Origin of the sequence: Bradyrhizobium sp. WSM3983 (assembly GCF_000473045.1) — a bacterium.
Lineage (GTDB): Bacteria > Pseudomonadota > Alphaproteobacteria > Rhizobiales > Xanthobacteraceae > Bradyrhizobium.
This window is the reverse complement of record NZ_AXAY01000026.1, coordinates 1-56,926: the sequence shown is the minus strand read 5'-3', so window position 1 is coordinate 56,926 and position 56,926 is coordinate 1. Positions and strand designations below refer to the sequence as shown.

Below are 56,926 nucleotides of genomic sequence, written 5' to 3'. Positions count from 1 at the left end.
AACATGGCGATCTCTGCGCCGGCGGGGCCGATGGAAAAGCGCTGACTGATCATGGTGACTGGATGCTACTTCGCATCCTCCAGGATCATCGCCGCGCCCTTTTCGGCGATCATCGCAGTCGGCGTGTTGGTATTGCCCGAGGTGATCGTCGGCATGATCGAGGCGTCGATGATGCGAAGACTGCTGAGGCCATAGAAGCGCAGGCGCTCGTCGACCACGGCCATGGGATCGTTCGCCGCGCCCATCTTCGCCGTGCCGACGGGATGGAAGATGGTGGTGCCGATATCGCCGGCGGCTTTTGCGAGCGAGGCATCGTCGTCGCCGACGGTGGGGCCGGGCAGATATTCGCTGGGGCGGTATTTTGCCAGCGCCTTCTGCTGCATCAGGCGGCGGGTGGTGCGAATCGCATCGGCGGCGACCTGGCGATCGTCGCCGGTCGACAGATAATTCGGCGCGATGATCGGCTTCTCGTCCGGCGTCGCTGAGCGCAGCCGAACAGTGCCGCGCGAGGTCGGCTGGAGATTGCAGGCGCTCACGGTGATCGCAGGGAAGCGGTGCAGGGGATCGCCGAACTTGTCAAGCGACAGCGGCTGCACGTGGAACTGGATGTTGGCGCGCGCGCGTGTCGCATCGGAACGTGTGAAGATGCCGAGCTGCGATGGCGCCATGGTCAGCGGCCCACGGCGTCGGACGGCATAGTCGAGGCCCATCAGGCCGCGGCGGAACAGGTTGTAGTAGGTTTCGTTCAACGTCCGCACGCCCTCGACCTTGTAGATCGCGCGCTGCTGGAGATGGTCCTGCAGATTGCGCCCCACACCGGGCTTGTCCATGACGATATCGATGCCGAGCGGCGACAGCCAGTCGGCGGGCCCGATACCGGAGCGATGCAGCACCTGCACCGACCCGATCGAACCGGCAGACAGGATCACCTCGCGCTTGGCGCGTGCCTCGATGATCTCGCCGTTCTGGATGAAGCGCACGCCGACGGCGCCGCCTTGCTCGATGATCAGACGATCGACCAGCACATTCTTCTCGAGCCGCAGATTGGGGCGATTCAGCGCCGGTTTGAGGAAGCCGCGCGCCGACGACCAGCGCCGGCCGCGCTTCTGATTGACGTGAAAGTAGCTCGTGCCTTCGTTGTCGCCGGTGTTGAAATCCGGGATACGCTTGATGCCCATTTCTTCTGCGGCATCGCCGACGGCATCGAGCACGTCCCAGGACAGCCGCGGCGCCTCGATGCGCCAGCCGCCGCCGGCGCCGTGATGCTCGCTTGCGCCCAGGAAGTGATCCTCGAGCCGCCTAAACAGCGGAAGCACGTCATCATAGCCCCAGCCGGTCATGCCGAGCTGGCGCCAATGATCGTAATCGGCGGCCTGTCCGCGCATCGAGATCATGGCGTTGATCGCCGAAGAGCCGCCGATCACCTTGCCGCGGGGATAGGCCAGCGCGCGGCCGTTCAGGCCCGGCTCGGCCTCGGTCTTGAACATCCAGTCCGAGCGCGGATTGCCGATCGCGAAGAGATAGCCGACCGGGATGTGGAACCAGATCCAGTTGTCGTCCCCGCCGGCCTCGAGAATGAGGACGCGATTTTTGGGCTCGGCCGACAGCCGGTTGGCAACGATGCAGCCGGCCGTGCCGGCGCCCACGACAATGTAGTCAAACTCACCTTCGAGCCGCCTTGGCATTCTGCTTCCACCCGGATGGCCTCTAAACGTTCCGTCCTAATAGGCAGACGGAGACGACCGGGACAAGCCCGGCCATGCCGGGCGGACAGGGCTAGACCCGATCCCTGGCGGTTGGGTGGACTGGCGCTTGCATGGTAGACAGTCCTGCATTTTAACAAAGCTTGAGACCCTCCATGCCCATCGTGAACCGCGTCGCCGACCTTCAACCCGATATCCAGGCCTGGCGGCGGGACATCCATGAGCACCCCGAGCTCCTGTATGACGTCCACCGCACTGCAGCATTCGTCGCGGATCGCCTGCGCGAGTTCGGCTGCGACGAGGTCGTGACCGGCATCGGCCAGACCGGGGTGGTCGGCGTGATCAAGGGCAACAAGCCGGCCGGCGAGGGGCTCAAGGTGATCGGCATGCGTGCCGACATGGATGCGCTGCCGGTCGACGAGCAGACCAACCTGCCTTACGCCTCCAAGACTCCGGGCAAGATGCACGCCTGCGGCCATGACGGCCACACCGCGATGCTGCTGGGTGCGGCGCGCTATCTCGCCGAAACCCGCAACTTCGCCGGCGATGCCGTCGTGATCTTCCAGCCGGCCGAGGAAGGCGGCGCCGGTGGCGCGGCGATGGTCAAGGACGGCATGATGGAGCGCTTCGGCATCGAGCAGGTCTACGGCATGCACAACGGCCCCGGCATTCCGATCGGCTCGTTCGCGATCCGGCCCGGCCCGATCATGGCGGCGACCGACGAGGTCGACATCATGATCGAGGGCCTCGGCGGCCACGCCGCGCGTCCGCACAAATGCGTCGATTCCGTTCTGGTCGGTGCACAGCTGATCACCGCCTTGCAGTCGATCGTCGCGCGCAGCGTCGATCCGCTGGAATCGGCCGTGATCTCGATCTGCGAATTCCACGCCGGCAATGCGCGCAACGTCATCCCGCAAACCGCGATTCTGAGGGGGACCATCCGCACGCTGGAGCCGGAGGTGCGTAAGCTGGTCGAGAAGCGCGTGCGCGAAGTCGTCGCAGGCGTCGCCCAGATCACCGGCGCGAAGATCGATTTGCGCTACAAGCGCAACTATCCCGTGGTGAACAACCACGCCGCGGAGACCGAGGTGGCGTCGCGCATTGCCAAGCAGGTCGCGGGCGACGCCAATGTGCTCGAGATGTCGCCGCTGATGGGCGGCGAAGATTTTGCCTACATGCTGGAAGCGCGCCCAGGCGCGTTCATCTTCTGCGGCAACGGCGACAGCGCCGGCCTGCATCACCCCGCCTACAATTTCAACGACGAGGCGATCGTGTTCGGCACGTCCTATTGGGTCAAGCTGGTCGAGGAACAGCTCGCGGCGTCCTGAGCCTCGATGCTGACGTGGACATGAAAAAGGGCCCGCGCCTCGCACGGGCCCTTTGTTGTCAATGTCTGCGTCGCTCAGAACACGTGCGAGAAGAAGTAGTACAGCGAACCCGAGATGATCATCGCGGCCGGCAGGGTGAGCACCCAGGCCATGGCGATGTTGCGGATCGTCGACCATTGCAGGCCCGAGCCGTTGGCGGCCATGGTGCCGGCAATGCCTGACGACAGCACGTGGGTGGTCGAGACCGGGAGACCGTAGATGTCGGCGGCAGCGATAGTGGCGGCCGCGGTGATCTCGGCGCAGGCGCCCTGTGCGTAGGTCAGGTGCGTCTTGCCGATCTTCTCACCGACCGTGACGACGATGCGCTTCCAGCCGACCATGGTGCCAAGACCAAGCGCGATGGCGACCGCGATCTTCACCCAGCCCGGGATGAACTTCGTGGCGCTGTCGAGCGAGCTCTTGTAGGCATTGAGCACGGTGACGTCGGCGGCGCTGAGCTCGGCTTCCTTGTCCTTCATCAGGAAGCGCAGCGCTTCCGAGGCGAGATACATGTCGTTGCGGGTGTTGCCGACGACGTCGGCCGGCACCTTGGCGAGCGAGCCGTAGGTGGTCACCTGCTTGGCGATATCGCGCACCAGCACGGCGAGCGACGGGAACGTGCCGCCGTTGACTTCGCGCGTGGCGACGTAGCTGGTCACCGCTGGCCGCGGATTACCGAGCACGTTGTAACCAGCCGCCTTGCCCTCAATGATTTTGCTGGCCGCGTCCGAGTTCGTGACGAAATGTTCGATCTCGCTCGCCGGCAATGCGCGGTTGAGCGCATAGGCGGTCGGCACGGTGCCGATCAGGATCAGCATGATCAGGCCCATGCCCTTCTGACCGTCATTGGAGCCGTGGAAGAAGCTCACCAGCGTGCAAGTGAGGATCAGGATGCCGCGGATCCACCACGGCGGGGGCTGGTCGCCCTTCGGCTCGCCGAACAGCGCAGGCGTGGCGCGGAGCAGCACGGTGCGCAGGATCAGCAGCAGGACGGCTGCGAGTGCGAAGCCGAACAGCGGCGACAGCAGAAGTGCCTTGCCGATGTTGGTGGCTTGCGACCAGTCAACGCCCGAGGTGCCGCTGCGGCCGTGAAGGACGGCGTTCATGATGCCGACGCCCATGATCGAGCCGATCAGGGTGTGCGAGCTCGAGGCCGGCAGGCCGAAATACCAGGTGCCGACGTTCCAGATGATGGCGGCGATCAGCAGTGCGAACACCATCGCGAAGCCGGCGCTGGAGCCGACCTGAAGGATCAGCTCGACCGGCAGCAGCGAGACGATGCCGAATGCGACTGCGCCGGAGGAGGCGAGCACGCCGAACAGGTTGAACATGCCGGACCACACCACGGCGATATTGGCCGGCAGCGAGCGGGTGTAGATCACGGTCGCGACCGCGTTGGCGGTGTCGTGGAATCCGTTCACGAACTCGAAGCCGAGCGCGATCAGGAGCGCGACGAAGAGCATGAGGAAGGGGGCGATGCTCTTGACCTGCGTGCCGCTCGCGTCGACGTCGACCCAGATGCTGTAGGCAACGAAGAGCAGTGCGGCGGCGATCACGCCCATATAGATGATGCCGGTCAGCGGATGGAATCCACCTTCAAGGTCCGGGCCCTTACGCGCGGCCGGCTCAATGGAGCCGGGTAAAGCAACGTCACTCATCGGAATTCTCCTGTCCCAATGCCTCCGATCTTGCGCGCGGCATGTGACAGCCAGTTAAAATGGTTGAAAAACTATTGATAAGGCGGAACTTTTCCACCATCTGTTGCGGTGCATTGCAGAGCGTGTCAGGCGGCGTCAGCAGATTTCCTCTGCAAACCGGCGGCGATTGTCAGGTCTTCGACAAAGCGCTGATATTCCAGCACCTTCGCTTCCGGATCGGGTAGCCGCAACAGATAGGACGGATGCACCGTGACCAGAGCCTTGCGTCCGTCGGGGAGGTCAATGAGCCGGCCGCGGGTCTTGCCGATCGGTGTGATCTTTCCGAACACGCTTTGCGCGGCGGTGGCGCCCATCGCCACGACGAGAGCGGGCTGGATCGCCGAAATTTCCCGCTCGTACCATTGCCGGCACGCCTTGATCTCCGGCGTTGTCGGCTTCTGGTGCAGACGGATTTTTCCGCGCGGCACAAATTTGAAGTGCTTCACCGCGTTGGTGACATAGACCTTCTTGCGATCGACGCCGGCTTCCGCGAGCGCGCGGTCGAGCAGCTGGCCGGCAGGGCCAACGAAGGGATGACCGGCGAGATCCTCCTTGTCGCCAGGTTGCTCGCCGACCAGCATGATGGTGGCGTCCTTCGGGCCTTCGCCGAACACGGTCTGCGTCGCGTCCTTGTAGAGCGGGCAGGCGCGGCAATGCGCCGCCTCCTCGCGAAGCGATTCTAGATCATTGGCGGTAGTCTTGCGTGCCATCGGGGCCTCCGGCCGCTTCTGAGGCTTGTGCGGATCGGTCGCGGCATTGGCGATCATGGCGCCGGTCATGCGTTCGGCATCCTCGATCAGGGGCTTAATGATCGAAGCCTCGGGCAGGTTCCTCCAGTATTTTTTCGGCATCTCCGTCTGCATCGCCTTCACCTTGAGCCGTGCCGGATTGAGGATGCTGGCGTAGTAGCGCCGCCAGGTTTCCTCCAGCCGGTCTTCGCCCGGCGCCTCGTCCTTGCTCACGCCCGGCGTGAACGAAAGCGCGTGGCCATCCCAATGCGCGCAGAGATCGGGCGTCAGGATCGACCAGGGCATGTCGGCAAAGCGTTTGGCAAAGAATGGGGCTGCGAGTTCGACAATGTGATGCTCCGGCTCGAACCAGGCGACGTAATGCGCCGCGCGCTCGCGGCCAATCTCGCGGAAGCGCACAAAGGCGTGCATCTTGTGCTCGTCGCGATGGACCGCTCTCGCCATCGCCGTGACCAGCGCGACGTCAGGATCGGTCGCGACATCGATGAGATCGTGATTGTCCTTCAGCCGAAACAGCAGGCGATAGAGGATCGCAAAGCGCTGGGGATCGCGATGCAGGATGGCTGACTGGGCGAGGTCGACGAATTTTGCCGACACGCTAAAGGTGCCGTCGTTCACCTCGAGGATCGGAGACGGCGCGGGCGGTGCGAACAACTCGGCTTCGCCGCCCTGCACGGCCCAGGTGACATCGGTGGGCTTCACATGATGAAGCACGAGCGTGCGCGCGGCTTTGCGCCAGCCGTCGAAATCGGTTTCGGTGTCGAGGGTAATGTACTGCATCAGAAGCCAAATCCCAGTTGCGTTGCTTTCGGCTTGAACCGTTCGATCAGCCGCGCCCCGTCGAGGCGATGCGAGGCGGGCCGGTGATCGCTGAGGATGATGAAAGGCAGCGCCTTGTTGCGGGGCACGTGCAGCCGCGCGAGATCGGAGAGGCGGATCGTGGTGGTGCGCCGCGTGGCAATGATGCGCTCGACCGCTTTGGTGCCGAAGCCTGGCACGCGCAGCAGCTCCTCGCGGCTGGCGCGGTTGACGTCGAGCGGGAAGCGGTCGCGATGGCCTAGCGCCCAGGCGAGTTTGGGATCGATGTCGAGCGGCAGCATCGCGCTGTCGCCGACGATCTCACCGACATCGAAGCCGTAGAACCGCATCAGCCAGTCGGCCTGGTAGAGCCGGTGCTCGCGCAGCAAGGGTGGCTGTACCAGAGGCAGCGCGCGACTGGCATCGGGGATCGGGCTGAAGGCGGAATAATAGACGCGCCTCAACTGGTATGAACTGTAAAGATTGGCGCTGGCGTGGAGGATGGTGTGATCGTTCGCGCTATCGGCGCCGACGATCATCTGCGTGCTTTGGCCTGCCGGCGCGAAACGCTGCGGCTTCGCCTTCGTCTTCGTGCTGCGGTTGTCCTCGGCTTCGTCGAGCTTCAGCCGCAGCCGGCCCATGGTACGGCGGATCGCGCGGACGTCTTTCTCCGGCGCGAATTGCTGCAGGCTCGTCTCCTCAGGCATTTCGATGTTGATGGAGAGACGGTCGGCATATTTGCCGGCCTCCGCGATCAGCGCGTCGTCGGCTTCCGGAATGGTCTTGAGATGGATGTAGCCGCGGAAATGATGCTCCTCGCGCAGTTTTCGCGCGACGCTCACCACTTGCTCCATGGTGTAGTCAGGGCTGCGGATGATGCCGGAGGAGAGAAACAGGCCCTCGATGTAATTGCGCCGGTAGAAGTCCAGCGTCAGCTTGACCACCTCGTCGATGGTGAAGCGGGCGCGCGGCACGTTCGAGGAGGCGCGGTTGACGCAATAGAGGCAGTCGTAATTGCAGGCGTTGGTGAGCAGCACCTTGAGCAGGGAGATGCAGCGGCCATCCGGTGCGTAGGAATGGCAGATGCCCATGCCGGGCGCGGTCGAGCCCATGCCCTTGCCGTCGCTGGAATCCCGCTTCTCGGTGCCGCTGGAGGCGCAGGAGGCGTCGTACTTGGCGGCATCCGCCAGAATCTCCAGCTTGCGTTGTACGTCCATCCCGGAATCCCTTTGATTCGGCTCATGAATCTGATCGAGCGCAATTCGATTGACTCTTCGCACGCCGTTAGCTTTATATTAGAACATATCATGAACAAATGAGCCAGCCGCTGGTTCTCTTTTTGAGAGACATCGGCAATCACCTCTGAAGGAGCGGCGAGCATGAGCGGCGCACGCATGAGCGCGCTTGCGGCCTTGCGCAGCCAGATCGAACGGATCGAGACGGCGGAGGCCGTGCATCATCACGACCGCGTCGCGCTCGGCCACGGCGAGGTCGACCACGCCTTGAAAGGCGGGCTCGCGCGCGCGGCGATCCACGAGGTGTTTTGCGAGGGGCGTCAGGGCGCGGCCGCGACGGGCTTTGTCACCGGGCTTGCGGGCCGCGTCACGGTACGCAAGCCGCTGCTGTGGGTGCGGCAGGATTTCTCGGAACTTGAAACCGGCGCGCTGTCGATGAGCGGGCTCGCCGAGCTCGGTCTCGATCCGCGTCGCGTGGTGATGGTGCGTGCGGCTGACGTGGAGAGTGCGCTGCGCACCTCGGCCGATGCGCTCGCCTGCGATGCGCTCGGTGCCGTCGTGCTCGAGCTGTGGGGCGATATCAGGCAGTTCGATCTCGTGGCGAGCCGCAAGCTGACGCTGGCCGCGCAGTCGTCAGGTGTCACCGGGCTTTTGTTGCGGATGGCCGCGCAGCCGTTGCCTTCAACCGCGGAGACGCGATGGATGCTGCGCGCGGCGCATTCGCCGCCGGTGTCGATGTGGGGTGCCTGGGGCGCGCCGCGCTTCGATGTCGAGCTGTTGCGCAATCGTCATGGCCCGTGCGGCCGGTGGATCATGGAATGGAAAAGTGATGAGTGCCAGTTCAGTGAATCGTCGGCGTATCCTCAGCCTGTGGCTGCCGCGCCTGCCCATCGACAGGATCCAGCGCTTTTTCAGCAGCGCCGGGCTGGGTAAGACCAATGATCCCAGCATTGTCGTCATCAAGGACAACAATGCGCTGGTGATCCACGCGCTGGACGAGGCGGCCGAGCGCCTCGGCTTGTACATCGGGCAGCCGCTGGCCAATGCGCGGGCGATGTGTCCGGACTTGAAAGTGTTCGATGCCGATGTCGTGGCCGATGCGAAGACGCTGAGCGACGTCGCCGACTGGTGCGACCGCTTCACGCCGCTAGTGGCGCTCGATGCGCCGCACGGGCTGTTCCTCGACATCTCTGGCTGCGCGCATCTGTTCGGCGGCGAGGCTGCGCTGTTGCAGACGCTGGTTCGCGCGCTGGCCCGTCAGGGCTTTGCCGTCAGTGCGGCCATTGCCGGCACCTCGGTTTGCGCACGCACGCTGACGCGGCAGGCCACGGGCACCATCGTCGCGGATGGCGGGGAGGCGGCGGCGATCGACCGGTTTCCGGTGTCCGCGCTCGGTGCGGACGAGGCGGTCACCGCTGGCCTGCGCCGCGCCGGCCTGAAAACCATCGGCGATGTCGCCTCGCGCGCGCCGAGCGAAATCACGGCGCGGTTCGGCGCGCGGTTCTCGACGCTGCTCGCGCATGCGCTGGGGCAGGGAGATGCGCCGATCAGCCCGCGAAAGCCGTTGCCCGATTACATCGTGGAGAAGCGCTTCGCCGAGCCGATCGCGACCGACACCATGATCGCGATGACGCTGTCGCGGCTGGCCGATACGCTGATCGCATCCATGGAGAAGCAGGGCAAGGGCGCGCGGCGGCTGGAGGCCGCGTTCTTCCGCACCGACGGCGTGGTGCGCGCGATCATGGTCGAGACCGGACGTCCCGTGACGCAAAGCGCGGTGATCGACCGGCTGTTCCGCGAGCGTCTCGACGCGCTCGCCGATCCGCTCGATCCCGGCTTCGGCTTCGACATGGTGCGGTTGTCGGCGAGCCGCACCGAGATCGTGGTGCAGGAGCAGCGCGATCTCGATGCGCACGTTCACGACAATGACGAACTCGCCGCCTTGATCGACCGCATTGCCGCGCGCATCGGCGGAAAACGCGTCGTCGTGCATCTGCCTGAGGATACCCATATCCCCGAGCAGGCGGTGCTGGCTGCGCCGGCGCAGCATCATCTTGCCGCTGCCATGCAGGCCGAATGGCCGGCGCGCGCCGAGAGCGAGCCACCACTGCGTCCCCTACGGCTGTTCGACAAGCCGGAGCCGGTCACAGTGCCGTTCGCGACCGTGCCGGACGGCCCGCCGCATCAATTTACCTGGCGGCGCGCGAAACATGCGGTGGTGCGGGTGGAAGGACCCGAGCGCATCGCCATGGAATGGTGGCGGCAGGACGGCAAGCAGCTGACGCGGGATTATTTCCGCATCGAGGATGCCGAGGGCCTGCGCTTCTGGATCTTTCGCGACGGTCTTTACGAGGGAGAGGTGTTCGATGCCGACGGCAAGCCCGCTCCGCCCAACTGGTATGTACACGGTCTTTTCGCATGAAGACATCAGCCTATGCCGAGATCGGCATCACCACCAATTTCTCCTTCCTGCGCGGCGGCTCGGATCCGCGCGCCTATGTGCACCAGGCCAGCAAGCTGGGCATTCCCGTGATCGGCATTGCCGATCACAACACGCTGGCCGGCGTGGTGCGGGCCTACAAGGAGCTCGACAATGACAATGTGCTGCACAAGCCAAAGCTCCTGATCGGTGCGCGCATCGTCTTCATCGACGGCACGCCCGACATTTTTGTTTATCCGAGCGACCGTGCCGCCTATGGCCGCCTGTGCCAGCTTCTGACCCGGGGCAAACGCGGCGACGACATCACGCGGATCGAGAAGGGCGAGTGTCGTCTTGGCTTTGCCGATCTGCTGGAGTTTGCGGAAGGCCAGCTCCTGATCCTGACGCTGCCGCATCGGTTTGAGCCCGAGCAGGCGCTGGATATTCTTGCAAAGCTCAAGGCCAGCGGCGCCGAAGGCGTGTGGCTGGCCGCGAGCCTGATCTATCGCGGCGACGACCGTCGTCGCCTGGCGCGGCTCGACGATCTCGCAGCCAAAGCAAGAGTGCCGCTGCTCGCGACCAACGAGGTGCTCTATCACGATCCCGGCCGTCGTCCCCTCCAGGACGTGCTGACCTGCATCCGGGAAAAGACCACGATCGAGGCGGTCGGACGCAAGCTGGAAGCCAATGCCGAGCGCTTTCTGAAAACGCCCCGCGAGATGACGCGGTTGTTCCGCGATTTCCCCGAGGCGATCGCGGAGACCATGCGCTTTGCGGACAGGATCGACTTCTCGCTCGACCAGCTCAAATACCAATATCCGGACGAGCCGGTGCCGCCCGGCAAGACCGCGCAGGGGCATCTGGAGGATCTGACATGGACGGGCGTCGATAAATACTTTGGCGGTATCGAGAACATTGACGCAAAGCTGCGTGCCACCCTGAAGAAGGAGCTCGCGCTGATCGCCGAGCTGAAATACGCGCATTACTTCCTCACCGTGCACGACATCGTCCACTATGCGCGCAGCCAGAACATTTTGTGCCAGGGGCGCGGATCGGCGGCGAACTCGGCCGTCTGCTACGTGCTCGGCATTACCTCGGTCGATCCGACCCAGGTCGATCTGTTGTTCGAGCGCTTCATCTCGAAGGAACGGCTGGAGCCTCCGGACATCGACGTCGATTTCGAGCATTCGCGGCGCGAGGAGGTGATGCAATATGTCTATCGCCGCTATGGCCGCCACCGCGCCGCGATCATCGCGACCGTCATCCATTACCGCCCGCGCAGCGCCATCCGCGATGTCGGCAAGGCGCTGGGGCTGACCGAGGACGTCACCGCCGCGCTCGCCGACACCGTCTGGGGCAGCTGGGGCAAGGGTCTCAATGACATGCAGGTCAGGCAGGCCGGGCTCGATCCCCAAAATCCCATGATCAACCTCGCGGTCGAGCTGGCGACCGAGTTGATCGAATTCCCCCGCCATCTCTCGCAGCATGTCGGCGGCTATGTGCTGACCCAGGACCGGCTCGACACCTATGTGCCGATCGGAAATGCCGCGATGGACGACCGCACCTTCATCGAATGGGACAAGGACGACGTCGACGCGCTCAACATGATGAAGGTCGACGTGCTTGCGCTCGGCATGTTGACCTGCATCCGCAAGTGTTTTGACCTGATCGCGGATCACAAGGGGCAGCGTTACGAGCTTTCGGATATCAAGTCGGAGGATGACGACGAAGTTTATCAAATGCTGCAGCGGGGCGAGTCGCTCGGCGTATTCCAGGTCGAGAGCCGCGCCCAGATGAACATGCTTCCGCGCTTGAAACCGCGGACGTTCTACGATCTCGTCATCGAGGTCGCGATCGTGCGGCCCGGGCCGATCCAGGGCGACATGGTGCATCCGTATCTGCGCCGCCGGAACGGTCTGGAGAAAGTGACCTATCCCTCTCCATCGCCCGAGCATGGTCCCGCGGATGAGCTCTACAAGGTGCTGCACAAGACGAAAGGCGTGCCTCTGTTCCAGGAACAGGCGATGCGCATCGCGATCGAGGCGGCGAAATTCACCTCCGAGGAAGCCAACGGCCTTCGCCGCTCGATGGCGACCTTTCGCAATGTCGGCACCATCGGCCAATACGAGGAGAAGCTGATCGGCAATATGGTCGCGCGCGGCTATGATGCAAACTTTGCCAGAAGCTGCTTTGACCAGATCAAGGGTTTTGGCTCCTACGGCTTTCCGGAGAGCCATGCCGCGAGTTTCGCGCAGCTCGTCTATATCTCCTCATGGCTGAAGTATCATCATCCCGACGCCTTCTGCTGCGGCCTCCTGAACTCGCAGCCGATGGGTTTTTACGCCCCGGCGCAGATCGTCGGCGACGCCCGCAAGAACGGTGTCGAGGTACGCGAGATCGATGTGTCCTACAGTTTTGCGCAGAACACGCTGGAGAATACTGACGACAGATATTGTGCCGTTCGCCTGGGTTTCCGTCAGATCGACGGCTTTCACTGGCTGGACGAGGATGAGGAAAGGCTGAAGGCGGATCAGGCACTGCGGCGCAAGCGAAACGCCGACGTGCAGGAGTCAGGGAAGCACGAACGGGTGGGTTCCCTCCCCCCTTGTGGGGGAGGGTTAGGGAGAGGGGTGAGCCGCACGAGCGGTGGTCGTGGCTTACCCCTCTCTCCAACTCTCCCCCACAAGGGGGGAGAGAGCCCTACCACCTCCCGCACCGCCTTAAATGGGGTGGAGCAAGACTGGGCCGACCGCATCATCGACGCGCGCAATCGCGGCCCCTTCACCTCGCTCGAAGACTTTGCCCGCGACACCGGCCTGCCCAAGCGTGCGCTGATCCTGCTGGCAGATGCCGATGCATTCCGCTCGCTCGGGCTCGACCGTCGCGAGGCACTGTGGCAGGTGCGGCGGCTGCCCGACGATGTGGCGCTGCCGCTGTTCGAGGCGGCCACCGCGCGCGAGCAGCCGGACGAGCAGGCTAAGCCATTGCCGGTGATGCCGCGCCCCGAACAGGTCGTCGCCGATTATCAGACCATCCGGCTCTCACTCAAAGGCCATCCGATGGAATTCTTGCGCGAGACGTTTTCGCGCGAGCGGATCGTCGCCTGCAAGGAGATCAGCCATGAGAACGAGCGGCGTCGCGTCCGCTGCGCCGGCGTGGTGCTGGTGCGGCAGCGGCCGGGCAGCGCCAGCGGCGTGGTGTTCATGACGCTGGAGGACGAAACCGGCATCGCCAATGTCGTGGTGTGGCCCAAGATCATGGAGCAGTACCGGAAAGAGGTGATGGGCGCGCGCCTCATCCTGGTCGAGGGCTATATCCAGAGCAGCCCCGAGAAGGTGACGCATCTGATCGCGCAGCGCATGATCGACCGCTCGCACGATCTGGTCGGTCTCGCCAACGATGCGCTGAGCCGCAAGCATCCGGTGCCGGCAGGCGCCGATCTGATCGAACCGCTCAACGACGACCGCCGCGATCACGCGGATATGCCGGCGCAGAAAATCCGCCACCCCCGCAACGTCCGCATCCTGCCGCCGTCGCGGGATTTTCATTGAGGAGCCGTGAACGACTGCAAGGATCGGCTGATCCCGTCCAACGATCAATACGATTTGAATTAAGTCTCTAAGCAACCCGAAAGCGAGACACTCCTATATCCTTCCTGGTGCCCGATTTGGACATGACGGGGTGATGTTTGCAGCAACTGGAATCGCCGCAACGATCGCGCGGCCTCGCCGTCGCCGTAAAGCCGGATCGAAGATCCTCACGCATCGATAGGTTGGGCCTCTGGTTATCCAAGAGCCACACGATCGACAGGCTTTGGATCGGGACAACCGAAAGCAAACCTTACCCGGCGTTGCGCCGCGTGGAAGAGGCTCTCCAGCTCATCAAGCGCCACGACACACTCAACTATTCCCGTATCACCCGCAATCTCGACCGAATATGGGTGCACCTGCTCCCCAGCGCCCAGGCGCACTACGATCGGTCATTGAACGCTTGCGCCCTTGATGAACGTTACGTTCTCAACGAGACAACGACGCTTGAGCGGATTGCCTCTACCATCGTCCATGAAGCGACCCATGCACAGTTGGAAAGCTGGGGGATCATCTATGAAGAAAAAAGCCGCTATCGGATCGAAGCAATCTGCCTTCGACGCGAGCACAACTTCCTTACGAAGCTGCCTGACAGCGGGCTCATGCAGGAAGAAATCGAGCGTACATTGGAGTGGTGCGAAAGCGACCAAACCTACCTTTCCGACGCGAGCTTTCGAGACCGCGAAGACCAGGGCGAGATTGATACATTGCGCTATTTGAAAGCGCCGGACTGGCTCGTGCAATTTGCAGTGTGGCTCATTCGCAGGCGGCGTTCGCGTACATCCGCACCATGAGTGCCTGCGCCTTTGCGAGGAGCGAAGCGACGAAGACTGCATCCGCGGAAAGACTCTGAATTGCTTCGCTGCGCTCGCAATGACGGTGTGACAACAGCGTCCCTCTCACTCCGGCGCAGCCCCCACCGGCGGGCCGCCGGGTGGACGGTGCAGGAAGGTCAGCGACGCGTAGGCGCCGACCCAGGAGCCGAGCGCCGCGAAAGCGACATAGAAGGCGTTCTCTGTGTAGCTGATCACGGCATAGGACGACAGCAGATACCAGACTGCGCTCCAGTTCGCCGCCGGCACGCGTTTGCGCGCGATCACGGCCGAGGTGAACATGACATAGACCGCGTCGGTGGCCGCCGTTGCGATGAAGACGGCGCCTGCGGTGAGGGGATCGATGGCGGCCATTGCATTCCTTTATGTGCTAATGGATGGTCCTAGAAAAACTAAGGGAGAGAAGAGGTCATGCAAAGCCCCGCCGACGTTCTCCAGAATATCTGGACCTCCGCCGGCGGCGATAAGGCTGCTCTTGAACGTCTGCGCCTGACCGGCGACGAGCCGCAGATCCCGTCCTCGTTCCGTGTCGCCGTGGCCGGGCAGACGACAATCGCGGCCGCGGGTCTGGCGGCTGCCGAGATCTGGAGGCTGCGGAGCGGCGAGGCGCAGGATGTCAGCGTCGACATGCGCCATGCCGTCGCCGAATGCCGCTCCGAGCGTTATCTGCGCCTCGACGACAAGCCGCCGCCGCCGGCCTGGGACGCCATCGCCGGCGTCTACAAGACCGGCGACAATCGCTTCGTCCGCTGCCACACCAATTTTAGGCATCACCGCGACGCCGTCTGCAAGGTGCTTGGCTGTGTGCCCGAGCGCGAGAAGGTGCAGGCCGCGCTGATGCAATGGAAGGGTGAGGATTTTGAAACCGCGGCTTATGCCGCCGGCGGTGTCGTCGCTCTGATGCGCTCTTACGACGAATGGTCGGCGCTGCCGCAGGCGCGCGCGCTCGCCGAGCTGCCGCTGATCTCGATCGAGAAGATCGGCGACGCTCCGCCCAAGCCGTGGCCCAAAGGCGATCTCCCGCTCGCAGGCCTCCGCGTGCTCGATCTCTCCCGCGTCATCGCCGGTCCCGTGGCCGGCCGCACGCTCGCTGCGCACGGTGCAGACGTGTTGCTGGTCTCGGGGCCCGACCTGCCGGCCATTCCCTGGCTCACCATCGACACCGGCCGCGGCAAGCTCACCACCTTCATCGAGCTGAAGAGCGAGACGGGCAGGGCACAGATGCGCGAGCTGTTGAAGGACGCCGACATCTTCTCGCAGGGCTATCGCCCGCGCGCGCTGTCCGCCCTCGGCTTCTCTCCGGAAGAGGCAGCGGAGATCAATCCCGGCATCGTCTACGTCACGTTGTCGGCCTATGGCCATTCCGGTCCCTGGGCCGAGCGGCGCGGCTTCGATTCACTGGTGCAGACCACGACTGGCTTCAACGATGCGGAAGGTAGGGCGGCCGGCATCGACGGTCCCAAGGAATTGCCAGCGCAGATGCTCGACCACGCCACCGGCTATCTGATGGCGTTCGGCGCGATGATGGCGAAGGCGCGTCAGGCCCGTGAAGGCGGCAGCTGGCATGTGCGCGTGTCGCTGGCGCAGACCGGACGCTGGCTATGGAATCTCGGCCGGCTCGAAGGCGGTCTGAACACCCCGGATCTTACGGGCGAGGCTGTACATGCAGCGTTCATGGAAACCGTGTCATCTGGCTTCGGCACGTTGAAGGCAGTGCGCCATGCGGCGCTGCTGTCGACAACGCCGGCGCAATGGAGCCGTCCGGCGATGCCGCTCGGCAGCCATCCGCCGCAATGGCCGCGCTGAAGCTGACGTGAAGCTGACGTATCGCAAAATTTTAACGCAAACCGAAAGACGACCCGCGTTTTTTAGGTTGTTTGAAATCCCAATTCGGCACTATTAGCGCGATCGATGAGGCAGTCGTCTGCCGAGATCGTCGCAGACATGACCGGGCCCCATGGTAGTTGAAAATACCAAGCGATTGCAGGTGCTTACAAAACGGCGGATCATCACATCCGTAGTTTTACTGGCGCTTGCCGGGGCCGGCGCCTACGGCTTCCTGTTTGCAAGCGCCAAGGACAAGAAGCACTCCGAGGTTTCCAGCCAGTCGCGCAGGAACGCGCAGAATTTCACGCCGACACCGTCCGAATGGGCGACGCTGACGATCGAACCTGTCAATGCCAAAACCTTCCGCGCCGAGTACGTCACCGAAGGCAAAGTCGCAGTCGACGAAGACCGTTCGACGCCGGTGTTCTCGCCCTATGCAGGCCGGGTGACCAAGCTGCTCGCCAAGCCCGGCGAGAGCGTGACCCAGGGACAACCGCTGTTCACAATCGAGGCCGCCGACACCGTGCAGGCCCAGAACGATTTCATCGCGGCGATGACATCGCAGAACAAGGCAAAGTCGGCGCTCGAGCTTGCCGACATCCAGTACCGGCGCGCCAAGGATCTTTACGAAGGCCGCGCCATTCCGCTCAAGGACTATCAGCAGGCGGAAGCGACCCAGGTCCAGGCGCAGAACGACATGCGCTCCTCGGTGACGGCGCTGGAGGCCGCAAACAACAAGCTGCGCATCCTCGGTTTCACCGAGGAGACGATCAAGGCATTCCAGAGCAAGAGCACCATCAATCCGGAGATCACGATCTATGCGCCGATCTCGGGCACCGTCGTGCAGCGCAAGATCGGCCCCGGTCAATACGTCAACTCCGGCGCCAGCGATCCGGTCTTCGTGATCGGCGATCTCTCCACGGTTTGGCTCACCGCCTTCGTGCGCGAGAGCGACGCCGCCCTGGTCAGCGTCGGGCAGGACATCACTGTCAACGTGATGGCGTTGCCGGGCCGTCCGCTGACCGCCAAGATCAACTACGTCGCCGCCGCGATCGATCCCAATACCCGCCGCCTGCTGGTCCGCGCCACCATCGACAACAAGGACGGTCTGCTCAAGCCGGAAATGTTCGCCAACGTCACGATCTACTCGGCCGGCGACCGCGGGGCGCCGGCGGTGCCGAAGCAATCGCTGATCTACGAAGGCGACCAGGTCCGCATCTGGGTCGCGCGTGAGGACAAGTCGGTCGAGCTACGCCAGATCAAGATCGGCCTCATCAATGGCAACCTCGTCGAGGTCACCAGCAACCTGAAGCCCGGCGAGCAAATCGTCGTTAAGGGCAGCCTGTTCATCGATCGCGCAGCGTCCGGTAGTTGATCGACGACCCAAGAAACTTGAGACCGGAACTGAAGCCCTGAATGGATCGCCTCGTCGCCTTTGCCGTCAACCGGCGCTTCCTGATGGTCGGCATGTTCGTCGCCGTGTTCATCGGCGGCCTGCTTGCGTTCAACCAGCTCAACATCGAGGCCTATCCCGACCCGACCCCGCCGATGGTCGACATCGTTACGCAGAGCCCCGGCCTGTCGGCGGAAGAGATCGAGCGCTACATCACGATCCCGATCGAGACCCAGGTCGCGGGCTTGAAGAACCTGACGACGATCCGCACCATCTCGCTCTACGGCCTCTCCGACGTCAAACTGCAGTTCTCCTTCGCCTACACCTATGACGAGGCGCTGCAGCAGGTGCTGAACCGCCTGGCGCAACTCGCGCCGTTGCCGGGCAACGTGCAGCCGCAGATCTCGCCGCTGAGCCCGATCGGCGAAATCTTCCGCTATCGCCTGGTCGGTCCGCCGAACTACAGCGTGCTCGACCTCAAGACCATCCAGGACTGGATCCTCCAGCGCCGCTTCCGCGCCGTGCCCGGCGTGATCGACGTCACCGGGTGGGGCGGCAAGAGCAAGACCTATGAGCTCCAGGTCGACAACAACAAGCTGGTCGCCAACGGCCTGACGCTACCGCAGCTGCTCCAGGCCGTCAGCAATTCCAACGTCAATGTCGGCGGCAACACCGTCAATATCGGCCAGCAATCGGCTGTGGTCCGCGGCGTCGGCCTGATCCGCTCCATCGACGACCTCGCCAACACCATGATCGCCCAGACCAATGGCAATCCGGTGCTGGTGAAGGACGTCGCCACCGTCACCGTCGGCCAGAAGCCGCGTCTCGGCATCGCTGGCATCGACGATTCCGACGATATCGTGCAGGGCATCGTCCTGATGCGCCGCGGCGAGCAGAGCTCGCCAACCATCAAGCGGGTTCACCAGCTCGTTCAAACCATCAACGACTCCAGCATCCTGCCGCCCGGCGTGCGCATCGAGCGCATCTACGACCGCGGCGACCTGATCGAGCTCACCACCCATACTGTGCTGCACAACATGGTGGTCGGCATTCTCCTGATCGTGCTGCTGCAGTGGATCTTCCTCGGCGATCTCCGCAGCGCGCTGATCGTCGGCGCCACCATTCCATTCGCGCTGTTCTTCGCCGTGATCATCCTGGTGCTGCGCGGGGAATCGGCCAACCTGCTGTCGGTCGGCGCCATCGATTTCGGCCTGATCGTGGATGCCACTGTCATCATGGTGGAGGCGATCTTCCGCCGCCTGACACAAACCACGCCAACGTCAGAATCCGAGCAGATGTCGCCCGAGACGCTGTTCGGCATGAAGAGCCACGCCATCCTCAGCGCCGCGGCCGACGTCTCGCGCTCGATCTTCTTTGCCGCCGCGATCATCATCGCGGCCTTCCTGCCGCTGTTCACGCTGTCCGGCGTGGAAGGCAACATTTTCGGGCCGATGGCGCGCACCTATGCCTACGCGCTCGCCGGCGGCCTGCTGGCGACCTTCACCGTCACGCCTGCGCTGTCCGCGATCATCCTCCCTGCGCATGTCGAGGAGACCGAGACCAGGGTGATGCAGATCCTGCACCGGATCTACATGCCGGTTCTGAATTGGGCCGTCGCCAACCGCAACATCATGCTCGGCGCCGCGGTCGGCCTCGTGCTGATGACGGTTGCGCTCAGCCGGCTGCTCGGCCTCGAATTCCTGCCCAAGCTCGAAGAGGGCAATCTCTGGATCCGCGCCACGTTGCCGCCGACCATCTCGCTCCAGGAAGGCAACTCCTACGTCAACGAGATGCGCAAGCTGATCCGCGCCCGGCCCGAGGTCGAGTCCGTGGTCTCGCAGCACGGCCGTCCCGACGACGGCACCGACGCCGCCGGCTTCTTCAACGCTGAGTTCTTCGCGCCGCTCAAGCCCGCAAGCCAGTGGCCGGGTACGCATGACAAGGAGGAGCTCACCGCGGAGCTGCTCAAGCAGCTCGACGACCGCTTTCCCGGCGTCGAGTTCAACTTCTCGCAATATCTCCAGGACAACGTCTCCGAAGCCGTCTCCGGCGTGAAGGGCGAAAACTCGATCAAGCTGTTCGGCAGCGATCTCCAGGCGCTGACCGACACCGCCAACAAGATCAAGTCGGTGCTGGCGACCGTGCAGGGCGTCACCGACCTCGCGGTCTTCACTTCGCTGGGGCAGCCAACCGTGCAGATCGACATCGACCGTGCCAAGGCTGCGCGCTACGGGCTCGCTCCCGGCGATATCAACGCCACGATCAAGGTCGCGATCGGCGGCGACACCGCGGGCGATATCTACGAGCCGGGAAGCGACCGCCACTTCCCGATCATCGTTCGCCTTGCGCCGGAATATCGCCGCAGCGCCGAAGCGATCCAGAACATACGGATCGGCGCGCCCGGGCCGAACGGCTCCGTGACGCAGATTCCCCTGAGCGAGGTCGCCACCATCAGCCTCGTCTCCGGCGCGGCCTACATCTATCGCGAGCAGCAGGAACGCTATCTGCCGATCAAGTTCTCGGTGCGTGAGCGCGATCTCGGCAGCGCCATCCGCGAGGCGCAGCAGAAGATCGCCGATCAGGTGCAGCTGCCTCCCGGCTCCCACATGGAATGGGTCGGCGAGTTCGGCAATCTCCAGGATGCGATCCGGCGGTTGTCGATCGTGGTGCCGATCTCGTTGGCGCTGATCGCCGTCCTGCTCTGGTTCAATTTCGGCTCGATGACCGACACGCTGCTCGCCATGAGCGTGATCCCGATGGCGATCTTCGGTGGCGTGCTCGGCCTGCTGATCACCGGCACCGCCTTCAGCGTTTCGGCGGCGATCGGCTTCATCGCGCTGTTCGGCATCGCCGTGATGGACGGCATCATCATTCTCTCGCAGTTCAACCAGCTGATTGATGAAGGCATGGACCGCCTGAGCGCGGTGATCCGCACTGGCGAATTGCAGCTTCGGCCTGTCTTGATGACCTGCGTGGTCGCCGGCGTCGGCCTGCTGCCGGCCGCACTGTCGGCAGGCATCGGCTCGCAGGTGCAGAAGCCGCTCGCGGTCGTCGTCGTCACCGGCATGATGCTGGCGCCGGTCGTGATCCTGGTGACGCTGCCAGTGCTGATCTCCTTCTTCTCACGCCGCGCGCGCTGATATCAGCCCGGCAAATCAGAATCCGTAGAGCCGCGCCGGATTTTCGACCAGGATTTTCCTGCGTACATCTGCATCCGGCGCCCACACAGGAAGCTGGTTGAGCAAGCGGCCATCGTCGATCGCGTGGAACGGTGCGATGTCGGTGGCCTTGCGGCTCTCGACTTGCGCCGAATCCGGGTGCGGCCAGTCGGTGCCCCAGACGATGCGGTCGGGGTTTGCGTCGATCAGTGCACGCGCATAGGGCGCCATGTCCGGATAATCGGGCGCGAGGTTCGACGAGCGATAGGCGCCCGAAATCTTCACATAGGCGTTGCCGGATTTGACGAGCGCGATGAGGTCGGCAAAGCCCGGCTGCTCCAGTCCGAGCGAGGCCTCGAGCCCACCAAAGTGGTCGAACACCGTGGGCACCGGTGAGGCCAGCACCAGGTCCCTGATCGCCGAGATCATCGCCAGCGTGGTGTAGAGCTGCACGTGCCAGCCGCGCGCCGTCATGCGCTCGACGGCGGCGGTGAAACGGGCGCGGCCGACATCGGGACTGTTGACGCCGTCGGTTGCAAGATTGATGCGGATGCCGCGAAAGCCGTCCGCATGCATCGCGTCGAGCTGGGCTTCCGTGGTCTTGTCGTCGATCACGGCCACCCCGCGCGCGGTCGCGCCGCGGGCCTTGATCCCGAACAGGCTGGCGGAATTGTCGGTGCCATAGACGCTCGGCGTGACGATCACCACGCGCTCGAGATGCAGCGCCTTGTGCAGCGCTGCCATTTCCTCGGGGCTTGCCGGTCCCGGCGTATAGACGCGGCCCCTGAAGAACGGAAATTGTTCGACATCGCCATGGATATGGGTGTGACAGTCGCAGGCATGCGCCGGCACGTCGAAATTGATCGGCGTCGCGGGTTGAGTTGCGCGCGCGTAAATTTTGTCGGTCATGGCTGCTCCGGCGGCGGGGAAGACGCGCGCACGATATCACATCAGCCGGGCAGTCCCGCCACGTCGCTGCATAGCTGTTCGACCAGCTCCGCAACCGGACGTGCGCCGTCAACGCGGACGATCGGGCAGGGCAGGCCAGCAACCCAGACTTCATGCTTGGCGAGATTGCGGCCTTCGCGGTCGCCGGCTTCGTAACGCGAAGCCCATTCGACGAAGGCTTCGGTCTCCTCATGACGCCAGCCGCCGGGCACGACAGCATCGGCCCCGAAATGCGTGGCCTCGCGGGCCCGCAGCCGCTGCAAGCGAAGCTCGCGCGGCGTGGTCACGAAGATGACGAGATCGAACAACGGGACAAGTTGGTCGCCCCAGCTTTCGACGGATCCGCTCAGAACCCAGTCATGGCGCGGCAGGAACATCTCGCGCATGAGACGCAGCCGATCTGCGGCGGGGCGCACCGTCTGGTACGGTGGCGCGGTCGGCAGCCAGAAATAATCGTCGCTGTCGTGGTGCGGCAGCGCCAGCCGACCCGCAAGCGCGCGGCCCAGCGTCGTCACGCCGGAGCCTGAAGCTCCCATCAGATGGATGCGGCGACTCTTCATGTTCAGATTCCAGGAACGGCCGGCCAGGCGCTACGCGACCCGGCTGCGCTTTGATGGCCGTCCGCTTGTTGCGGGCTGTGCGGACAAGGTCAGGCCCAACGCCCCGACAATGCGCATGACAGTCCCGAACTCGGGATTTCCGGCCTCTCCGAGAGCCTTGTACAGACTTTCGCGGTTCAAGCCGGCTTTCTTCGCGATCTCGCTCATGCCGCGCGCCCGTGCGACGAGGCCAAGCGCATCACGCACGAAATCTGCATCTCCGGTTTCCAGCGCTGTTGCAATATAGGCGGCCTGACGCTCCTCGGTGTTGAGGTAGTCGGCGGCATCAAATCGTGTTGTCTTGGTAATCGTTTTGGCTATGGCTTTGGACGTCGCCTTGGGCATCATACTGTCTCCGCCAGCTTCTGGGCTTGCTCGATGTCTTGCCGTTGTGTGCGTTTGTCACCGCCACACAGCAGGATCACGATCTGCGCTCCGCGTTGTACATAGTAGATCCGGTAACCCGGACCATGGTCGATGCGCATTTCCCGGACATTGCGGCCGACGCTCTTGCTGTCGCCGGGATTACCCATCTCCATGCGACGAATGCGGGCGGCGATGCGCGCAACCGCATTGGCATCTTTGAGACGGTTCAGCCACGCCGAAAAGCGCGCTGTTTGTCTCACCTCGATCATGGTGAGACCACTGTAGTCCATGGGCTACAGAATGTCAAAAAGGATCGGTCCGTCTCGCCGAGACGACACGTGGTCGAGGCGGTCCGGATCCGAGCGTGTCGCGAGCGGCTACTGCCCCGACGGCGTGCGGAGGCCGTGCCAGGCGTCGCGGACCTGCTGGTAGTGCACCTCGGGCAGATAGTCCGGCGTGTTCAGGCTCAGCGTCTTGACGTCGAGATGGCCGACGGCGCTGAGCAGCGTGTAGGAGGCGATCACGCGGTCGCGCAGCGCGCCGATCAAGCGGGCCCTGGCCTGGATCAGATCGGCCTGCGAGTTCAGCACATCGACAGTTGTGCGCTGTCCGCCGGCGGCCTCGCGCTGCACGCCCTGGAGCGCGACCGTCGCGGCCTTCACCTCGGACTCCGAGGCCGACACCGCGATCTTGGCGCCTTCATTGGCGACCCAGGCGCTCACGGCGGCGGTCCGCGCCTGGTTGCGCACCTGGTCGAGCACGAGGCGGCTCTGCGCCGTGACTTCCTTGGCCTGCCGGGTCTGCGATGCTGCCTGGCCGCCGTCATAGATTGGCGCGGTGACATTGGCGACGATCGAGGCCTGGTCCGTCGCGAAGGTGCCGAGCGTCGGGTCGCTGTCGCGGCTGCGGCTGACGCTGCCCTGGAGGCTGGCGCTCGGCAGCAGCGCGCCTTCGGCAACGCGGATATTGGTCGAGGCGACGTCGACGTCGAAGCCCGCGGCCATCACCGCCGGATGCTCGCGGATCGACATCGCGATCGAATCCTCGCGGCTCTTCGGCAGATAGCGATCGACCACCTCGGCGGGGCGAAGCGCGGAGGGCGCATTGCCGATGACCTGGGAGTAGGTGGCCTGGCTTATTGCAAGAGCGACCTCGGCGGCATTGAGATCGGCAAGGCCGCGGCTGAGACGCGCCTCGGCCTGGGCGCTGTCGGTCGGAGTCACGTCGCCGGCATTGAGGCGGCGCTGGGTGATGGAGAGCGTCTCGCGCAGGAAGGCGACGTTGGAGCGCTGCGCCTCGACCAGCGACTGGTTGGCCAGCACGTTGGTATATGCGGTGACGGCGTCAAGCAGCACGCCCTGGCCGACATTGCGCAGTGCCTCGCGGCCGGACTGCACCTGAAGTTCCGCGACCCGCACGCTGTTGGCGGTGCGGAAGCCGTTGAACAGGGTCTGCGACACCGTGACTCCGATGGTCCAGGGTTTTAGCGTCGCGGTCTGGATGGTGTTGTCCGGCAGCAGGTTGCGCACCGCCTGTAAGCCGGCGCTGAGGCTCGCCACGATCTGCGGCCGATAGCCGGCCAGCGCCTGTGGCACGTTCTCGTCCGTGGCGCGCTGCCTTGCGCGCTCGGCGTTGAGTTGCGGGTTGGTCTGGTAGGCCTTGACCAGCGCCTCCGGCAGGGCCTCTGCGTAGGCCGCGGCGGGCAGGGCGCAACAGAGCGCCAGCGTGGTCCATGTCGCCAGGACAGGATCCACGCCCGATCGACGCCGCGTCACTACTCGACCAGCTCTGGCGGCACGCCCAATCATGTAATCCCGCAAAACCCCGGCTGTCCGCCCCCGCCGACGGTGGCCTCTTAACTGTTTAACCAGCGCGGGTCCCGCAGGCAAACTGCCGCGGGGAAAACCCCCATGTATTCCATGCTTGTTGCAGGTGCGTCACACACCAACCGCACCCCAAATGCGCTATAGGGTCCCGCAGTCCAATTCTGTCAGGTGCTTGTAATGCGGTCCGGACCCCACGGATGACGCCGACATTCTTCTCCGATCCCGATGCGCTCGCGGAGGAGCTCATTCGCGACGTCGGAACCGATTTGGTGGTCGGTTTGCCGCTCGGTCTCGGTAAAGCCAATCACGTCGTCAACGCTCTCTACGCGCGGGCCTGCGCCGATCCTGACATCAAGCTGACACTGCTGTCGGCGCTGACACTGGAAAAGCCGAAGCCGAAGGCCCTGATCGAACGCCGGTTCATCACGCCGGTGATCGATCGCCTGTTCGGAGCGTACCCTGATCTGGTCTATGCCGATGCGCTGCGCGAAAATCGGCTACCGCCCAACATCAACGTGGTCGAATTCTTCTTTCTTGCCGGGCGCTGGCTGCACGTGCCGGCGGCGCAGCAGAATTACATCTCGGCCAACTACACCCACGCCGCAGGCTATCTGCTGGCGCGCGGGATGAACGTGGTGACGCAACTGGTTGCCAAGCGCATCGTCGACGGCGTGCCGCGCTACAGCCTGTCCTGCAACACGGACACGACGCTGGACGTGCTGCGTGAGCGCCGCGCCGGAGGTGCGTCGTTCAAGCTGATCGCGCAGGTGAATTCCGAGCTGCCGTTCATGCCGGGCGAGGGCGATCTTGCGGCCGAAGAGTTCAGCGCCGTGCTGGACAGTGCGGCAACCGACTTTCCCTTGTTCGCACCGCCGTCGGAGCCGATCTCCGATACCAAATATGCCATCGGCCTGAACGCGGTGTCCCTGGTGCGCGATGGCGGCACGCTTCAGATCGGCATCGGGCAGATCGGCGATGCACTTGCGCAGGGCTTGACCCTGCGCCATCGCGACAGCGCAGCGTTTCACGATGTCGTCACGCGGCTGTCTCTCGCGCGCCCGGCCGTTGCGCAGGAAGCCGGCGCCTTCGAGGCCGGCCTCTACGGTGTCAGCGAGATGGTGACCGAAGCCTTCATCGGCCTGATCGACGCCGGCATTCTCAAGCGCGCCATCGACGGCATAGTGCTGCACGGCGCCTTCTTTCTCGGCCCAAAATCCTTCTATCGAGCATTGCGCGAGATGCCGCCGGACCAGATTGCGCGCATTCGCATGATGCCGGTGTCGTTCACCAACGAGCTCTATGGCGAGGAGGACCGGAAGCGCCGCGACCGCGTCGATGCACGCTTCATCAACAACACGATGATGGCGACGCTGCTGGGTGCTGCCGTGTCCGACGGCCTCGACGATGGCCAGGTCGTGAGCGGCGTCGGCGGCCAGTACAATTTCGTGGCGCAGGCCTTCGCGCTTCGCGGCGCGCGATCTGTCCTGACGCTCGAAGCCACGCGGCAGGCTGGTGGTGCAGTGAAATCCAACATTCTCTGGCGCTACGGACACGAGACCATTCCGCGCCATCTGCGCGACGTCTTCATCACCGAATACGGCGTTGCCGACCTCAAGGGAAAGTCGGACGCCGATGTGATCGCGGCGATGCTCGAGATCGCTGACTCCCGCTTCCAGGACGAACTGGCGCGGGTTGCGAAGGCCGCCGGCAAACTGCCGCGGAGCTATGAAATTCCCGCGGCTCACCGGGAAAACCATCCCGAGCGGATCGCGGCGGCGCTCAAGCCCGCACGCGAGGCCGGGCTATTGCCGTCGTTCCCGTTCGGCTGCGATTTCACCGAAGTGGAGCAGCGCCTGATTCCCGCGTTGGAAATCCTGCAAGGCGCGCAGCATTCGCCGCGCGCGCTGGCGGGCCTGCTGTGGCAGGGATTGATGCGAAAGCCGGACCGGGATGACGAGGCGTGTCTCGCACGCCTCGGCCTCGATCGCCCAAAAACGTGGGCCGAGCGCTTCTATCGCGCGCTCGTCAGCGCGGCTTTGGCGCGCTGCAGTGGCGTCTAGCTCCTTCGCCGGGACGACGGATAGGGCGAACTCTACCGGTTCTTGTTCACCGGCTTGCGCTTCTCGATGAACGCCGCCATGCCTTCGGAGCGGTCTTCGAGCGCGAAGGTCGAGTGGAATAAATTGCGCTCGACGCTCATGCCCTCGGCGAGCGTGGTCTCGAAGGCGCGGTTGACCGCTTCCTTGGCCATGGCGACGGCGGGGCGTGACATCGCGGCGATCTTCTCCGCGGCCGCCATGGTCTCGTCCATCAGCTTGTCGGCGGGCACGATGCGGCTGACCAGGCCCGAGCGCTCGGCTTCCGCCGCGTCCATCATGCGGCCGGTGAGGCAGAGATCCATCGCCTTGGACTTGCCGATCGCACGCGTCAGGCGCTGGGTGCCGCCGATGCCGGGGATGGTGCCGAGCGTGATTTCGGGCTGGCCGAATTTTGCTGTGTCGGCGGCGATGATGAAATCGCACATCATGGCGAGCTCGCAGCCGCCGCCGAGCGCGTAGCCGGCGACAGCGGCAATGGTCGGCTTGCGGCAGCGCGCGACGCGATCACCGCCGATCGCGGCGAAATCCTCGGAGAACATGTCGATGAAGCCCTTCGGCTGCATCTCCTTGATGTCGGCGCCGGCGGCAAAGGCCTTCTCGCTGCCGGTCACGACGATGCAGCCGATGGCATCATCGGCTTCGAGATCGTCGACGGCCGCGGCAATCTCGCGAAAGACGCCGAAGGAGAGCGCATTGAGCATCTTCGGCCGGTTCAGCTTGATGATGCCGACCGCGCCTTTGCTTTCGACGATGATGTGTTCGAATGTGCTCATGCTCCACCCACGCTTTTGATTGGGCGGGCAATGTGCCCGCTGGCGGGGTGGGCTTCAAGGGGGCCAAAGGCCGCCGGGACGCGCTGGCAGCGCGCCCCGCACAGGCCTGTCACGCCATGAACATGCGCGCGGCGGAGGCCAGCGTCAGCAGCGTGCCGACGCCAATGAAGATCTTGCCGATCAGGGAGCTCTGGTCCCAGGCCGAGTTCGGCTGGCTGCTTGCCATCATCGGCGCCGGGCGCGGCTGCGCGTCGGTTGCCGCGACCACCGCTTTCTGCCCGGGCGGATTGTCCTCTTGCAGGGCGCGATCGAGGTCGTTGAGCTGATCGGGCGCGACCACCTGGTTCTCGGCGCCAGGCGCGGCGGGATTATCGGCCGCGGCCTGCACATTGTCGTTGGCGCGGCCCGTCATCGCCGAAGCTGCGGCCGCAGGCGGCGTGTCGGCGGCTGCGAGCTGAGCGTTGGCATTAGCGACCTCCGCTGGCATCTGGCTCGAGGCTGGGACGGCCGTGCTGGGCTTATTGTCGATCTTGGCCGCGTCGGCCTGCGGCGTGGCATCAGTCTTGTCAGGCTTGTCGTCGGATTTCTGCGCCGTCTTGCTGTCGGTGTGGCGGCGCGACGAATGATGTCGCTGCTTGCCCGGCTTGACCGCTTCGGCCTGTTTGCTTGCGCCGTCCGGCTTCGTGCTCGCAGAGCTCGGTGCGGCCTGCACTGAGGCTCCAAACAGCAGCAATAGTCCGGCCAGAACGACCAATGCCGCGCGCCCGCTGGCTTTCATCATGTTGACGATCTCCCCAATTTGCCCGTCCCGGGGGCGAACAGAGACCCCGACGCATGACGACAGCGGGGCAAAAAATGGGAATCTTCGGGCTAGACCGGGCAAAAACGGGGCAAACCGGCCGCGGGGAACCGGCTGCCGGGTGCGAGGTGGACCGATCGGTGTTATGAGCCTCTGGGCTTTGACGGCGGGATCGGATTCTCAGGCAACGGTATCATCACGACTTGGTGATCTTGCGGGTGCCGGCGTAACAAATTGAAAGAGCGGCCGAATTGCCGTGTAGGAGCGCGCGTGCGCGGACGTGAGGACGAGTGGACCGGCCTGATGCGGTCGGCCATGGCAGGCGATGATGCGGCGTATCATCGCCTGTTGAGAGGGGTCACACCGGTGCTGCGCGCCGCCGCGAGGCGCGGCTTGGCGCGTGCCGGGCAGCCTCCCGATCAGGCCGAGGATATCGTGCAGGAGATTTTGTTGGCGGTGCATTTGAAGGGGCACACCTGGGACAGCGAAGCGCCCTTCGCCCCCTGGCTGTTCGCGATCGCGCGCAACAAGCTGATCGATGCGCTCAGGCGCCGCGGCCGGCGGGTCTTCGTCAACATCGACGATTTCGCCGAGACGCTGCCTGGCGAGATGCCGCAGGAGACGGCCTCGGCGGGCGAGGTCACCGCGCAGCTCAACACCCTGCCGCAGCGCCAGCGCGACGTGTTGCAGTCGATCGCGGTCGACAGCGCCTCGATCAAGGATACGGCGACGAAATTCTCGATGAGCGAAGGTGCCGTGCGGGTCGCGCTGCATCGGGGGCTTTCGGCCCTCACGGCCAAACTACGGGACCACTAGTCATGGACACCGATCAACTCATTCGCATGCTTGCGGCCGACAACACCCATCGCGCCCCGCGCGTCGGCGCCTTGCTGACGATGGGCCTCCTCGTCGCGGCGCCGCTGTCGATCCTGATTTTTGCGACCTTCCTCGGCGTGCGGCCGGACGTGATGTCGGCCATGCACAACCCGTTCTTCGACATGAAGTTCGCGGTGACGCTGTCGCTCGCGATCCCCGCGATCATTATCAGCCTGCATCTGTCGCGGCCCGAAGCCTTGATGCGCGGCTGGGGCTGGCTGCTGCTGCTCCCCGTCGGACTGCTTGCGGTCGCGATCGGCAGCGAGGCGATGATGGCACCGGCCATGCCGATGACGATGCGGCTCGTTGGCAAGAACTCGCGGTGGTGCATGTCGGCGATCCCCGCGATGTCGATGCCGCTGCTCGCGGGCGCATTGTTCGGCCTGCGCCACGGCGCGCCGTCGCGGCCAGCGCTTGCCGGTGCGCTCGCCGGCCTGTTGTCAGCTGGATTGGCCGCCACGCTCTACGCTTCGCACTGCACCGACGATTCGCCGCTGTTCGTCGCGACCTGGTACACGATCGCGACGGCGATCGTGACTGCGATCGGCGCGGCCGTGGGCTCCAGAGTCCTGCGTTACTAGGCCGCCGACGTCGTGCCCTGCTGCATCCGGTGGAAACGCAGCACCTGCTGCGCGGTGGAGCCGCGCAGGGCCTCGTAGGTATCCCGCAGCGTCAGCATGTCGGTCTGCGAGCCGCCGGAGAGCTTCTCGCGCATCGCAATGATCGCGCGCACGCTCGACCATTGCATGCCGGCGACCTTGGCGAGGATCATCACACCCTCGGTGCGGCTCTCGATCATCATGTTCTCAGCGGTCTCGACCGCGACGCCGGCCAATGCTGCGAGCCCCGCATTGGTTTCGTCGAACTTGCCCTGCTCGGCGAAGGTTGCGACCTGGAATTCGTTGAGACGGCCGTCGTCGTGCAGTGATTTCACCAGCGCGCGTGCCATTTCGGTCTGCCGGGTCATGGCGGCGGCGCGGACACGCTGGGCCGCTTCCTGAACCACGCTCGACACCTCGTCGGCGAGTTCGGGATGGGCGGCCTCCAGTTTCCTGCGCACGCTCAGGGACGCCTTCGCAACCAGCTTCAGATAGTGATGGCGCGGCAGGTCGGGCCGCATGCCGATGCAGGCGGCGAGATCGTCGTCGCGCTCGGCGCGGGTGACGAGGTCGGTGAGGCTTCCCTCGGAGAGCCGGGCGCCCGGATTGTTGACGGTCGATTGCACGACGTCCTCGTTGCCGCGCGTCACCAGCGCGTCGCTCAGTGCCTCCGAAAGCACCCGCCGCAGCGAGATCGCCTTGAGATGGGCCTGGCTCTTGCTGCGCGCGATCTCGATCAGGGTCGTCTCGTCCAGACGCTCCGACCTCGACAGCACGGGGCCCGCGACCTCGATGACGTCGTCGAGTGCGAGCGTGCGGATGATCTGGGGCGGTGCGGCTCCGATCGGCGCGAGCCGGTCGGCGAGCAGCGCTTTCGCCGAGGTCTCGATCTGCTCGACCAGGCACTGGAACACGTCGTCGAACACGCGGATATGCTCGTCGGAATAATCCACCGCGTTGTTGACGAAGAGATCGGTAACGCGGCGCAGCGTCTCGACCCGGCGTGCGACGGTGCCGTGCGCGAGTGCGGACTGCAATTCATCAAGAAGATTTTCGGATGACTTAATGGATTTGGATCTCATAGCCCTGTCCTGGAGCGTTCGGTCCGGCGGCGTCTTCTCACGCGCCGGCTGGAAATGAAGTGGTCAGCTCGTAGCAATGCGGTTGCGCCCTTGCGCTTTGGCGGAATAGAGCGCGCTGTCGGCGCGCGCGAGAAACGTGTCGGCAGTATCGTTGTCGCGCAGCGTCACGACGCCGGCGGAAATCGTCACGCGCATACCGGGCGAAAATGCGCTCCAGTCGAGCTCGGCGACGATGCTGCGCAGCCGGTCGAGCGTGCGCGAAGCGGGCTCGCTTGCTGTGCCGGGCAGCAGCAGCAGAAACTCCTCGCCGCCATAGCGGCCGAAACGGTCGTCGGGCCGGATATTGGCGAAGATGGTGATGGCGAAGGTCCGCAACACCTCGTCACCGATGGGATGGCCGTGGGCGTCGTTGATGCGCTTGAACCAGTCGAGATCGATCAGCGCGATGGCGCAAGGCGCGGCCGCCTGTCGCGACTTTTCCATCTCTGCGTCGAGGAGCCGCATGATGCAGCGGCGGTTGTAGGAGCCGGTCAACTCGTCGAGCTCGGCGAGCTCCTCGATGCGCTGATAGGCGGCCTTCAGTTCGATGCTGCGCCGGTACAGGATCTTGCGCAGCGTGGCGCCGAACAGGCCGAGGAAGGCGCACTGGCCGATCACCAGCACGAAGCACAGCATCGAGGCGATCCGCTGCAGCCGCGTCGCAACCGGCATGCCGATCGGCAGGTCCGAGCCGAGGAACACGGCCGCGAGCGCGCAGGTCGCAATCACCCAGGTCAGCATCGCCTGGGCCGAGGTCATGCGCAGCGTGCCGAATGCGAAGATCAGGAACAGCACGCTGACGAAGGCGATCCCGATCGTCGGCACCGACACCAGGAACACGAATTGCAGCGCCATATGCGCCGAGATCTGGAAGACCGTGAGATAGTGGTCGCTGCGCTTCTCGCCGACGCCGGCCTCCGACATCACGACGAAGATGCCGATGATCAGGAGACCGCCGACCCAGAACAGCGACGGAACGTTCATGTGAATAGCGCCGTCATAGGCGTAGAGCAGCAGCACGAAGGCGCCGAGCGAGTAGCTCGCGACCTGGCCGGCATACATCTGACGGCGCTGCCGGGCCCGCCGCGCCAGCACCTCGGGCGCGGCCGCCTCGGGGGCGAGGACGAGATCCGCGACCTCTACGGCATTCCTCTCCGGAAAGGACGTCGCGGCCGTGCTCATGGTCCCGCCAATGGTAGATGTCAGCCGAAAAAATCTACGTGGCAAGCCTTTAGGTTTGGTATCCTTTTGCACCGAATCCTGGACGGGACGCCGCGCGGATGAGGGGCCTTAAGCGGCGCGGAATTTTGCAGCCAGTTAGGCATCGCAGGCAATATCGCGGACCAAAGCCGGCGCCGTGCGACATAAGGTGCACAGGGCCGTGTTATGGATCGGGCACGCTAGAGCCGTCCGTGCCGGCCCACGGCAAGTCCGCAAGAGAGTGTTTCCGTATTATGTTACCGTTCTGGAGCGAGGTGGCCGACCGCCACGGGTGGGACAAGGAAATTGCGCGTATGTGGGGTAGATCACACAGGTCCCCGTATGACTGCGGTAGATTGAAGAATTTCGCATTTCTCGTCGAACCGTCCCCCGCATCGACCCGACCAACTTTGCGAGACGGCCTTTGAGCGTGACACAGGCGGCTACGGACGAGGTCCTTATCGCCAGGATCGCCCAAGGCGACCGGCTCGCTATGCAGGTGCTGTACGGGCGGCACCATGTCAGGGTTTACAGGTTCGGGCTGAGGCTCGTGCGGGACGAGCAGACGGCGGAAGACCTCATCAGCGAGGTATTTCTCGACGTCTGGCGTCAAGCCGGCAAGTTCGAGGGCCGATCCGCCGTTTCCACCTGGCTGCTGGCAATCACCCGATTCAAGGCCCTGTCTGCGCTTCGGCGCCGAAAGGATTTTGAATTGGACGACGAGGCCGCCAATGCGATCGAGGATTCGTCCGACAATCCAGAAACGGCGGTTCAGAAGAAGAATACCAGTGAAGCGTTGCGGGAGTGTCTGACGGGCCTCTCGCCGGACCATCGGGAAATCGTCGACCTCGTCTACTACCACGAGAAGTCCGTGGAAGAGGTGGCGGAGATCGTCGGAATCCCGGAGAACACGGTAAAGACGCGCTTGTTCTATGCGCGCAAGAAATTGGCCGAACTGCTGAAGGCAGCCGGCATTGAGCGAGGCTGGCCATGATGGCATTGAGCAAGAAGATGCTGGAGCAAGAGCCCAGTGAGATCGAGATGCTGCTGCCGTGGCACGCCGCCGGCACGCTGAACGCGCGCGATGCCCGCCGCGTCGAGGAGGCGCTCGCCAGCGATCCGGCGCTCGCGAAACAATATGCGGCGATCCGCGGCGAGTACGAAGAGACCATCCACCTGAACGAGAGCCTGGGTGCTCCGTCCGTGCGCGCGATGCAGAAGCTGTTCGCCGCGATCGACGCCGAGCCGGCGCGGGCGATCGGTTCGCTGCCGCTGTCGGCGCGCGTTGCCACGTTCTTCTCCAGCCTGTCGCCGCGCACGCTGGCCTGGTCGGCGAGCCTGGGTGCCGTCGCGTTGTTGCTGCAGGCCGGCATCATCGGCGCCGTGCTGATGAAGACCCAGACTGCGACCTTCCAGACCGCATCGCTCTCGACCGGCGCGCCGATCACGCGCGAACTCGGGGCGGCTGCACCTTCGCGGGCGCTGGTGCGCTTCACGCCCGAGGCGCGCGTCGCCGACATCACCGCGCTGCTCGACAGCTACCAGGCTTCAATCATCGGCGATGCCAAAGGCGGCATGTTCCGCCTGCAGTTCGACAGGGCGATGAGCCAGGACGAGCTCACTTCGCTGCTCAACAGGATGCAGCGCGAGAAGTTCGTCAACCTCGCCGTGGCGGCGCCTTAAACGCGCCGCTGCATCAATGACGCGCAAGTCCGAGAGCCAGTTGCGAGCCGGGGCCTATGCTTCGTCGGTCGGAGCGGCGCTCCTGCTCGCCGCCTGCCTCGGCATCGAGGTGGCGCACGCCCAGGCGATCATGCGCACGCCGACCATCAGCGTGCCCTCGCGCACGCCGACGATCTCTCCGAGTGTCGCGGCCAGGGTGACGAGCGTTGACCACGCTCCCCGGATCGCTCCCACCATCCCGCATATCTCCACGGCGCGGATCGGTTCGACGCCGATGCTGCCCTATGCGCGCTACTCGCCGAACCTCTATCCGGCCTGCACGGCAGCCAATCGCGACGCCGACGGCGAGTGCCTGGCGCAGCCGAACGGAGGTGGCGACGGCTCCGGCAAATCGGCCAGGAAGAGTGCCGGCAAGGGGCGGGGCAACACCACGCCGGTTGCCGTCAATCTGCGCAGCTTCGCCAACGAATTCGTGGCCGAGATTGACAGCGCGCTGTCGCTGACCGAGGCCGATGAACTCGCGCGTCGTCACGGCTTGACGCGGGTCTCTTCGGAAAACTTCCCGCTGATCGGGGCCACGGTCGGCCTGTTCCGCATCGCCGACGGCCGGCCGTTTGAGACCGTGCGGCGTGAATTTGCCGCCGATGGCAGCGTGCGTTCGCTCCAGCCGAACTTCCGCTACGTGCTCCAGGACCAGAAGCCGGCGGTGCCGACCGAGGGCGATCCTGCCCAATATGCGCTGTCGAAGCTGCGCCTGCCGCAGGCGCACACGCTGGCGCACGGCGCCAATGTCACGGTCGCCGTGATCGATTCCGGCATCGACGCCAAGCACCCCGAACTCGCCAACTCCATCGCCGACAATTTCGACGCGCTCGGCAGCAGCGAGGGCGCCCATATCCACGGCACCGGCATTGCGGGGGCCATCGTGGCGCACGCGAAGCTGATGGGCAGCGCGCCGGAAGCGCGTATCATCGCCATTCGCGCCTTCGGCGGCACCACCGGCAGCGCCGAGAGCTCGTCCTACATCATCCTGCGGTCGCTCAATTACGCGGCCGAGCACGGCGCCCAGATCGTCAATATGAGCTTTGCCGGTCCTAAGGACGCGGTGATCGAGCGCGCGATCGCGGCGACCGCCGCGCGCGGCCTGGTGCTGATCGCGGCCGCCGGCAATGCCGGCGCCAAATCGCCGCCGCTCTATCCCGCCGCCAATCCAAATGTGATCGCGGTCAGTGCGACCGACCAGCAGGACAAGCTGTTCACCGCGTCCAACCGCGGCAATTACATCGCGCTGGCTGCGCCCGGCGTCGACATCTTCCTGCCGGCGCCGGATGGCAAGTATCAGATCACGTCGGGCACCTCGTTCTCGGCGGCCTACGTCTCCGGCGTCGCGGCATTGCTGCTCGAGCGCAACTATTCCCTGAAGCCGGAAGCGCTGCGTATGACGCTGTCGAAGACCGCGCGTGATCTCGGTTCACCCGGGCGTGATGATCTCTACGGCGACGGCGAGCCCGATGCGTTTGCCGCGGTCATGGCTGTTCCGGCCGACAGCGCGACGCCGGTCGCGGCTGCCTCCGGTACAACTAAACGTGAAGATGCCGAGAAGCGTCGCGACGACCCCGGCATCCGCGCGATCGAGCAGCCCTCGCTGTCGAGCGCGGACGATAAATCCACGGTTTCTCAGGCGGATAGGCCGGCGGCGCGATAGCGCCTGCGACAACATTGCGCGCGGTGCGACAGTTAAGAAATCGAACGCCGCATTGAACGTTCAGCCAGCTGCCACGACCAAATTATGTGGGAGCGGTCATCCCTCCCCATAAGTCATATCAGGCGCGAGCGCCCATCCACCCCAAGCGCCCATATGGCTCGACCCGTCCGGTTGTCCCCCCGGACGGGTCTTTTCTTTTTGGGGGGTCGGATTTCTTGAAGCGTCATGCGAGATCAGCTTGCGGTTGAGTGCGCGAGCGCGATCGTCGTCGCGGGCCGTAGCGGCACGCGGCAGGACCGCCATGCTTGTGCGAAGCTTGACTCGCAAACCCCTGAAAACTCCGCTCGACTACGGTGTTTCGTGACGACAGCCGTGTCGTCGCTGGACAAGTCAAAACTTTTCCACAAAATATTCATGTCGCTTCTAAATTGATTCGTGTGCGTTGCGTCGCGTCCGTATTTTCTCCAGACGGGCTGACTTATGACTCATCGCCAAAGCGCGGCTGGAAGCCGCGAGCTTGCAGCACGCTGGTGCGCTCTCGCCGAACAGCGGCTGGAACATCTCTCCGAAATGTTCGAGACCGGACGCTGGCGCCGCTATCACTCCGAGCTCGCATTCCTCGAAAACATCCAGGAAGCCAAGCGCGCGGTCCAGACCTGGCGCGCCCTTGCCAACGGCGGGGACGTCGCCGCGGCCGCCGCGAGCGTGACCTCCGCATTCGGCTGGTCGCCGGCGACGATGCCGCGCGTGTTTCCGCGCGAGCAGGCCCAGACCATGCAGCCCCAGACCTCGCAGCCCAAGGCCGTGCAGCCCAAGGCCGTGCACCCCAAGGCCGTGCACATCGCGCCCGAGACCGCCGTTCCGGTCAGGCTCGAGCCCAAGCTGGACGTGCTCGCCGAAATCGTCGAGGCGCCGATCGCCCCGGTAGCGCCGGTCGCTCCGCCTGCACCGGTCGTTCGGACGGCGCCCGCCGCTCGGACTGCGCCGGCGGCTCCGACTGCGCCGGTCGCTCGGACGGCACCAGCCGCTCCGGCTGCGCCAGTGGCGTCGATCGCCTCGTTCCTGCAGACCTTCTCGCCGCCCGCCGCCGAAATCGTCGCGGCCCCCGAGCGCGTGGTCGAATTCACCTTCAGCCTCGACGGCATCGAGGCGAAGTACCCGCTGCTGCGGAATGCATTCTAAGGCCAACGCTTCAGAGGTTCGCCGGACCTCTCCAACCCGTCATCCTAAGGTGCGAAGCATGGGACGCAACGCGTCCCATGGAGAGCCTCGAAGGATGCACGGCCCGTCTGCGCGCCGTATCAATGCTTACTTCTTGGCCCTCGGCACTCCCGCCCGCCGTTGCGCAAGCTGGCTCACCGATTTCCAATCCGATCGAATGAGCGCTTCCTTCTTTGCGCGGCTCCAGCCCTTCAGCTGTCGCTCGGCCGCGATGCCGTCCGTAATCCGGTCGAAATGTTCGGACCACACCAGAACGACTGGACGCCTCGAATAAGTATATCCCGGATAGGCGCCGGCATTGTGCTCATCGACCCGCCGGGACGTGTCCTCGCCGGTGGCACTTCCGATGTAGAAGGAGCCATCCGCACATCGCAGCATGTAGACATAGACGCCCACAACATCATCCTTCGAGGCTCTCCGGACGGTGCTGCGCACCGCCCGGCTCGCACCTCAGGATGACGGCGGAGCGCTTGTTGTCAAGACTAGTTTAAGCAACTTCTGGATGTGGGTGGGGCGTACAAATTCCGTCATCCTGAGGTGCGAGTTCTGCGGTGCAGAGCACCGCAGGGCGAGCCTCGAAGGATGCACGGCCCGTCTGCCAACCGCGCACCTACCGCCGCACCGCGTTCCCGCCGACCACCACTTGCGCAAAGCGTTGGGCGCCGTCCGCTGACAGGTCCGCCGTCACGGCACGCGCGTGATCGAGGCCGACCACGGCGCCGCGCGGGGTTTCCGAGATCATGTTGTTGTTGACGAGCGCGGTGCCCGCGCCCGGCACCACGGAGACGCCGACGCCGGCCAGTGCCTTGCGGATCACATTGCCCGAGATCACGACGTCGCGCAGATATTTGCCCCAGCCGGCGACGATGCCGTAGGACGGCGCGTTCTCGATCACATTGCCGGTCACCGACGTGTCCGCCTCGATGTAGATGCCGACGCCGGCATCGTCATCGGGCGCGGTGCCGATCGGCCGCTTCGGGATCAGGTTGCGGATGATGTTGCCCTGGACCACCGCGATGCGGCCGCCTTCGTTGAAATTGCAGACCGAGACGCCGACGGCGGCGCCATCCACGGTGTTGTTGGCGATCACCGCGGCCTCGAACGCGAACTCGGAATAGAGCGCGACCTCGCGCACGTCGCTGACGCTGTTGCCGGTGATGTGGATGTTGGAGGCCGAATTGCCGCGCACGGCGGAGTAATCGCAATTCTTGATGCGATTGCCGCGCACGATCACGTTGCCGGCGCGGAAGGCGTTGATGGCGTTGCCGTACTGGCCCGAGCCGCCGGGGCCCGCCTTGATGTCCTCGATGCGGTTGTCAGCGACCAGCGTGCCGTCATCGCCGATCGCGGTGCGCAGGATCTCGATGCCGTTGTCGTTGGTGCCGGCAATGGTGTTGCGGGACACGCTGAGCCCCTTGGCGTCGAACGAGACCACCGCCGTCACCGCGATGTTCGTAAAGATGTCGCCGGAGATGTCGCCCGCGACCTGCTCGAGCCAGATGCCGCTGCCGCCGGAGCCGGTGATCTCGCAATCGCTGATGCGGACGTCGCGGCCGCCGAGCACATGGATCAGCCCGCGCCGTGCCGGCAGCGGAATGCTGCCGCCATCGAAGGTGAGGCCGGTGAGCCCGATCGCGTCAGACCCGTCGCTCTGGATCGCGGACGCCCCGCCGGTGAAGATGAGCTTCGTTGCACCGCGCACGCCGATCAGTTGCGCGCCGTTCGGCAGCCGCAGCAACCCGGTTCGGTAGAGTCCGGGTGGAAGCGCCAGCGGCATCTGTGCGCGCGAGGCTTCGTCGATCGCGCGTTGCAGCGCGCGTGTCTGATCCTCGCTGCTGCCGGGCCGCACGCCATATTGGGTCGCGTCGCGGCCGAGCAGCGATGTCAACGGCGCGGCGCGCGCGGCGTCGACAGGCATGGCGAGCGCGCCAGCAATGCCGGCGGTCGAAGCTCCGATGAGATGACGGCGATTGAGGTCCATGACGCGTCCTTCGGCGGACGCGGGAGGTCCGCGGAGGTTAGGTAGCGCAGAAATGGGGCAGGGCGGATGCAGCCGCTCGGATAGTTCGCAGTAGGGTTAAATGTTTACGGCAACGGAGGTGCCGTAGGGTGGGCAAAGCGCAAGCGTGCCCACGATTCTCGCTGCGAATGCCGATGCATGGTGGGCACGGCGCAAGGGCACCTTTGCCCACCCTACGAAGCCTGCGTGTTCCGCCCCTTCCTTGCCAAACCCACCATCTCCATCAGTATCGCTCCCCCCGCATCCACCAGCTCCTCCAGCGTGATCCGCGGGGCGCCCTTGCGCCGTATCGCGCCGCTGCGCGCAAGCAGGGGAATGTGGATGAACGCGGCGAGCCGCGGCCCGCCCGCCTTCACGTTTTCGATCGCGCGCCAGCTCAGATAGTTGCAGAGATAGGCGCCTGCATCGCGCGAGGGCCGCGCATCGATGCCGGTGAGCCGTGCCGCGCGCAGCAGCCTTGCCGTGTGCGGGCCGAACGTCATGGCGTCCGCATGACCGGCGATGCCGCGTTTGCTCGATCGGGTGTTGGCGGCATCTGGCCACAGCATGGTGACGGCGTTGCGTGCGCGGCTCTCGATGCGGAGGTAAGGCGTGCGCGCAGCGAGGCCGAACATCAGCAGCGCATCGGGCTTCACTTTCGCGAGCACCTCCGGCAATTGCCGGTCGACCGCGGCATAAGTCACCGGAAAGATATGGCGCGATAGCGCGACATCATCGAGCGCCGGCCGGCGCAGCTGCGCCAGCCGCACCACCAGCGGCTGGGTCGGATTATGCGGCGCGCCGGGAAACGGGCCGAAGCCCGTGAGGAGAATGCGGAGCTTATCGGACAATGGATGTGATCCTCTCGATCCTGTCGGGCACGCTGGCATCCAGTAAACACCGGGACCAACCGTCTTCCAAGCTCGCGGGTCGTCAGATCTCCGATGCGGGATCGTGCCTGTGGCGCTCGCGGTAGGTCCGCGTCTTTTCCCGGTTGCCGCACAAGGTGGATTGGCACCAGCGCCGGGTGCCGGGCTTCGAGCGATCGAAAAACACCCGCTGGCACTCGTCGGCGGCGCACATCTTCAGCCGCTCGAGCGTGCCGGCCGAGGCCGCGTCGTACAATTCGGCGACGATCGCCGACAGGCCCGCTTGCGCATCGCTCGTCACCGGCCTCAGTGCAAAACCATCCTTGCCGATGGTGGCGACACGCAGTGCAAATGGCTCCATCGCGGCGTTGAGGGGAGCGGTGACGGCTGGTTTGCGATGGCGCTCCGCCGGCTCGCATTTGAGGTAGTCGCGGATCGCGGCGCGCAGCCGCAAGGCTGCCTCGAAGGTCTTCGGCGATGGCGCAGCGGCACGTTCGATCAACGCATGCTGGCGCATCCACTCGCCGAGCGCGGCGAGATTGTGCAGCTCGTCCGCCTGCTGATGCTGGATACCGTGATGGGTGAAGTGCCGCAGATCCATCGTGTTGGCGAAATCGTAGAGATTCGCCAGCGCGTCCGGCACATGGAACTTGCGCGATTCTTTCGACATGGAACACCATTTAATCGCTTTTGCTCGTTGACTCAAGACACCATCATTCGTATTTTACTGGTGTCCAACGAGAGAACGGAGTTTCACCATGTTGCACGTCAACCACCCCCCGATCTCGACCGAGGAAGTCTCCTACCGGAAGTACATCGAGGTGCTGGATACCCAGATGGCCTACGTCGATGTCGGCGCGGGTGACCCCATCGTGTTCCTGCACGGCGTTCCGACGCCGTCCTATCTCTGGCGGAACATCATTCCCCATCTCTTGCCCTATGGCCGCTGCCTTGCGCCCGACCTCGTCGGCATGGGCAATTCGGGCGCGGCGCCGAACGGCTCCTATCGCTTCGTCGATCACCGGCGCTATCTCGATGCCTGGTTCGATGCGCTGGGTCTGACTGAGAACGTCATCCTCGTCGTACACGACTGGGGTGCTGCGCTCGGTTTTCACTGGGCCCATCGCCGCCCGGAGAGGGTCAAGGCGATCGTCTACATGGAAGGCATCGTCCGGCCGTTCCGCTCCTGGGACGAATGGCCCGACGCGACGCGCGCTTTCTTCCTGGGCCAGCGGAGTCCACAAGGCGAAGACCTGATCCTGCAGAAGAACCTGTTCATCGAATACCTCCTGCCGCTGCGCCATATCGCGCCGGAGGCGCTGGAGGTCTATCGCCGCTATTTCCGCAATCCCGGCCCGAGCCGCCAGCCGATGCTGACCTGGACGCGCGAATTGCCGATCGAGGGCGAGCCTGCCGATGTGGTCGCGATCGTCGAAGCCTATGCGGATTGGATGTCGAAGAACCGGATCCCGAAACTGTTCATCGATGCCGAGCCGGCGGGCTTCCTGATCGGCGCACAGCGCGAGTTCTGCAGAACCTGGCCCAATCAGGAGATCGTCCTGGTGAAGGGGTCGCACTTCCTGCAGGAAGAGGCGCCTCAGGAGGTCGGCGAGGCGACCGCGCGCTTCGTTTCGAAGGTGCTGGCCGGGCAGATCAGTTAGGTCATCGCGAGATTGAGCTGGATCGCGAGCTCGGGCTTCGCTTCACACTCTCCCTCGCTGGGGAGAGGTGAAGCGGCCTCAATGCAGGAGCTTCATGATCTCCTCGGCGGCGAGTGCCGGCGTGAGGTGACCCTCGGCGACCTCGGATTCGATCTTTTTCACCCTGGCGCGGACGGCCGCCTCACTGCGCAGCCGCGCCAGCATGCGCTGCTCCAGCATCGACCACATCCATTTCACCTGCTGGTCGCGCCGGCGCGCGGCGAACTCGCCGGACGCGTTCATTGCCTTGCGGTGATCCAGGATTTTCTGCCAGAGCTCGACGATGCCGGTGCCGGCCAGCGCCGAATAGGTGATCACAGGCGGGTGCCAATGTTCGGACCGAGGGCTGAGAATATGCAGCGCACCGCGATAGTCAGCAGCGGTGATGTTGGCGCGCTTGAGATTGTCGCCGTCGGCTTTGTTGATCGCGATCATGTCGGCGAGCTCGACCAGGCCCTTCTTGATACCCTGCAATTCGTCGCCGCCGCCGGGCAGCATCAGCGCGAGGAAGAAATCGGTCATGTCGCAGACCGCGGTCTCGGACTGGCCGATGCCGACGGTCTCGACCAGAACGACGTCGAATCCGGCCGCCTCGCACAGCAGCATCGCCTCGCGCGTCTTGGCGGCGACGCCGCCGAGCGTGCCTGACGACGGCGATGGGCGGATGAAGGCATCGTCGGAGGCCGCGAGCTGTGCCATTCGCGTCTTGTCCCCGAGGATCGAGCCGCCGCTGCGTGCCGAGGACGGATCGACCGCGAGCACCGCGACCTTGTTGCCCTGCTCGATCAGATAGGTCCCGAGCGCATCGATGGAGGTGGATTTGCCGACGCCGGGCGAGCCGGTAATGCCGACGCGAACCGCCTTGCCGGTGTCGGGCAGCAGCATCTGCACCAGCTCGCGCGCCTGCGCCTGGTGATCGCCGCGCCGGCTCTCCACCAGCGTGATGGCCCGCGCCAGCGCGGCGCGATGGCCTGCGCGGAGGTCGCGGGCGAGGGCGGTGATATCAAGCGAAGTCTTCTTCTCGACCATGCCCATGCTTTACAACGGCGGGCGCAGGCAGGCGAGAGCCCCCCGGCGGGATGTATGCGCGGTTACATCAGGCCTTGGCAAAACCAGCCGCCCTCATGGCCTGACCCATCTGGCGATCGGCCTGGTCCATGAAGGTCCCGAACTGGCCAGCATCGCGCCAGACGGTGCCGAAACCGCGTCCGGTCATGAAGTCCTTGAATGCGGGGGAGTAGTACACCTTCTTCAAGGCCGCGGTCAGCATGGCGGCGATCTCCGGAGGCAAGCCGGTGGGGCCGCCGATGCCGCGCCATGAGCTGGTGGAATAGCCGACGCCGAGCGCCTCTTTCAGCGTCGGGACGTCGGGGAAGATCGGATTGCGCGCATGCGCCATGATCGCAAGGCTCCGGGCCTGGCCGGCCTCGATGGTGGCGCGCGCCTCAGGCACCGAGCAGGTGGTGAGATCGAGGCTGCCCGCGACCAGGTCCTGCATGGCCGGTGCGGCGCCATTCGACGCTGACCACGCAACCTGGTTTGCCGGCAACCCCATCGCCTGCATCCAGCCGACGAGGGCGAGATGCCAGATGCCGCCTTGTCCGGTGCCCGAGGCCTTGAATCGTCCTGGCGCCGCCAGCTTGATGGAATCCATGAGCTCCTTCGCCGTCTTGTATGGCGAGGACGTCGACACCTGGATGCCCGGCGGGTCTTCGTTCACCAGCGCCAGCGGCGTGAAATTCCCGGGCGTCAGATGCGTCAGGGCTTGCCAATGCAGCATCGCGATTTCCACGGTCAGCATGCCGATCGTGTAGCCGTCCGGCGCTGCGGTTGCGATCTCGGCATGGCCGACGGCGCCGGAGCCGCCGCTGCGGTTGACGACGTTAAACGGCTGGCCGAGCTCCTTCTCCAGCAGCGTCGCGACAATGCGTGCGGTCGCATCCGTTCCGCCGCCCGCACCCCACGGCACGATCAAGGTCACCGGCCGCGCCGGATAGGCTTGCGCGCGCGCAGGTGAAAGGAGGGCGGACGTGGCGGCAGCCACAGAGGAGGCCGCGAAAATGCGGCGCGTGATTCCTGGCATCAATGATCCCGGCGACGCCCTCGGGAATCGGGCTCGTCAATGCAATATGCTACGCGGCTTTGCATGGATGTCGCAAGCGGCCGCCCAACGGCGCCGTGAGCAACGTTCCGTTGGAATTTATTGCTGCTCGTCAGCGTCGCCCTTTGGCCGCGCGCCGCCGAAGATGCGCGCCCCCTCGGGCGTGAGATAGGGCTTCAATGTCTCCCACGGAACGAATGCGACATATTGGCCCTCGGCGTAGGGGCCGACCGCATAGGGCGGGTAGTGGAAGGTGAGGCCGGAGCTCTTGCCTGGTTCGGTCGACGGCGCGAGCGTCGCGGCGCCGATCTTGAGCAGGCTCGGCTCGACGCCCTTGAACCACTCATTGGTCGCGGTCTCGCTGGTGTCGCGCTTCTTCTTCTCGGTCCTGAGCGAGGCGATCACGGCCTTCACCATCGCCTTCATGGTCGCGCCATTGTCGGCGGTCTCCGTGAAGAACGGGCGGATCGAGATGCGCTTGCTCTCGGACTTGTCCCACAGGATCGTGTTCACGTCCGAATTGGGATGGGCGCCATGGGTGTCCATGTAGTCGTTGCGCAGGACGCTCACATAGCGGTCGGCGACGACGGAGCGGATCGAATATTTGCGCTCAAAGTCCCAGCCGCCGTCCCTGAAGAACTGCGGGTCCTCCTTGCGCGAGGCAGCGGCGTCGGCTGCGTTCTTGTCGAGCCATTTCTTGCCCTCGGCAAGGCAGTCGGCCGCGAGTGGCGCGTCGGCCTTGATCTTGTCGTCGAGGAAGACACGCGCCTCGATGTTTCTGTTCTTGACGACAGCGTCCGGCTTGGGGTCAGCGGCGAGAGCGGGGGAGGCCAGGACGATCGCCGCGACGGCAGAAAGGCTCGCGAGCAATCCTGCCCGCACATTTGCACGATGATATGTCACTTCAATATCCATCAATTTTGCATCCGACCGCTGTCGACGTTCGGACATCGGCGTGAGCGTAATGATCGCAAGATGAACCGGCGCAGAACGCGCGGCGCGAACGACCAGTTCGTGAAGCTTGGTCGCTGCAGCCCGCCCGCGGGTTTGATACGGGGAGCCCAAGAGCGGCGGAATTACTCAGCCGCCTCGCTATGCCCGAGCCGGGCATTCAGCTTGCGGATCAGCTCTTCCGCTGCCTCGGCGATCACGGTGCCGGGCGGGAAGATCGCTTCGGCGCCGGCCGCATAGAGCGCGTCATAATCCTGCGGCGGCACGACGCCCCCGACGATGATCATGATGTCCTCGCGGCCCTGCTTCTTCAGCGCGGCCTTTAGCTCCGGCACCGCGGTGAGGTGGGCGGCGGCGAGCGAGGAGACGCCGAGGATGTGGACGTCGTTCTCGACGGCCTGCCGCGCCGCTTCGTCGGCGGTCGCGAACAGCGGCCCGATGTCGACGTCGAAGCCGATGTCGGCGAAGGCAGATGCGATCACTTTCTGGCCGCGGTCATGGCCGTCCTGGCCGATCTTGGCGACCAGGATGCGCGGGCGGCGGCCTTCCGCCTCCTCGAAGGCATCGATCAGCGCCTGAACCTTCTCGACCTGGTTGCCCATGCTGGACGCCTCCCGCTTGTAGACGCCGGTGATGGATTTGATCTCGGCGCGGTGCCGGCCGAACACCTTTTCCATCGCGTCCGAAATCTCGCCGACGGTCGCCTTCGCCCGCGCCGCGTCGATGGCGAGCGCGAGCAGATTGCCGTTACCTTCGCCGGCCGAGCGTGTCAGCGCGGCAAGCGCGGCCTCGACGTCCTTCTGGCTGCGTTCGGATTTCAGCCGGGTCAGCTTGTCGATCTGCAGGCGCCGGACATTGGTGTTGTCGACCTTGAGGATGTCGATCGGCGCCTCATCCGTCGGCTTGTACTTGTTGACGCCGATCACCGCCTGCTTGCCGGCATCGATGCGGGCCTGGGTCTTGGCCGAGGCCTCCTCGATGCGCAGCTTCGGCACGCCGGCTTCGATGGCCTTCGCCATGCCGCCGAGCTCTTCGACCTCCTGGATATGGCTCCAGGCTTTCGCGGCGAGGTCGCGCGTGAGCCGCTCGACATAATACGAGCCGCCCCAGGGATCGATGATGCGGGTGGTGCCGCTCTCCTGCTGCAGGAACAGTTGCGTGTTGCGGGCGATGCGCGCCGAGAAATCGGTCGGCAGCGCCAAGGCCTCGTCGAGCGCGTTGGTGTGCAGCGACTGGGTGTGGCCTTGCGTGGCCGCCATCGCCTCCACGGTCGTGCGCATCACGTTGTTGAAGACGTCCTGCGCGGTCAGCGACCAGCCGGAGGTCTGCGAATGTGTGCGCAGCGACAGCGAGCGCGGGTCCTTCGGATTGAAGGGTTTCAGCAGCTTCGCCCAGAGCAGGCGCGCGGCGCGCAATTTGGCGACTTCCATGAAGAAGTTCATGCCGATCGCCCAGAAGAACGACAGCCGCGGCGCGAAGCGGTCAACATCCAAACCTGCGGCAAGACCGGCACGCAGATATTCGACGCCATCGGCGAGCGTATAAGCGAGCTCGAGATCCTGCGTCGCGCCGGCCTCCTGCATGTGATAGCCGGAGATTGAGATCGAATTGTATTTCGGCATCTTCTGCGACGTGTAGGCGAAGATGTCCGAGATGATCCGCATCGAGGGCGCGGGCGGATAGATATAGGTGTTGCGCACCATGAACTCTTTCAGAATGTCGTTCTGAATGGTGCCCGACAGCTTCTCCGGCGGCACGCCCTGTTCGCCCGCGGCAGCGACATAGAGCGCGAGGATCGGCAACACCGCGCCGTTCATGGTCATGGACACGCTCATCCGGTCGAGCGGAATGCCGGCAAACAGCGTGCGCATGTCGTAGATGGAGTCGATCGCCACGCCGGCCATGCCGACATCGCCGCCGACGCGCGGATGGTCACTGTCATAGCCGCGATGGGTGGCGAGATCGAAGGCGACCGAGAGACCCTTCTGTCCGGCCGCCAGGTTGCGGCGGTAAAACGCGTTGGAATCCTCCGCCGTCGAGAAGCCGGCATATTGCCGGACCGTCCAGGGCTGGTTGACATACATGGTCGGGTAGGGGCCGCGCAGGAACGGCGCGATGCCCGGATAGGTCTCGAGGAAATCGAGCCCGGCGAGGTCAGCCTCGCTATAGGCGGGCTTTACGAGAATGCCCTCGGGCGTCAGCCACGGTTCTGCGCTGCCGGTTGGAGCGGCGGCGACGGCGCGCTCGAAGGCAACATCGGCGAAATTGGGAATGCGGGTCATCTCTTGGAGTCCTCAAAGCTGCGATGGTGCTCGATCAGCCTTTGCACATTCTTCTTGTAGACTGGATCATCCAACCGGCTCTCAGTCATCACGCCGGTCCCGCTCCACAGCAAGCGCGCGAGAAGCCTCCCGATCTTCCGTTCTGTCAAACCGAGCAACATTCCACCGAGCAGCTGAAGCATGGCATAGCCTATCACAGTCTCAATCATGATCCGGATGCTGATGGCTGACGATGGTGGCCATCTTCTCCGGTCCGTAATTCTGCTGCGTGGTCTGGCTCGGCAGGTTGGCGATGCCGACCACCCAGCCGAGGCGGGACTCCGTGCCATATTGCCGTGTCGGCACCACGTGGTCCGGCCGGTCGAAGGCGCCGGTCATGATCTCGATCCGGTCGCCATCGATGCGGCCGAAGCTGAGCGGCGTGCCGCAAGCCGCGCAATAGCCGCGATCGGCGATTGAGGAGGAGCGGAAGAATGACGGCTGGCCCTTGGTCCAGGCAAGATCCGCTATGTTGATGTCGGCAAAGGAGGCGAACGGCGCGCCGCTCGCCTTCTGGCACATCCGGCAGTGGCAGATCGAAACCTTGTTCGGCGTTGCCGAAATCGCGAAGCGCACCGCGCCACATTGGCAGCCGCCGGTAAAAACGGTTTTGCTGACGTCTGTCATACCTGTTCCATCCGCCGATAGGCGTCCTGCAATGTCGCAAGCGCGTCAGCCCCGGCAAAGACGAAGCCGCTCACGCCGGCTGCCCGAAGCGCCGCCTCGGCCTCAGCCGGACGGCCTGCCAAATAGATATGTCGCGCGCCCGCGGTTTGCAGGGCCTTCGCGGCTGCCTCGGCGTGTTCCGCATAGACCTTGTCACTGGAACAAAGGCAGACGAGCGCCGCGCCGGAGGCCTTGAAGGCTGCAGCGAGCTTGGCCGGATCGCTAAAACCCTCGCTGTCGATGGCCTCGATGCCGCCGGCTTCGAAGAAGCTTTTTGCGAATGTCGCACGTGCGGTAAAGTCGGCGGGCGTGCCGAGATTGGCCAGGAATACGCTGGGCCGCGCGCCGCGCGCCTTCAACGCCGCATCGGATTTGTCGCGCAGCGCTTCGAACGGGGCGGCCAGGCGCATCGGGGACAGCGCGTCGAACTTGTATTTTGCCTCGCCATAAGGCGCGACCGCAATGGGGGTCGCATTAAGCACCGTCGTTTCCCTCTCATGCAGGTTCGGAAACTCGCTCGCGCCCGTCAGCACGTCGCGGCGTTTTGCGATGTTGGTGTCGCGTGCCTTTCGCGCCGCTGCGACCTTGCTCTGGAACAGGCCCTGCTGAAGCGCCGCGAAGGCACCGCCGGCCTTTTCGCTCTCCTGGAACAGGGCCCAGGCGGCTTCGCAGAGCTGCGCCGTCAGTTGCTCGATGCCACCGGAGCCCGCCGCGGGATCGCTGACCTTGGCGAGGTTGCTTTCTTCGAGCAGCAGGAGCTGCGTGTTGCGCGCCACGCGCCGCGCGAACGGATCGGGCAGCCCGAGCGCCAGCGTATGCGGCAGCACGGTGATGGCATCGGCGCCGGCAAGTCCGGCCGCGAATGTCGCGATGGTCGCGCGCGGCATGTTCACATAAGGGTCATGCTGCGTCAGCATGCGCCAGGCCGTATCTGCGGCGATGAACAGCGGTTTCGGCGTCAGACCGCACGCCGTCTCGACGCGTGCCCAGAGCAGCCGCAGCGCGCGGAATTTCGCCATGGTCAGGAACTGATCGGCGTCTGCGGAAAGCCGCGCATAGACCATGTCCTGCGCCCGCTCCAGCGGAACGCCGGCAGCTTCGATCGCGCGCAGATAGGCGATGCCGCAGGCGAGCACGAAAGCGAGCTCCTGCGCCTCGGAGCCACCGGCATCGTGAATCACGCGTCCATCAGCAGAGGCAAACGGTCCCTTGAAGCCGAGCCCGGCGAGGCCCTTGATGCCACCGGTGACGGCGGGAACGATCTCTTCCCAGCTGTAGGGGCTGTTTCCCCACACGGCGCAGGCGGCCAGCGGATCGAGCCCGAAGCGGATGTTGCAGGCGGCCGGATCGAGGCCGTTGCTTTTCACATATTCCGCAACATGGATCGCCGCCATCCGCGATTGCGGGCCGACCTGGAGCTCGATGCCGATGCCGGCATCGAGATGAATGTCCTTCAAGACTTTTGCGATCGCATCGGCCGTCGGTTCCAGGCCGAAACCATGGCTGCCGCTGCCGCCGGCGAACACCAGCGCGAGCCCCGTTGCGCCGTTCTCCAGATCGGTCAGCGCCTGCGCATTCGCAGCCGCCGCATCGGGATGATCGATCCGCTGCATGATCTGCCATGGCGCGGCCGCGGGCCGTCCCATCACAGGCGCAACGCCCCTGGCGCGTGGATAGAGCGGCTCGATCTTGAGACCGTCATAGGTCTTGCCGACCAGCTTCTCGAACGGCGCGCCCTTGAGCACGCCGTCGACCAGCTTGCGCCAGTCCGCGTCCGTTGCCTTGGGAAAATCGGCCGCCAGCGGCAGATTGTCAGTCACGGAGGTCATACGGCCCAGGGCTCCCAAACGTCTCATTGTTCGCAGGCGAAATTGCCACGGCCGGCCGTCCCTGCAAACGGTTGTTTTTGGTTAACCGGTATCCGGAAGCCGCTCAATGCCTTGCGTTGAGACGCTGGCAAGTCCGTCACGGACACGAATGCCTGAGATCACGCGGTCCGGCGCGATTTCGGCCAGCGGCACCAGCACGAAGGCGCGCTCGAACAGAAGCGGATGCGGCAAGGTCAGATCGGGCTTCTGAAACGACACGTTGTCATAGGCGATCATGTCGAGATCGAGCGTGCGCGGACCCCAGCGCCGGTCCTTCTCTCGCGTGCGGCCGAATTTCTGCTCGACTTTCTGCATGACGAACAATAGCGCGTGCGGATCGAGGTCGGTCTCGATCTCGACGCAGGCATTGATGAAGGAATCCTGGTCCTCGTCGCCCCAGGGTGGCGTCGCATAGTCGGACGAGCGCGCGATCACCGCGGCTTGCGCCATGCCGCAGATATGGGCGATCGCCTTTTTGAATGTCGCGCGGACATCGCCGACATTGCCGCCTAGTGCGATCAGCACGCTCGCCATGTCAGGGGTGCCGCGAGCGGGTCAGCATGATGCCAACATCGTCGAAGATCGCGGCGATCGGCGCATGCGGCTTGTGCACGGTGATCTTCACGGCGCGGATGCGCGGGAAGTGCGACAGGATCGCGTCGGCGACTGCGCCAGCCGCTCGCTCCAGCAGCTTGTAATTGGTGTTCTTGAACGCCGCCGTCGTGGTCGCAACCACGTCGGCATAGGAGACGGTATCGGCGAGGCGGTCGCTGCGCGACGGCTCGGACAAATCAGTGTAGAGCTCGAGGTCGATGACGAAGCGCTGGCCGACTTCGGTTTCGTGATCCATCACGCCATGGCGGGCATGGATCGACAGGCCGGTCACGAAGATCGTATCGGTCATTGCTTGCTCTCGATTGCGTTGGCGACCCGCAGGGCCTGCAAGGTTTCGGCGACGTCGTGGGTCCGGATGATTTTCGCGCCCCTCTGGGCGGCGATCAGATGCGCGGCGATCGAGCCGGCGAGCCGTTCTTTGGGCTCCGATGGCGACACCGAGGCGATGAAGCGCTTGCGCGAGGCGCCGACCAGCACAGGCAGGCCGAACATGTCGAGCTCCCGCAGTCGCGCGAGTGCAATCATGCTCTGCTCGGCGGTCTTGCCGAAACCGATGCCGGGATCCAGCACGATCTTTTCGCGCGCGATGCCGGCTTTTGCAGCGATGTCGAGCGAGCGCAGGAAGAACGCCTTCATGTCCGCGACGATGTCGACGGCGGAATCGACGCTCTCGCGGTTGTGCATGACGATGAGGGGGACGCCCTTCGCGGCGACGACCGGCGCCATATTGGCGTCGCGCTGCAGGCCCCAGACGTCGTTGGCGATGGCCACGCCCTGGTCGAGCGCGAAGGCCACGACCTCTGCCTTCATGCTGTCGATCGAGACGGGGACGCCGAGCGCGACGATGCCCGATAGCACCGGCTTCAGCCGGGCCAGCTCGTCCGCCGCCGTCACCGGCTGAGCGCCCTTGTACGGCCGGGTGGATTCGGCGCCGATATCGATGATGTCGACGCCAGCCTCGATCATCGCCCGCGCCCGTGCCAGCGCCTGGTCCGGCGCGATGAAGTCGCCGCCGTCGGAAAAGGAATCCGGCGTCACGTTGAGCACGCCCATCACCGCCGGCAGAGGCCGGCTCACGAGCGTCCGCAGCACACCAAGCCCGGCCGAGCCGGCCGGCGGGACGGATGGGAAGGGCGAGGCATTCATGCGCGTGGCTTTGCGCGGTCGGGGACGGGGAGTCAAGATCAACCCTTCCGTGTCATTGCCCGCGAAGGCGGGCAATCCAGTATTCCGTGGCCTTGCCGCGATGCGGAGAAGCCGCGGCGTACTGGATACCCCGCCTTCGCGGGGTATGACACCGAGAGCTAACGTTGCAGGTGGTATGTCGAGAGAGCAGTCCTAATACGTAATCTTCGGCGACAGCTTCCTGGCCTTGGCGATGATGTCGCCGACCGACTTCTCGGAAGGAAGGATGCGGACGAGCTTCCTCCGATCGTTGGCCTCGCGCATGCTCTGCGCCAATCTTGCCGGATTTCGATAGGCGAGTTCGCGCACGGTGGTGACGCCGGCGGCGCGGACCAGGCCGACCTTGGCCCGGCCCATGCCGGGAATACGCATGTAGTCGGAGACATTGGCCCACTCCAGCAGCAACTGCTCGCTGATGCCGGTCTTGGCCGAGAGCGCCTTGCGGCCCTTGGCGGTGCTCGCGGCTTCCAGCAGCGCGTCGGTGGTGCGGATTCCCTGCGCCTTCAACTTGTTGGCGGCAAAGGCCGGCAGGCCCTCAATCTCGGAGATCGGATATGTCATGATACTCGGTATGAAATGCAACAGCTTCAGGCGAATTGGCTGAGGCCCGGCGTGCCCGCGATGATCTTGCCCATCTGATCCGCTCCGATTTTGTCTCGGCCGTAGCGGAAAAGTTCACGGGCCACGTTCTGAATGTCGGACATGCCAAGCCCAAGGCCCATCAGGCGCGTGCCGACGGCCATCAGGCCGCCGCCCATCAGCCGCGACAGCCCGCCGCCGCTCTTGGACGCTTCGATCGCGCCTTCCGCGCCAGGGATCTGGTCGATCAGGGCCTGCACGCTGTCGGAAGGACCTTCGTTGCGGAGGAAGCCCAGGATAATGCCGACTGTCTTTTCAGCCACAGCACTATCTATGCTGGCGCTTGTCGCCAGCCGTCCGATCAGCTCGTCCATATGGCCTGCCCCTCAGCCGGTTCACATGCCGGAGATTATTTTCGAAAAATGATCTTGAGCCGGTGCGATGTGAAATACAAGCGATGAACGCACGCAACGTTCCGATTCAGTCTCGATGGCGCGTAAAGTGTTGCAGCGATGCAAGATCAAAGAAGAAATCCGTGAAAAATTGCCGCGATGCGAATGGCATAGCTCCGACTTTTGGCGCATGCGGTGCGCGTAGTCTCCGACAATGTCGCATGTCGGCGGCGCCTTGAACGGTTTCAATCGGCTCGCGACATGCATTAAACTGCGGAACAGGCGGGCTCGAGTTTCAATAAGCGAAACCAACGATAGAGAGAACGATGACGGCGCAGGACAACAAGCTCGACGATACCGACGACAAGATCTTCGTCGGCAAGGGAGACGAGCAGGCCTGGCTGACGCTGGCGCTCGCCAATCGCCATGGCCTCGTCACCGGCGCGACCGGAACGGGCAAGACGGTCACGCTGCAGGTGATGGCGGAAGGATTTGCGCGGGCCGGTGTCCCGGTGTTCGCCGCCGACATCAAGGGCGACCTCTCCGGCATCTCCGAGGTCGGGGAAGCAAAAGACTTCATCGTCAAGCGCGCCACCGAGATGGGGCTGACGTTCCAGCCCGACCAGTTCTCGACAGTGTTCTGGGATGTGTTCGGCGAGCAGGGCCATCCGGTGCGGGCGACCATCACTGAGATGGGGCCGCTGCTGCTGGCGCGTATGCTCGATCTCAACGACGTGCAGGAGGGCGTGCTCAACGTCGCCTTCCGTGTCGCCGATGACAACGGCCTCGCTCTGATCGACATGAAGGATCTGCGGGCGTTGCTCGACGCCATCGTGCCCGACAGCGGCAAGAAGGGGCCGGACGCGGACGAGGATCTGCTCGCGCCGATCCGGAAGGCGGCACAGGGCTTCGGCAACGTCACCAAGGCCACCGTCGGCACCATCCAGCGCCAGCTTCTGGTGCTGGAGAACCAGGGCGCCACGAAGTTCTTCGGCGAGCCGGCGCTGACCCTGAAGGACTTCATGAAGACCGACCGCGATGGCCGCGGCATGGTCAACATCCTCGTCGCCGACAAGCTGATGCAGAGCCCGCGGCTTTACGCGACATTCCTGCTGTGGATGCTGTCAGAGCTGTTCGAGGAATTGCCCGAGGTCGGCGACCTTCCCAAGCCCAAGCTGGTGTTCTTCTTCGACGAGGCGCATCTGCTGTTCAACGACGCGCCGAAGGCGCTGATGGACAAGATCGAGCAGGTGGTCCGTCTGATCCGCTCCAAGGGCGTCGGTGTCTATTTCGTGACGCAAAACCCGATCGACGTGCCCGATCGCGTGCTCGGGCAAATGGGCAACCGCGTGCAGCATGCGTTGCGCGCTTTCACCCCGCGCGACCAGAAGGCGGTCGCGGCCGCGGCCCAGACCTTCCGGCCCAACCCGAAGCTCGACACCGCCAAGGTGATCATGGAGCTCGGCAAGGGCGAGGCGCTGGTGTCGTTCCTCGAAGGCAACGGTACGCCGGCGATGGTCGAGCGGGTGCTGATCCGCCCGCCATCGGCCCGCATCGGGCCGATCAGCCCGGAGGAGCGCAAGGCGATCATGGATGCGAGCCCGGTGAAGGGCAAATACGACACCGCAATCGATTCCGAATCGGCCTATGAGATCCTCCAGAAGCGCATCGCCGGTACCGCGGCCCCTGCCGATGGCCAGGCGGGTGGAGTCGGTGGCGGCATCCTCGGCCAGATCGGCTCGATCGTCGGCACCATCTTCGGCACCAACACCGGACGTAACCGGCTGACGACGGGACAACGCATCGCGCGCGACGTCACGCGCACGGTCACCGACAAGATGGTCGGCGGCGTCGTGGCCGATCTCGGCAAATCGGTCGGCGGCCAGCTCGGCGGCTCGGTCGGCCGCGCGCTCGTCCGCGGCGCACTTGGCGGATTGCTGCGAAGGTAGGCAGAATGCCCGGTTGCGGGCCGGTGGTCCGCTCCCGTCGTGCGGCCAACTGGGCATTCTGCCAAGCACAAATTCAGGTGAAGGGACTCTCCAAGCGCCGGTCCGTCTGCTACGTGCTATGTGTTTCCCGGGACATAATGTGACCTCATCGAACTCATCAGACAAACCAGGCGCGCTCAGGACCCTGTCGCTGCGCGCGCCGCTCGATCTGCTCTTCCTGCTCTGCTGCCTCATCCTCACGGCCGATGTCCTCGGCCCGGAGATTTTTGGCCGCGGCAAGACCAAGGATTACGCGCTGTGGTACTGGGCCGGGCAGCAGGTGCTGCATGGCGGGCCGCTCTATCCCAGCGAAATAGATCACCCATTCGAATTCATCTATCCGCCGCTGCCGGCAATCCTGCTGGCGATCCCGAGCTGGTTCGGCAAGATCCCGCTCTACCTCGTACTGTCGATCCTGAACGGGGTGGCGTGGTGGTACACGAGCATTCTCTCCAATGCCATGACCGGCTCGGGCCGCGAGCCCGGGCCGTGGCTCGAAGCGCTGCCGGCGGTCGCCACCGTGACCTTCGTGTTCGACATGTTCGACCTCGGTCAGCCGAACCTCGTTCTGCTGGCGATGATGCTCTACGGCTTCTGGTGCCTCCAACGTCGACGATCCTGGTTCGCCGGCCTCATGTTCGCACTCGCCACTGCGATCAAAGTGTTTCCGATCGCGGTGCTGCCTTATTTGATTTGGCGGAGGCAGTGGGCGGCGGTCATCAGCATGATCGCCTTCATCGGCGTCCTGCTCTACGTCGTGCCGGCGCCGATCCGCGGCTTCGAGCGTAACGCCGCCGAGCTCAACACCTGGTACCAGGGCATGGTCGGCTCGAGCTCGGAAAAGGGCTTTGGCCAGCGCGACGAGCAGAACTGGTCGTGGGTCAACCAGTCCATCATCGCGGTGACGCATCGGCTGGTCCGGCCGATCAACTACAATCTGGAGGATCCCAGCAAGCCGGTGCAGACGATGAATGTCATCGACGTTGGCTACAAGACGGCGAACTGGATCGTGCTCGCGGTATCGGCGCTGCTCGGGCTCGGCTTCGTCGCGGTCATGCCGTCACAGCGGCGGCGAACAGCGCGATCGGACGCCGAGGAGCTCGGCATTCTGTTCTGCCTGATGACGGTGGCCTCGCCGCTGGCGCGACAATACTATTTCATGTGGCTGTTCCTGCCGATGACGGTGCTGATGCATCGGGCCGCCTTCGACGTGCGGCCGAATGTGCGGCTGGGAACCTGGCTCGCGCTTGGCGCTGCCGTCATCCTCATGCTGCTGTCGCTGCCACTGTTCCCCAAGACCATCCAGGCCTGGGGCAACAACCTCGTCGCCACGGCGGTCCTCGCCGTTACGCTCGCCTGGCACATCCGGCATCCGCCGGTTGTGGCTAGCTCCGACGCCGCGGCAAGGCTAAAACCACAACCATCCTGAGACACGAAAAGTGGGACATCCCGACCATGGCCAATGCACAGCTTCAATCCGTGCTCGACCACATCGACAATGACTTTGATAACAGCCTCGAGCGCCTGTTCTCGTTGTTGCGGATCAAGTCGATCTCCGCCGATCCAGCCTATGCCGGGGATTGCAAGGCGGCGGCCGAGCATCTGGCCAAGGACATCGCGAGCCTCGGCGTCGCGACCGAGGTGAGGCCGACCGCCGGCCATCCCGCCGTCGTCGGCAAGGTGAGGGCGGGTGGACGGCCGCATGTGATCTTCTATGGCCATTACGACGTGCAGCCGGTCGATCCGCTCGAGCTCTGGCACCGTCCGCCGTTCGAGCCCGCCGTCGCCGATCATGCCGACGGCCGCAAGATCATCGTTGCGCGCGGTGCCGAGGACGACAAGGGCCAGGTGATGACCTTCGTCGAAGCCTGCCGCGCCTGGAAGAAAGTCACGGGCTCGCTGCCGATCGACATCACCTTCCTGATCGAAGGCGAGGAGGAGGTCGGCTCCAAGAACTTCGTGCCGTTCGTCGAGGCCAACAAGGACGAGTTCAAAGCCGATTACGTGCTGGTCTGCGATACCGGCATGTGGGACCCGGAAACGCCGGCGATTACCACGGCGCTGCGCGGCCTGCTGTATGAAGAGGTGAAGATCACCGCCGCCAGCCGCGACTTGCATTCCGGCGTGTTCGGCGGCACGGCGATGAACCCGATCCGATTGCTGACCGGGATTCTCGGCGGACTGTTCGACGACGACAACCGCATCACCATTTCGGGCTTCTATGACGGCGTGAAGGACACGCCGCCGGAGATCCTGGAGCAGTGGAAGAAGCTCAACTTCACGCCGGAATCGTTTCTCAAGCCAGTCGGTCTGTCGATCCCGGCTGGTGAGAAGGGGCGGCTGATGGTCGAGCAGGCCTCCACGCGTCCGACCTGCGACGTCAACGGCATCTGGGGCGGCTATATCGGAGAGGGCTCCAAAACGGTGATCCCGTCGCATGCCTCGGCCAAGGTCTCGTTCCGGCTGGTCCAGGGTCAGGACCCCCAGAAGATCCGCAAGGCCTTCCGCGACTACGTGACCACTCGGATTCCCGGCGACTGCAAGGTCGAGTTCGGCGACCATTCCGCCGCGCCCGCCGTGGCGCTCGACTGGAACATGAAGCCGCTCGCGGCGGCCAGGACAGCGCTGACCGAGGAATGGGGCAAGGAGACCGTGCTGATGGGCTCCGGCGCCTCGATCCCGATCGTGGCCGATTTCAAGCGCGCGCTTGGGCTGGACTCGCTGCTCGTCGGTTTTGGCCTGGACGACGACAACATCCATTCGCCGAACGAGAAGTACGATCTGCGCAGCTTCCAGAAGGGCATCCGCTCCTGGGCGCGGATCCTTGCGGCGTTGGCCGAGGTCAAGTAGGGCACGGTGCCCGTAGGGTGGATTAGTCTTACTGAGTCATTCGGTCGCGGCCGCGGTGGGCGGAGAATCAAATATTTGAGGAGATTCAATATTTGGCATGCGGAGGGCCAGATGGATCTCAATCAGGGTGAAAGCAGCGGGGCACGGTTTGCGGCCTATGTAGCTGGGCTTGGAAGTGTGATCGGTCAGGCAGTGCGGATGAGGCCGCTGCGTGACTATTGCACCGGCTTGATATTGCCGGGCGAACGTAAGAGCGTCGAG

At 64.5% G+C, this 56,926-nt stretch carries 50 protein-coding genes (1 of these 50 cut by a window edge); 19 read left to right on the top strand and 31 right to left on the bottom strand.

Annotated elements, in window-relative coordinates; translation table 11 throughout:
• Both YUA_RS0129500 and YUA_RS0129495 read right to left on the bottom strand, forming a co-directional pair.
• Positions 1 to 53: the 5' end (the start) of an alpha/beta fold hydrolase gene (locus YUA_RS0129500; RefSeq protein ID WP_027533928.1), read on the bottom strand. Its footprint begins 832 nt before the window's first position; only the first 53 of its 885 coding nucleotides appear in the window; the start codon lies at positions 51 to 53; its stop codon lies beyond the left edge, outside the window.
• 12 nt (positions 54 to 65) lie between these two features.
• The gene (locus tag YUA_RS0129495) at positions 66 to 1,685 is read right to left on the bottom strand and encodes a GMC family oxidoreductase (protein ID WP_027533927.1); all 1,620 of its coding nucleotides are present in this window, start codon (positions 1,683 to 1,685) and stop codon (positions 66 to 68) included.
• Positions 1,686 to 1,858: 173 nt separating this feature from the next.
• On the opposite strand from YUA_RS0129495, the gene YUA_RS0129490 reads away from it, so the two are divergent.
• Entirely contained in the window at positions 1,859 to 3,031 is a 1,173-nt protein-coding gene (locus YUA_RS0129490; protein WP_027533926.1) for a M20 aminoacylase family protein, read from the top strand.
• Between the two features lie 74 nt (positions 3,032 to 3,105).
• Here YUA_RS0129490 and YUA_RS0129485 read toward each other — a convergent pair whose 3' ends face one another.
• From YUA_RS0129485 to YUA_RS0129475, 3 genes are all read right to left on the bottom strand, one after another.
• Positions 3,106 to 4,728, bottom strand: a complete 1,623-nt coding sequence (locus YUA_RS0129485) for an inorganic phosphate transporter (RefSeq protein WP_027533925.1) — start codon at positions 4,726 to 4,728, stop codon at positions 3,106 to 3,108.
• A gap of 125 nt (positions 4,729 to 4,853) precedes the next feature.
• Entirely contained in the window at positions 4,854 to 6,296 is a 1,443-nt protein-coding gene (locus YUA_RS0129480; protein ID WP_027533924.1) for a UdgX family uracil-DNA binding protein, read from the bottom strand.
• Complete coding sequence (locus YUA_RS0129475) at positions 6,296 to 7,531, bottom strand: putative DNA modification/repair radical SAM protein (RefSeq protein ID WP_027533923.1); 1,236 nt, start codon at positions 7,529 to 7,531, stop codon at positions 6,296 to 6,298. Before YUA_RS0129475 ends, YUA_RS0129480 begins: the two co-directional genes overlap by 1 nt.
• A gap of 162 nt (positions 7,532 to 7,693) precedes the next feature.
• Here YUA_RS0129475 and YUA_RS0129470 point away from each other — a divergent pair, with 162 nt between their 5' ends.
• From YUA_RS0129470 to YUA_RS0129455, 4 genes are all read left to right on the top strand, one after another.
• A complete protein-coding gene (locus YUA_RS0129470) occupies positions 7,694 to 8,482 on the top strand; it encodes an ImuA family protein (protein ID WP_027533922.1) in 789 nt (262 codons plus the stop codon).
• Positions 8,379 to 9,971 carry a DNA polymerase Y family protein gene (locus YUA_RS0129465; RefSeq protein WP_035972205.1) on the top strand — a complete coding sequence of 531 codons (1,593 nt, stop codon included), beginning with the start codon at positions 8,379 to 8,381 and terminating at the stop codon, positions 9,969 to 9,971. The genes YUA_RS0129470 and YUA_RS0129465 overlap by 104 nt, the downstream gene beginning before the upstream one ends.
• Entirely contained in the window at positions 9,968 to 13,519 is a 3,552-nt protein-coding gene (locus YUA_RS0129460) for an error-prone DNA polymerase (protein WP_027533920.1), read from the top strand. The genes YUA_RS0129465 and YUA_RS0129460 overlap by 4 nt, the downstream gene beginning before the upstream one ends.
• Before the next feature lie 137 nt (positions 13,520 to 13,656).
• Positions 13,657 to 14,349 (top strand): hypothetical protein, encoded by a 693-nt coding sequence (locus YUA_RS0129455; protein ID WP_035972203.1) that lies wholly within the window; start codon positions 13,657 to 13,659, stop codon positions 14,347 to 14,349.
• Positions 14,350 to 14,454: 105 nt separating this feature from the next.
• Here YUA_RS0129455 and YUA_RS0129450 read toward each other — a convergent pair whose 3' ends face one another.
• Positions 14,455 to 14,742: a hypothetical protein gene (locus YUA_RS0129450; protein WP_027533918.1), complete on the bottom strand. Its 288-nt coding sequence runs from the start codon at positions 14,740 to 14,742 to the stop codon at positions 14,455 to 14,457.
• 57 nt (positions 14,743 to 14,799) lie between these two features.
• On the opposite strand from YUA_RS0129450, the gene YUA_RS0129445 reads away from it, so the two are divergent.
• The 3 genes from YUA_RS0129445 to YUA_RS0129435 all read left to right on the top strand — a co-directional run bounded on the left by YUA_RS0129445 (position 14,800) and on the right by YUA_RS0129435 (position 20,748).
• Positions 14,800 to 16,194, top strand: coding sequence for a CoA transferase (locus YUA_RS0129445; RefSeq protein WP_027533917.1), 1,395 nt, complete (start codon positions 14,800 to 14,802; stop codon positions 16,192 to 16,194).
• A gap of 151 nt (positions 16,195 to 16,345) precedes the next feature.
• Entirely contained in the window at positions 16,346 to 17,590 is a 1,245-nt protein-coding gene (locus tag YUA_RS0129440) for an efflux RND transporter periplasmic adaptor subunit (RefSeq protein ID WP_027533916.1), read from the top strand.
• Positions 17,591 to 17,631: 41 nt separating this feature from the next.
• A complete protein-coding gene (locus YUA_RS0129435) occupies positions 17,632 to 20,748 on the top strand; it encodes an efflux RND transporter permease subunit (RefSeq protein WP_027533915.1) in 3,117 nt (1,038 codons plus the stop codon).
• A 15-nt stretch (positions 20,749 to 20,763) separates the two neighbouring features.
• On the opposite strand, the gene YUA_RS0129430 is transcribed toward YUA_RS0129435, so the two are convergent.
• The 5 genes from YUA_RS0129430 to YUA_RS0129410 form a co-directional block, all read right to left on the bottom strand.
• A complete protein-coding gene (locus tag YUA_RS0129430) occupies positions 20,764 to 21,675 on the bottom strand; it encodes an amidohydrolase family protein (protein WP_027533914.1) in 912 nt (303 codons plus the stop codon).
• Between the two features lie 41 nt (positions 21,676 to 21,716).
• On the bottom strand, positions 21,717 to 22,274 hold the full coding sequence (locus tag YUA_RS0129425) for a hypothetical protein (protein WP_027533913.1): 558 nt from the start codon (positions 22,272 to 22,274) through the stop codon (positions 21,717 to 21,719).
• 30 nt (positions 22,275 to 22,304) lie between these two features.
• Positions 22,305 to 22,658 carry an addiction module antidote protein gene (locus YUA_RS0129420; RefSeq protein ID WP_027533912.1) on the bottom strand — a complete coding sequence of 118 codons (354 nt, stop codon included), beginning with the start codon at positions 22,656 to 22,658 and terminating at the stop codon, positions 22,305 to 22,307.
• Positions 22,658 to 22,948, bottom strand: a complete 291-nt coding sequence (locus YUA_RS0129415) for a type II toxin-antitoxin system RelE/ParE family toxin (protein WP_027533911.1) — start codon at positions 22,946 to 22,948, stop codon at positions 22,658 to 22,660. The genes YUA_RS0129420 and YUA_RS0129415 overlap by 1 nt, the downstream gene beginning before the upstream one ends.
• A gap of 108 nt (positions 22,949 to 23,056) precedes the next feature.
• Complete coding sequence (locus YUA_RS0129410; RefSeq protein WP_027533910.1) at positions 23,057 to 24,487, bottom strand: TolC family outer membrane protein; 1,431 nt, start codon at positions 24,485 to 24,487, stop codon at positions 23,057 to 23,059.
• A 215-nt stretch (positions 24,488 to 24,702) separates the two neighbouring features.
• Between YUA_RS0129410 and YUA_RS0129405 the strand changes: the two genes are divergently transcribed.
• The gene (locus tag YUA_RS0129405; protein ID WP_027533909.1) at positions 24,703 to 26,565 is read left to right on the top strand and encodes an acetyl-CoA hydrolase/transferase C-terminal domain-containing protein; all 1,863 of its coding nucleotides are present in this window, start codon (positions 24,703 to 24,705) and stop codon (positions 26,563 to 26,565) included.
• Between the two features lie 32 nt (positions 26,566 to 26,597).
• Here the strand turns inward: YUA_RS0129405 and YUA_RS0129400 are convergent, their stop codons facing one another.
• Together YUA_RS0129400 and YUA_RS0129395 are read right to left on the bottom strand one after the other, a co-directional pair.
• Positions 26,598 to 27,377 (bottom strand): enoyl-CoA hydratase, encoded by a 780-nt coding sequence (locus tag YUA_RS0129400; RefSeq protein WP_027533908.1) that lies wholly within the window; start codon positions 27,375 to 27,377, stop codon positions 26,598 to 26,600.
• Positions 27,378 to 27,486: 109 nt separating this feature from the next.
• On the bottom strand, positions 27,487 to 28,158 hold the full coding sequence (locus tag YUA_RS0129395) for a hypothetical protein (protein WP_027533907.1): 672 nt from the start codon (positions 28,156 to 28,158) through the stop codon (positions 27,487 to 27,489).
• A 288-nt stretch (positions 28,159 to 28,446) separates the two neighbouring features.
• On the opposite strand from YUA_RS0129395, the gene YUA_RS0129390 reads away from it, so the two are divergent.
• Together YUA_RS0129390 and YUA_RS0129385 are read left to right on the top strand one after the other, a co-directional pair.
• On the top strand, positions 28,447 to 28,992 hold the full coding sequence (locus YUA_RS0129390) for a sigma-70 family RNA polymerase sigma factor (protein ID WP_027533906.1): 546 nt from the start codon (positions 28,447 to 28,449) through the stop codon (positions 28,990 to 28,992).
• A 2-nt stretch (positions 28,993 to 28,994) separates the two neighbouring features.
• Positions 28,995 to 29,633 (top strand): NrsF family protein, encoded by a 639-nt coding sequence (locus YUA_RS0129385; protein WP_027533905.1) that lies wholly within the window; start codon positions 28,995 to 28,997, stop codon positions 29,631 to 29,633.
• On the opposite strand, the gene YUA_RS0129380 is transcribed toward YUA_RS0129385, so the two are convergent.
• Positions 29,630 to 30,733, bottom strand: a complete 1,104-nt coding sequence (locus YUA_RS0129380; RefSeq protein WP_027533904.1) for a DUF2336 domain-containing protein — start codon at positions 30,731 to 30,733, stop codon at positions 29,630 to 29,632. The two genes, YUA_RS0129385 and YUA_RS0129380, sit on opposite strands and share 4 nt — an antisense overlap.
• A gap of 63 nt (positions 30,734 to 30,796) precedes the next feature.
• A complete protein-coding gene (locus YUA_RS0129375) occupies positions 30,797 to 31,954 on the bottom strand; it encodes a GGDEF domain-containing protein (RefSeq protein ID WP_027533903.1) in 1,158 nt (385 codons plus the stop codon).
• A 442-nt stretch (positions 31,955 to 32,396) separates the two neighbouring features.
• Between YUA_RS0129375 and YUA_RS0129370 the strand changes: the two genes are divergently transcribed.
• The 4 genes from YUA_RS0129370 (at position 32,397) to YUA_RS0129355 (ending at position 36,542) form a co-directional block, all read left to right on the top strand.
• Positions 32,397 to 32,966, top strand: a complete 570-nt coding sequence (locus tag YUA_RS0129370) for a sigma-70 family RNA polymerase sigma factor (protein ID WP_027533902.1) — start codon at positions 32,397 to 32,399, stop codon at positions 32,964 to 32,966.
• Positions 32,963 to 33,655 carry a hypothetical protein gene (locus YUA_RS0129365; protein WP_027533901.1) on the top strand — a complete coding sequence of 231 codons (693 nt, stop codon included), beginning with the start codon at positions 32,963 to 32,965 and terminating at the stop codon, positions 33,653 to 33,655. The genes YUA_RS0129370 and YUA_RS0129365 overlap by 4 nt, the downstream gene beginning before the upstream one ends.
• Before the next feature lie 16 nt (positions 33,656 to 33,671).
• The gene (locus YUA_RS0129360; protein ID WP_027533900.1) at positions 33,672 to 35,360 is read left to right on the top strand and encodes a S8 family serine peptidase; all 1,689 of its coding nucleotides are present in this window, start codon (positions 33,672 to 33,674) and stop codon (positions 35,358 to 35,360) included.
• Positions 35,361 to 35,840: 480 nt separating this feature from the next.
• A complete protein-coding gene (locus YUA_RS0129355) occupies positions 35,841 to 36,542 on the top strand; it encodes a TIGR03809 family protein (protein WP_027533899.1) in 702 nt (233 codons plus the stop codon).
• Positions 36,543 to 36,668: 126 nt separating this feature from the next.
• On the opposite strand, the gene YUA_RS0129350 is transcribed toward YUA_RS0129355, so the two are convergent.
• From YUA_RS0129350 to YUA_RS0129335, 4 genes are all read right to left on the bottom strand, one after another.
• A complete protein-coding gene (locus YUA_RS0129350) occupies positions 36,669 to 36,977 on the bottom strand; it encodes a GIY-YIG nuclease family protein (RefSeq protein ID WP_027533898.1) in 309 nt (102 codons plus the stop codon).
• Positions 36,978 to 37,191: 214 nt separating this feature from the next.
• Positions 37,192 to 38,562 (bottom strand): TIGR03808 family TAT-translocated repetitive protein, encoded by a 1,371-nt coding sequence (locus YUA_RS0129345; protein WP_027533897.1) that lies wholly within the window; start codon positions 38,560 to 38,562, stop codon positions 37,192 to 37,194.
• A 212-nt stretch (positions 38,563 to 38,774) separates the two neighbouring features.
• Positions 38,775 to 39,431 (bottom strand): pyroglutamyl-peptidase I, encoded by a 657-nt coding sequence (locus YUA_RS0129340; RefSeq protein ID WP_027533896.1) that lies wholly within the window; start codon positions 39,429 to 39,431, stop codon positions 38,775 to 38,777.
• A gap of 82 nt (positions 39,432 to 39,513) precedes the next feature.
• The gene (locus YUA_RS0129335) at positions 39,514 to 40,119 is read right to left on the bottom strand and encodes a CGNR zinc finger domain-containing protein (protein WP_027533895.1); all 606 of its coding nucleotides are present in this window, start codon (positions 40,117 to 40,119) and stop codon (positions 39,514 to 39,516) included.
• An 88-nt stretch (positions 40,120 to 40,207) separates the two neighbouring features.
• Here YUA_RS0129335 and YUA_RS0129330 point away from each other — a divergent pair, with 88 nt between their 5' ends.
• Positions 40,208 to 41,110, top strand: coding sequence for a haloalkane dehalogenase (locus tag YUA_RS0129330; RefSeq protein ID WP_051383450.1), 903 nt, complete (start codon positions 40,208 to 40,210; stop codon positions 41,108 to 41,110).
• A 78-nt stretch (positions 41,111 to 41,188) separates the two neighbouring features.
• On the opposite strand, the gene meaB is transcribed toward YUA_RS0129330, so the two are convergent.
• The 12 genes from meaB to YUA_RS0129270 all read right to left on the bottom strand — a co-directional run bounded on the left by meaB (position 41,189) and on the right by YUA_RS0129270 (position 51,809).
• Complete coding sequence (gene meaB, locus YUA_RS0129325) at positions 41,189 to 42,178, bottom strand: methylmalonyl Co-A mutase-associated GTPase MeaB (protein ID WP_027533893.1); 990 nt, start codon at positions 42,176 to 42,178, stop codon at positions 41,189 to 41,191.
• Positions 42,179 to 42,245: 67 nt separating this feature from the next.
• On the bottom strand, positions 42,246 to 43,232 hold the full coding sequence (locus tag YUA_RS0129320; protein ID WP_027533892.1) for a tripartite tricarboxylate transporter substrate binding protein: 987 nt from the start codon (positions 43,230 to 43,232) through the stop codon (positions 42,246 to 42,248).
• Positions 43,233 to 43,349: 117 nt separating this feature from the next.
• Positions 43,350 to 44,165, bottom strand: a complete 816-nt coding sequence (locus YUA_RS0129315; protein WP_051383456.1) for an RsiV family protein — start codon at positions 44,163 to 44,165, stop codon at positions 43,350 to 43,352.
• A 161-nt stretch (positions 44,166 to 44,326) separates the two neighbouring features.
• A complete protein-coding gene (gene scpA / locus YUA_RS0129310; RefSeq protein ID WP_027533890.1) occupies positions 44,327 to 46,483 on the bottom strand; it encodes a methylmalonyl-CoA mutase in 2,157 nt (718 codons plus the stop codon).
• Entirely contained in the window at positions 46,480 to 46,692 is a 213-nt protein-coding gene (locus tag YUA_RS0129305; protein WP_245285287.1) for a hypothetical protein, read from the bottom strand. The genes scpA and YUA_RS0129305 overlap by 4 nt, the downstream gene beginning before the upstream one ends.
• Positions 46,685 to 47,149, bottom strand: a complete 465-nt coding sequence (locus YUA_RS0129300) for a GFA family protein (RefSeq protein WP_027533888.1) — start codon at positions 47,147 to 47,149, stop codon at positions 46,685 to 46,687. Before YUA_RS0129300 ends, YUA_RS0129305 begins: the two co-directional genes overlap by 8 nt.
• Positions 47,146 to 49,017 carry a methylmalonyl-CoA mutase family protein gene (locus YUA_RS0129295; protein WP_027533887.1) on the bottom strand — a complete coding sequence of 624 codons (1,872 nt, stop codon included), beginning with the start codon at positions 49,015 to 49,017 and terminating at the stop codon, positions 47,146 to 47,148. The genes YUA_RS0129300 and YUA_RS0129295 overlap by 4 nt, the downstream gene beginning before the upstream one ends.
• A gap of 81 nt (positions 49,018 to 49,098) precedes the next feature.
• Positions 49,099 to 49,590: a 2-amino-4-hydroxy-6-hydroxymethyldihydropteridine diphosphokinase gene (gene folK, locus YUA_RS0129290; protein ID WP_027533886.1), complete on the bottom strand. Its 492-nt coding sequence runs from the start codon at positions 49,588 to 49,590 to the stop codon at positions 49,099 to 49,101.
• Position 49,591: 1 nt separating this feature from the next.
• Positions 49,592 to 49,960, bottom strand: a complete 369-nt coding sequence (folB, locus tag YUA_RS0129285) for a dihydroneopterin aldolase (protein ID WP_027533885.1) — start codon at positions 49,958 to 49,960, stop codon at positions 49,592 to 49,594.
• Positions 49,957 to 50,817, bottom strand: coding sequence for a dihydropteroate synthase (gene folP / locus YUA_RS0129280; protein ID WP_027533884.1), 861 nt, complete (start codon positions 50,815 to 50,817; stop codon positions 49,957 to 49,959). The genes folB and folP overlap by 4 nt, the downstream gene beginning before the upstream one ends.
• A gap of 192 nt (positions 50,818 to 51,009) precedes the next feature.
• Positions 51,010 to 51,417: a DUF4332 domain-containing protein gene (locus YUA_RS0129275; protein ID WP_027533883.1), complete on the bottom strand. Its 408-nt coding sequence runs from the start codon at positions 51,415 to 51,417 to the stop codon at positions 51,010 to 51,012.
• A 26-nt stretch (positions 51,418 to 51,443) separates the two neighbouring features.
• Positions 51,444 to 51,809 carry a hypothetical protein gene (locus YUA_RS0129270; RefSeq protein ID WP_027533882.1) on the bottom strand — a complete coding sequence of 122 codons (366 nt, stop codon included), beginning with the start codon at positions 51,807 to 51,809 and terminating at the stop codon, positions 51,444 to 51,446.
• 344 nt (positions 51,810 to 52,153) lie between these two features.
• Between YUA_RS0129270 and YUA_RS0129265 the strand changes: the two genes are divergently transcribed.
• From YUA_RS0129265 to YUA_RS0129255, 3 genes are all read left to right on the top strand, one after another.
• The gene (locus YUA_RS0129265; protein ID WP_027533881.1) at positions 52,154 to 53,776 is read left to right on the top strand and encodes a helicase HerA-like domain-containing protein; all 1,623 of its coding nucleotides are present in this window, start codon (positions 52,154 to 52,156) and stop codon (positions 53,774 to 53,776) included.
• Positions 53,777 to 53,915: 139 nt separating this feature from the next.
• Positions 53,916 to 55,244: a glycosyltransferase family 87 protein gene (locus YUA_RS0129260; RefSeq protein ID WP_027533880.1), complete on the top strand. Its 1,329-nt coding sequence runs from the start codon at positions 53,916 to 53,918 to the stop codon at positions 55,242 to 55,244.
• 26 nt (positions 55,245 to 55,270) lie between these two features.
• Positions 55,271 to 56,665, top strand: coding sequence for a M20/M25/M40 family metallo-hydrolase (locus YUA_RS0129255; protein ID WP_027533879.1), 1,395 nt, complete (start codon positions 55,271 to 55,273; stop codon positions 56,663 to 56,665).
• Positions 56,666 to 56,926: the final 261 nt, after the last annotated feature.

Excerpts from the sequence above, each read along its gene's own strand:
- YUA_RS0129495 (WP_027533927.1), bottom strand. The coding sequence starts at position 1,685 with ATGCCAAGGCGGCTCGAAGGTGAGTTTGACTACATTGTCGTGGGCGCC.
- YUA_RS0129490 (WP_027533926.1), top strand. The coding sequence starts at position 1,859 with ATGCCCATCGTGAACCGCGTCGCCGACCTTCAACCCGATATCCAGGCC.
- YUA_RS0129485 (WP_027533925.1), bottom strand. The coding sequence starts at position 4,728 with ATGAGTGACGTTGCTTTACCCGGCTCCATTGAGCCGGCCGCGCGTAAG.
- YUA_RS0129480 (WP_027533924.1), bottom strand. The coding sequence starts at position 6,296 with ATGCAGTACATTACCCTCGACACCGAAACCGATTTCGACGGCTGGCGC.
- YUA_RS0129475 (WP_027533923.1), bottom strand. The coding sequence starts at position 7,531 with ATGGACGTACAACGCAAGCTGGAGATTCTGGCGGATGCCGCCAAGTAC.
- YUA_RS0129470 (WP_027533922.1), top strand. The coding sequence starts at position 7,694 with ATGAGCGGCGCACGCATGAGCGCGCTTGCGGCCTTGCGCAGCCAGATC.
- YUA_RS0129465 (WP_035972205.1), top strand. The coding sequence starts at position 8,379 with ATGAGTGCCAGTTCAGTGAATCGTCGGCGTATCCTCAGCCTGTGGCTG.
- YUA_RS0129460 (WP_027533920.1), top strand. The coding sequence starts at position 9,968 with ATGAAGACATCAGCCTATGCCGAGATCGGCATCACCACCAATTTCTCC.
- YUA_RS0129450 (WP_027533918.1), bottom strand. The coding sequence starts at position 14,742 with ATGGCCGCCATCGATCCCCTCACCGCAGGCGCCGTCTTCATCGCAACG.
- YUA_RS0129445 (WP_027533917.1), top strand. The coding sequence starts at position 14,800 with ATGCAAAGCCCCGCCGACGTTCTCCAGAATATCTGGACCTCCGCCGGC.
- YUA_RS0129440 (WP_027533916.1), top strand. The coding sequence starts at position 16,346 with ATGGTAGTTGAAAATACCAAGCGATTGCAGGTGCTTACAAAACGGCGG.
- YUA_RS0129435 (WP_027533915.1), top strand. The coding sequence starts at position 17,632 with ATGGATCGCCTCGTCGCCTTTGCCGTCAACCGGCGCTTCCTGATGGTC.
- YUA_RS0129430 (WP_027533914.1), bottom strand. The coding sequence starts at position 21,675 with ATGACCGACAAAATTTACGCGCGCGCAACTCAACCCGCGACGCCGATC.
- YUA_RS0129425 (WP_027533913.1), bottom strand. The coding sequence starts at position 22,274 with ATGAAGAGTCGCCGCATCCATCTGATGGGAGCTTCAGGCTCCGGCGTG.
- YUA_RS0129420 (WP_027533912.1), bottom strand. The coding sequence starts at position 22,658 with ATGCCCAAGGCGACGTCCAAAGCCATAGCCAAAACGATTACCAAGACA.
- YUA_RS0129415 (WP_027533911.1), bottom strand. The coding sequence starts at position 22,948 with ATGATCGAGGTGAGACAAACAGCGCGCTTTTCGGCGTGGCTGAACCGT.
- YUA_RS0129410 (WP_027533910.1), bottom strand. The coding sequence starts at position 24,487 with ATGATTGGGCGTGCCGCCAGAGCTGGTCGAGTAGTGACGCGGCGTCGA.
- YUA_RS0129405 (WP_027533909.1), top strand. The coding sequence starts at position 24,703 with ATGACGCCGACATTCTTCTCCGATCCCGATGCGCTCGCGGAGGAGCTC.
- YUA_RS0129400 (WP_027533908.1), bottom strand. The coding sequence starts at position 27,377 with ATGAGCACATTCGAACACATCATCGTCGAAAGCAAAGGCGCGGTCGGC.
- YUA_RS0129395 (WP_027533907.1), bottom strand. The coding sequence starts at position 28,158 with ATGATGAAAGCCAGCGGGCGCGCGGCATTGGTCGTTCTGGCCGGACTA.
- YUA_RS0129385 (WP_027533905.1), top strand. The coding sequence starts at position 28,995 with ATGGACACCGATCAACTCATTCGCATGCTTGCGGCCGACAACACCCAT.
- YUA_RS0129380 (WP_027533904.1), bottom strand. The coding sequence starts at position 30,733 with ATGAGATCCAAATCCATTAAGTCATCCGAAAATCTTCTTGATGAATTG.
- YUA_RS0129375 (WP_027533903.1), bottom strand. The coding sequence starts at position 31,954 with ATGAGCACGGCCGCGACGTCCTTTCCGGAGAGGAATGCCGTAGAGGTC.
- YUA_RS0129365 (WP_027533901.1), top strand. The coding sequence starts at position 32,963 with ATGATGGCATTGAGCAAGAAGATGCTGGAGCAAGAGCCCAGTGAGATC.
- YUA_RS0129360 (WP_027533900.1), top strand. The coding sequence starts at position 33,672 with ATGACGCGCAAGTCCGAGAGCCAGTTGCGAGCCGGGGCCTATGCTTCG.
- YUA_RS0129355 (WP_027533899.1), top strand. The coding sequence starts at position 35,841 with ATGACTCATCGCCAAAGCGCGGCTGGAAGCCGCGAGCTTGCAGCACGC.
- YUA_RS0129345 (WP_027533897.1), bottom strand. The coding sequence starts at position 38,562 with ATGGACCTCAATCGCCGTCATCTCATCGGAGCTTCGACCGCCGGCATT.
- YUA_RS0129335 (WP_027533895.1), bottom strand. The coding sequence starts at position 40,119 with ATGTCGAAAGAATCGCGCAAGTTCCATGTGCCGGACGCGCTGGCGAAT.
- YUA_RS0129330 (WP_051383450.1), top strand. The coding sequence starts at position 40,208 with ATGTTGCACGTCAACCACCCCCCGATCTCGACCGAGGAAGTCTCCTAC.
- meaB (WP_027533893.1), bottom strand. The coding sequence starts at position 42,178 with ATGGTCGAGAAGAAGACTTCGCTTGATATCACCGCCCTCGCCCGCGAC.
- YUA_RS0129320 (WP_027533892.1), bottom strand. The coding sequence starts at position 43,232 with ATGCCAGGAATCACGCGCCGCATTTTCGCGGCCTCCTCTGTGGCTGCC.
- YUA_RS0129315 (WP_051383456.1), bottom strand. The coding sequence starts at position 44,165 with ATGGATATTGAAGTGACATATCATCGTGCAAATGTGCGGGCAGGATTG.
- scpA (WP_027533890.1), bottom strand. The coding sequence starts at position 46,483 with ATGACCCGCATTCCCAATTTCGCCGATGTTGCCTTCGAGCGCGCCGTC.
- YUA_RS0129305 (WP_245285287.1), bottom strand. The coding sequence starts at position 46,692 with ATGATTGAGACTGTGATAGGCTATGCCATGCTTCAGCTGCTCGGTGGA.
- YUA_RS0129300 (WP_027533888.1), bottom strand. The coding sequence starts at position 47,149 with ATGACAGACGTCAGCAAAACCGTTTTTACCGGCGGCTGCCAATGTGGC.
- YUA_RS0129295 (WP_027533887.1), bottom strand. The coding sequence starts at position 49,017 with ATGACCTCCGTGACTGACAATCTGCCGCTGGCGGCCGATTTTCCCAAG.
- folK (WP_027533886.1), bottom strand. The coding sequence starts at position 49,590 with ATGGCGAGCGTGCTGATCGCACTAGGCGGCAATGTCGGCGATGTCCGC.
- folB (WP_027533885.1), bottom strand. The coding sequence starts at position 49,960 with ATGACCGATACGATCTTCGTGACCGGCCTGTCGATCCATGCCCGCCAT.
- folP (WP_027533884.1), bottom strand. The coding sequence starts at position 50,817 with ATGAATGCCTCGCCCTTCCCATCCGTCCCGCCGGCCGGCTCGGCCGGG.
- YUA_RS0129275 (WP_027533883.1), bottom strand. The coding sequence starts at position 51,417 with ATGACATATCCGATCTCCGAGATTGAGGGCCTGCCGGCCTTTGCCGCC.
- YUA_RS0129270 (WP_027533882.1), bottom strand. The coding sequence starts at position 51,809 with ATGGACGAGCTGATCGGACGGCTGGCGACAAGCGCCAGCATAGATAGT.
- YUA_RS0129265 (WP_027533881.1), top strand. The coding sequence starts at position 52,154 with ATGACGGCGCAGGACAACAAGCTCGACGATACCGACGACAAGATCTTC.
- YUA_RS0129255 (WP_027533879.1), top strand. The coding sequence starts at position 55,271 with ATGGCCAATGCACAGCTTCAATCCGTGCTCGACCACATCGACAATGAC.